At 65.0% G+C, this 57,671-nt stretch carries 47 protein-coding genes and 1 pseudogene (1 of these 48 running past the window's edge); 23 read left to right on the top strand and 25 right to left on the bottom strand.

The features are described from left to right. The 4 genes from PQQ53_RS31890 to PQQ53_RS31875 form a co-directional block, all read left to right on the top strand. A protein-coding gene (locus PQQ53_RS31890; RefSeq protein WP_408154656.1) for an acyl-CoA dehydrogenase C-terminal domain-containing protein crosses the window boundary here: on the top strand, positions 1–1,526 show its 3' portion. 262 nt of this gene lie to the left of the window's left edge; the window shows 1,526 of its 1,788 coding nt (coding positions 263–1,788); its start codon lies beyond the left edge, outside the window; its stop codon occupies positions 1,524–1,526. A 139-nt stretch (positions 1,527–1,665) separates the two neighbouring features. After that, a complete protein-coding gene (locus tag PQQ53_RS31885; protein WP_408328570.1) occupies positions 1,666–4,101 on the top strand; it encodes a 3-hydroxyacyl-CoA dehydrogenase/enoyl-CoA hydratase family protein in 2,436 nt (811 codons plus the stop codon). A 188-nt stretch (positions 4,102–4,289) separates the two neighbouring features. Further along, positions 4,290–5,489 carry an acetyl-CoA C-acyltransferase gene (locus tag PQQ53_RS31880; RefSeq protein WP_408154660.1) on the top strand — a complete coding sequence of 400 codons (1,200 nt, stop codon included), beginning with the start codon at positions 4,290–4,292 and terminating at the stop codon, positions 5,487–5,489. Positions 5,490–5,638: 149 nt separating this feature from the next. Next, complete coding sequence (locus PQQ53_RS31875) at positions 5,639–6,409, top strand: enoyl-CoA hydratase (protein WP_408328567.1); 771 nt, start codon at positions 5,639–5,641, stop codon at positions 6,407–6,409. 96 nt (positions 6,410–6,505) lie between these two features. Here the strand turns inward: PQQ53_RS31875 and fdhD are convergent, their stop codons facing one another. Then, the gene (fdhD, locus tag PQQ53_RS31870) at positions 6,506–7,345 is read right to left on the bottom strand and encodes a formate dehydrogenase accessory sulfurtransferase FdhD (RefSeq protein WP_408143293.1); all 840 of its coding nucleotides are present in this window, start codon (positions 7,343–7,345) and stop codon (positions 6,506–6,508) included. Between the two features lie 156 nt (positions 7,346–7,501). Here fdhD and PQQ53_RS31865 point away from each other — a divergent pair, with 156 nt between their 5' ends. Both PQQ53_RS31865 and PQQ53_RS31860 read left to right on the top strand, forming a co-directional pair. Further along, complete coding sequence (locus PQQ53_RS31865) at positions 7,502–7,978, top strand: nitrate reductase associated protein (protein WP_408143295.1); 477 nt, start codon at positions 7,502–7,504, stop codon at positions 7,976–7,978. Between the two features lie 241 nt (positions 7,979–8,219). Beyond that, positions 8,220–11,330 carry a sensor domain-containing protein gene (locus PQQ53_RS31860; RefSeq protein ID WP_408328564.1) on the top strand — a complete coding sequence of 1,037 codons (3,111 nt, stop codon included), beginning with the start codon at positions 8,220–8,222 and terminating at the stop codon, positions 11,328–11,330. Between the two features lie 129 nt (positions 11,331–11,459). Here the strand turns inward: PQQ53_RS31860 and PQQ53_RS31855 are convergent, their stop codons facing one another. Continuing rightward, the gene (locus PQQ53_RS31855) at positions 11,460–12,074 is read right to left on the bottom strand and encodes a glutathione S-transferase (RefSeq protein ID WP_408328561.1); all 615 of its coding nucleotides are present in this window, start codon (positions 12,072–12,074) and stop codon (positions 11,460–11,462) included. Between the two features lie 158 nt (positions 12,075–12,232). On the opposite strand from PQQ53_RS31855, the gene PQQ53_RS31850 reads away from it, so the two are divergent. Together PQQ53_RS31850 and PQQ53_RS31845 are read left to right on the top strand one after the other, a co-directional pair. After that, positions 12,233–13,165 (top strand): LysR substrate-binding domain-containing protein, encoded by a 933-nt coding sequence (locus tag PQQ53_RS31850; RefSeq protein WP_408328558.1) that lies wholly within the window; start codon positions 12,233–12,235, stop codon positions 13,163–13,165. Positions 13,166–13,370: 205 nt separating this feature from the next. Beyond that, positions 13,371–13,712, top strand: coding sequence for a DUF4148 domain-containing protein (locus tag PQQ53_RS31845; protein ID WP_408328555.1), 342 nt, complete (start codon positions 13,371–13,373; stop codon positions 13,710–13,712). A 152-nt stretch (positions 13,713–13,864) separates the two neighbouring features. Here the strand turns inward: PQQ53_RS31845 and PQQ53_RS31840 are convergent, their stop codons facing one another. Further along, complete coding sequence (locus PQQ53_RS31840) at positions 13,865–14,260, bottom strand: acyl-CoA thioesterase (RefSeq protein ID WP_408143304.1); 396 nt, start codon at positions 14,258–14,260, stop codon at positions 13,865–13,867. A 317-nt stretch (positions 14,261–14,577) separates the two neighbouring features. Between PQQ53_RS31840 and PQQ53_RS31835 the strand changes: the two genes are divergently transcribed. Next, positions 14,578–16,467: an ABCB family ABC transporter ATP-binding protein/permease gene (locus PQQ53_RS31835; protein ID WP_408143306.1), complete on the top strand. Its 1,890-nt coding sequence runs from the start codon at positions 14,578–14,580 to the stop codon at positions 16,465–16,467. 206 nt (positions 16,468–16,673) lie between these two features. On the opposite strand, the gene murU is transcribed toward PQQ53_RS31835, so the two are convergent. Together murU and PQQ53_RS31825 are read right to left on the bottom strand one after the other, a co-directional pair. Continuing rightward, the gene (murU, locus tag PQQ53_RS31830; RefSeq protein WP_408328552.1) at positions 16,674–17,381 is read right to left on the bottom strand and encodes an N-acetylmuramate alpha-1-phosphate uridylyltransferase MurU; all 708 of its coding nucleotides are present in this window, start codon (positions 17,379–17,381) and stop codon (positions 16,674–16,676) included. A 9-nt stretch (positions 17,382–17,390) separates the two neighbouring features. Beyond that, positions 17,391–18,482 (bottom strand): aminoglycoside phosphotransferase family protein, encoded by a 1,092-nt coding sequence (locus tag PQQ53_RS31825; RefSeq protein ID WP_408328549.1) that lies wholly within the window; start codon positions 18,480–18,482, stop codon positions 17,391–17,393. 222 nt (positions 18,483–18,704) lie between these two features. Between PQQ53_RS31825 and PQQ53_RS31820 the strand changes: the two genes are divergently transcribed. The 4 genes from PQQ53_RS31820 (at position 18,705) to rsmA (ending at position 24,427) form a co-directional block, all read left to right on the top strand. After that, the gene (locus PQQ53_RS31820; RefSeq protein WP_408328546.1) at positions 18,705–21,071 is read left to right on the top strand and encodes an LPS-assembly protein LptD; all 2,367 of its coding nucleotides are present in this window, start codon (positions 18,705–18,707) and stop codon (positions 21,069–21,071) included. A gap of 67 nt (positions 21,072–21,138) precedes the next feature. Next, on the top strand, positions 21,139–22,503 hold the full coding sequence (locus tag PQQ53_RS31815) for a peptidylprolyl isomerase (RefSeq protein WP_408328543.1): 1,365 nt from the start codon (positions 21,139–21,141) through the stop codon (positions 22,501–22,503). Positions 22,504–22,508: 5 nt separating this feature from the next. Beyond that, positions 22,509–23,519 carry a 4-hydroxythreonine-4-phosphate dehydrogenase PdxA gene (gene pdxA, locus PQQ53_RS31810; RefSeq protein WP_408143316.1) on the top strand — a complete coding sequence of 337 codons (1,011 nt, stop codon included), beginning with the start codon at positions 22,509–22,511 and terminating at the stop codon, positions 23,517–23,519. Between the two features lie 74 nt (positions 23,520–23,593). Continuing rightward, complete coding sequence (gene rsmA / locus PQQ53_RS31805; RefSeq protein ID WP_408143318.1) at positions 23,594–24,427, top strand: 16S rRNA (adenine(1518)-N(6)/adenine(1519)-N(6))-dimethyltransferase RsmA; 834 nt, start codon at positions 23,594–23,596, stop codon at positions 24,425–24,427. Between the two features lie 66 nt (positions 24,428–24,493). On the opposite strand, the gene PQQ53_RS31800 is transcribed toward rsmA, so the two are convergent. Continuing rightward, complete coding sequence (locus PQQ53_RS31800) at positions 24,494–25,432, bottom strand: DMT family transporter (protein WP_408154686.1); 939 nt, start codon at positions 25,430–25,432, stop codon at positions 24,494–24,496. 439 nt (positions 25,433–25,871) lie between these two features. Here PQQ53_RS31800 and PQQ53_RS31795 point away from each other — a divergent pair, with 439 nt between their 5' ends. The 3 genes from PQQ53_RS31795 (at position 25,872) to PQQ53_RS31785 (ending at position 27,879) form a co-directional block, all read left to right on the top strand. Then, positions 25,872–26,978, top strand: coding sequence for a porin (locus PQQ53_RS31795; RefSeq protein WP_408154688.1), 1,107 nt, complete (start codon positions 25,872–25,874; stop codon positions 26,976–26,978). 89 nt (positions 26,979–27,067) lie between these two features. After that, a complete protein-coding gene (gloA, locus tag PQQ53_RS31790; protein WP_408143323.1) occupies positions 27,068–27,454 on the top strand; it encodes a lactoylglutathione lyase in 387 nt (128 codons plus the stop codon). Positions 27,455–27,480: 26 nt separating this feature from the next. Continuing rightward, on the top strand, positions 27,481–27,879 hold the full coding sequence (locus PQQ53_RS31785; protein ID WP_408328540.1) for a hypothetical protein: 399 nt from the start codon (positions 27,481–27,483) through the stop codon (positions 27,877–27,879). A gap of 105 nt (positions 27,880–27,984) precedes the next feature. Here the strand turns inward: PQQ53_RS31785 and PQQ53_RS31780 are convergent, their stop codons facing one another. From PQQ53_RS31780 to PQQ53_RS31745, 8 genes are all read right to left on the bottom strand, one after another. Then, positions 27,985–28,875 carry a M48 family metallopeptidase gene (locus tag PQQ53_RS31780; protein ID WP_408143327.1) on the bottom strand — a complete coding sequence of 297 codons (891 nt, stop codon included), beginning with the start codon at positions 28,873–28,875 and terminating at the stop codon, positions 27,985–27,987. A 42-nt stretch (positions 28,876–28,917) separates the two neighbouring features. Further along, positions 28,918–29,676, bottom strand: coding sequence for a lysophospholipid acyltransferase family protein (locus PQQ53_RS31775; protein WP_408143329.1), 759 nt, complete (start codon positions 29,674–29,676; stop codon positions 28,918–28,920). A gap of 40 nt (positions 29,677–29,716) precedes the next feature. Further along, positions 29,717–30,271: a D-glycero-beta-D-manno-heptose 1,7-bisphosphate 7-phosphatase gene (gmhB, locus tag PQQ53_RS31770; protein ID WP_408143331.1), complete on the bottom strand. Its 555-nt coding sequence runs from the start codon at positions 30,269–30,271 to the stop codon at positions 29,717–29,719. A gap of 10 nt (positions 30,272–30,281) precedes the next feature. Next, positions 30,282–32,381: a glycine--tRNA ligase subunit beta gene (gene glyS / locus PQQ53_RS31765; RefSeq protein ID WP_408328538.1), complete on the bottom strand. Its 2,100-nt coding sequence runs from the start codon at positions 32,379–32,381 to the stop codon at positions 30,282–30,284. A 15-nt stretch (positions 32,382–32,396) separates the two neighbouring features. Next, positions 32,397–33,404: a glycine--tRNA ligase subunit alpha gene (gene glyQ, locus PQQ53_RS31760; protein WP_408143604.1), complete on the bottom strand. Its 1,008-nt coding sequence runs from the start codon at positions 33,402–33,404 to the stop codon at positions 32,397–32,399. Between the two features lie 201 nt (positions 33,405–33,605). Continuing rightward, positions 33,606–35,216, bottom strand: coding sequence for an FMN-binding glutamate synthase family protein (locus PQQ53_RS31755; RefSeq protein WP_408328534.1), 1,611 nt, complete (start codon positions 35,214–35,216; stop codon positions 33,606–33,608). A 328-nt stretch (positions 35,217–35,544) separates the two neighbouring features. Then, a complete protein-coding gene (gene mnmA, locus PQQ53_RS31750; protein WP_408328531.1) occupies positions 35,545–36,723 on the bottom strand; it encodes a tRNA 2-thiouridine(34) synthase MnmA in 1,179 nt (392 codons plus the stop codon). A gap of 70 nt (positions 36,724–36,793) precedes the next feature. Beyond that, positions 36,794–37,273, bottom strand: a complete 480-nt coding sequence (locus PQQ53_RS31745) for an NUDIX hydrolase (RefSeq protein WP_408154696.1) — start codon at positions 37,271–37,273, stop codon at positions 36,794–36,796. 206 nt (positions 37,274–37,479) lie between these two features. Between PQQ53_RS31745 and PQQ53_RS31740 the strand changes: the two genes are divergently transcribed. The 3 genes from PQQ53_RS31740 to PQQ53_RS31730 are packed head-to-tail and all read left to right on the top strand — an operon-like array spanning position 37,480 to position 40,415. Beyond that, entirely contained in the window at positions 37,480–38,622 is a 1,143-nt protein-coding gene (locus tag PQQ53_RS31740) for a Re/Si-specific NAD(P)(+) transhydrogenase subunit alpha (RefSeq protein WP_408328528.1), read from the top strand. A 12-nt stretch (positions 38,623–38,634) separates the two neighbouring features. Then, entirely contained in the window at positions 38,635–38,961 is a 327-nt protein-coding gene (locus tag PQQ53_RS31735; RefSeq protein ID WP_115781869.1) for an NAD(P) transhydrogenase subunit alpha part 2, read from the top strand. Then, a complete protein-coding gene (locus tag PQQ53_RS31730; protein ID WP_408328525.1) occupies positions 38,961–40,415 on the top strand; it encodes an NAD(P)(+) transhydrogenase (Re/Si-specific) subunit beta in 1,455 nt (484 codons plus the stop codon). Before PQQ53_RS31735 ends, PQQ53_RS31730 begins: the two co-directional genes overlap by 1 nt. 216 nt (positions 40,416–40,631) lie before the next feature. Here the strand turns inward: PQQ53_RS31730 and PQQ53_RS31725 are convergent, their stop codons facing one another. The 8 genes and pseudogenes from PQQ53_RS31725 to PQQ53_RS31690 form a co-directional block, all read right to left on the bottom strand. Further along, on the bottom strand, positions 40,632–41,372 hold the full coding sequence (locus tag PQQ53_RS31725; RefSeq protein ID WP_408143503.1) for a helix-turn-helix transcriptional regulator: 741 nt from the start codon (positions 41,370–41,372) through the stop codon (positions 40,632–40,634). A 227-nt stretch (positions 41,373–41,599) separates the two neighbouring features. Next, positions 41,600–41,984, bottom strand: a pseudogene (locus PQQ53_RS31720) (VOC family protein). 400 nt (positions 41,985–42,384) lie between these two features. Then, a complete protein-coding gene (locus PQQ53_RS31715) occupies positions 42,385–43,692 on the bottom strand; it encodes a THUMP domain-containing class I SAM-dependent RNA methyltransferase (protein WP_408143506.1) in 1,308 nt (435 codons plus the stop codon). 308 nt (positions 43,693–44,000) lie between these two features. Beyond that, entirely contained in the window at positions 44,001–46,136 is a 2,136-nt protein-coding gene (locus PQQ53_RS31710; RefSeq protein ID WP_408328522.1) for a site-specific recombinase, read from the bottom strand. A 152-nt stretch (positions 46,137–46,288) separates the two neighbouring features. Next, entirely contained in the window at positions 46,289–47,029 is a 741-nt protein-coding gene (locus PQQ53_RS31705) for a PqiC family protein (RefSeq protein ID WP_408143510.1), read from the bottom strand. Further along, complete coding sequence (locus tag PQQ53_RS31700; protein WP_408143512.1) at positions 47,026–48,672, bottom strand: PqiB family protein; 1,647 nt, start codon at positions 48,670–48,672, stop codon at positions 47,026–47,028. The genes PQQ53_RS31705 and PQQ53_RS31700 overlap by 4 nt, the downstream gene beginning before the upstream one ends. After that, a complete protein-coding gene (locus tag PQQ53_RS31695) occupies positions 48,665–49,315 on the bottom strand; it encodes a paraquat-inducible protein A (protein WP_408154702.1) in 651 nt (216 codons plus the stop codon). The genes PQQ53_RS31700 and PQQ53_RS31695 overlap by 8 nt, the downstream gene beginning before the upstream one ends. Positions 49,316–49,322: 7 nt before the next feature. Next, positions 49,323–50,111 (bottom strand): paraquat-inducible protein A, encoded by a 789-nt coding sequence (locus tag PQQ53_RS31690; protein WP_408328519.1) that lies wholly within the window; start codon positions 50,109–50,111, stop codon positions 49,323–49,325. Positions 50,112–50,539: 428 nt separating this feature from the next. On the opposite strand from PQQ53_RS31690, the gene PQQ53_RS31685 reads away from it, so the two are divergent. From PQQ53_RS31685 to PQQ53_RS31670, 4 genes are all read left to right on the top strand, one after another. Then, positions 50,540–51,100, top strand: a complete 561-nt coding sequence (locus tag PQQ53_RS31685) for a cytochrome b (RefSeq protein ID WP_408143517.1) — start codon at positions 50,540–50,542, stop codon at positions 51,098–51,100. Positions 51,101–51,108: 8 nt separating this feature from the next. After that, entirely contained in the window at positions 51,109–51,672 is a 564-nt protein-coding gene (locus PQQ53_RS31680; protein ID WP_408143519.1) for a YceI family protein, read from the top strand. Positions 51,673–51,782: 110 nt separating this feature from the next. Then, positions 51,783–52,349, top strand: a complete 567-nt coding sequence (locus PQQ53_RS31675) for a YceI family protein (protein ID WP_408143608.1) — start codon at positions 51,783–51,785, stop codon at positions 52,347–52,349. Between the two features lie 280 nt (positions 52,350–52,629). Further along, positions 52,630–53,907 (top strand): MFS transporter, encoded by a 1,278-nt coding sequence (locus PQQ53_RS31670; RefSeq protein ID WP_408143521.1) that lies wholly within the window; start codon positions 52,630–52,632, stop codon positions 53,905–53,907. 84 nt (positions 53,908–53,991) lie between these two features. On the opposite strand, the gene secF is transcribed toward PQQ53_RS31670, so the two are convergent. The 3 genes from secF to yajC form a co-directional block, all read right to left on the bottom strand. Beyond that, positions 53,992–54,942: a protein translocase subunit SecF gene (secF, locus tag PQQ53_RS31665; protein WP_408143523.1), complete on the bottom strand. Its 951-nt coding sequence runs from the start codon at positions 54,940–54,942 to the stop codon at positions 53,992–53,994. Between the two features lie 18 nt (positions 54,943–54,960). Beyond that, on the bottom strand, positions 54,961–57,009 hold the full coding sequence (gene secD, locus PQQ53_RS31660) for a protein translocase subunit SecD (protein WP_408328516.1): 2,049 nt from the start codon (positions 57,007–57,009) through the stop codon (positions 54,961–54,963). Between the two features lie 118 nt (positions 57,010–57,127). Then, complete coding sequence (gene yajC, locus PQQ53_RS31655; RefSeq protein WP_007179286.1) at positions 57,128–57,457, bottom strand: preprotein translocase subunit YajC; 330 nt, start codon at positions 57,455–57,457, stop codon at positions 57,128–57,130. Positions 57,458–57,671 lie beyond the last annotated feature (214 nt).

Raw genomic sequence — 57,671 nt, 5'->3', positions numbered from 1 at the left:
TCGAGGCCGGCTGGCCGGCACTGGGCTGTGATCCGGAATACGGCGGGCAGGGGCTGCCCGCATTCGTCAACAACGCGCTCTACGAAATGCTGAACTCGGCGAATCAGGCGTGGACGATGTATCCGGGTCTCTCGCACGGCGCGTACGAATGCCTGCACGCGCACGGTACGCCCGAGTTGCAGCAGCGTTATCTGCCGAAGCTGGTTGCCGGCGTGTGGACCGGCACGATGTGTCTGACCGAGCCGCATTGCGGCACCGACCTCGGCATCCTGCGCACCAAGGCCGAACCGAATAGCGACGGCTCGTACGCGATCAGCGGCACGAAAATCTTCATTTCCAGCGGCGAACACGATCTCGCGGAAAACATCGTTCACCTTGTGCTCGCGCGTCTGCCGGATGCGCCGAAGGGCACCAAGGGCATATCGCTCTTCATCGTGCCGAAGTTCGTGCCGAACGAAGCGGGCGAGCCCGGCGAGCGCAACGGCGTGAAGTGCGGTTCGATCGAGCACAAGATGGGCATTCACGGCAATGCGACCTGCGTGATCAATCTCGACAACGCGAAGGGCTGGCTCGTCGGCGAGCCGAACAAGGGTCTCAACGCGATGTTCGTGATGATGAACGCCGCGCGCCTGGGCGTCGGCATGCAGAGCCTCGGCTTGACCGAAATCGCCTATCAGAACTCGCTCACGTACGCGAAAGAGCGTCTGCAGATGCGTTCGCTGACCGGCCCGAAGGCGCCTGAAAAAGCGGCGGACCCGATTATCGTGCACCCGGACGTGCGCCGCATGCTGCTCACGCAGAAGGCCTACGCCGAAGGCGCGCGTGCGTTCTCGTACTGGTCCGCGCTGCATATCGACAAGGAACTGTCGCACGGTGACGAAGCGGTGCGCAAGGAAGCAGCCGACCTCGTCGCGTTGCTCACGCCGATCCTGAAGGCGTTCCTGTCGGACAACGCGTTCGAAGGCACCAATCACGCCATGCAGATCTACGGCGGCCACGGCTTCATCACCGAGTGGGGCATGGAGCAGTACGTGCGCGACGCGCGCATCAACATGATCTACGAAGGCACCAATGCGATTCAGGCGCTCGACCTGCTGGGCCGCAAGATTCTCGGCGACATGGGCGCGAAGATGAAGAAGTTCGGCAAGCTGGTCACGGAGTTCGTCGAAGCCGAAGGCATCAAGCCGGAGATGCAGGAGTTCGTGAACCCGCTTGCCGACATCGGCGACAAGGTGCAGAAGCTGACGATGGAAATCGGCATGAAGGCGATGCAAAACCCGGACGAAGTCGGCGCCGCGGCCGTGCCGTATCTGCGCACCGTCGGCCATCTGGTGTTCTCGTACTTCTGGGCGCGCATGGCGCGTATCGCACTCGACAAGGAAGCGTCGGGCGATCCGTTCTACAAGGCGAAGCTCGCCACCGCGCGCTTCTACTTCGCGAAGCTGCTGCCGGAAACGGCGATGACGATCCGTCAGGCGCGCGCCGGTTCGAAGTCGCTGATGGACGTCGAAGAAGCGCTGTTCTAAGCCCAACGCAAACACACATCGAGGTACAGGCGCCGCGCGTATCGAAACCGCGGCGCCTGATTCCCGCCTGGCTCAAGCCATACATCGCGAAGCATCCTCGACGCTTCGCGACATCCGCACAACTCTCCGGAGGAACGACGTGAGCAATCTGATCATTCGCAAGGTAGCCGTGCTCGGCGCCGGCGTGATGGGCGCGCAGATCGCAGCGCACCTGATCAACGCCAAGGTGCCTGTGCTTCTTTTTGATCTGCCGGCCAGGGAAGGCCCGAAGAACGCGATCGCGCTGAAGGCGATCGAGAATCTGAAGAAGCTGTCGCCGGCGCCGTTCGGCGTGAAGGACGACGCGCAGTACATCCAGCCCGCCAATTACGACGACGACATCGCCAAGCTCGCCGAATGCGACGTCGTGATCGAAGCGATCGCCGAACGCATGGACTGGAAGCACGACCTGTACAAGAAGGTCGCGCCGCACATCGGGCCGAACGCGATCTTCGCGACCAATACGTCGGGTCTGTCGATCACGGCTTTATCGGAAGGTTTCCCGGCTGAACTGAAGGCGCGCTTCTGTGGCGTGCACTTCTTCAATCCGCCGCGCTACATGCATCTGGTCGAACTGATCCCGACCGCGACGACGCGTCCGGAAATTCTCGACCAGCTCGAAACGTTCCTGACGAGCGTGGTCGGCAAGGGCGTCGTGCGCGCGAAAGACACGCCGAACTTCATCGCCAACCGCGTCGGCATTTTCTCGATCCTCGCCGTCATCACGGAAGCCGCGAAGTTCGGCCTGCGTTTCGACGAAGTGGACGACCTGACCGGCGCGCGTCTGGGCCGCGCGAAGTCGGCCACGTTCCGCACCGCCGACGTGGTCGGACTCGACACGATGGCGCACGTCATCAAGACGATGCAGGACACGCTGAAGGACGACCCGTTCTTCCCGGTCTACGAAACGCCGGCCGTGCTGGCCGAACTGGTGAAGAAGGGCGCGCTGGGTCAGAAGACGGGCGGCGGCTTCTACAGGAAGGAAGGCAAGGCGATCAAGGTGCTCGACCCGAAGACGGGCGAGTACGTCGACGGCGGCGCGAAGGCGGACGAACTGGTCGGCCGCATCCTGAAGCGCCCGGCGGCCGAGCGTCTGAAGCTGCTGCGCGAATCGGAGCATCCGCAGGCGCAGTTCCTGTGGGCGATTTTCCGCGATGTGTATCACTACATCGGCGTGCATCTGGAGTCGATCGCCGACAACGCGCGCGACGTCGATCTGGCCATCCGCTGGGGCTTCGGCTGGAACGAAGGCCCGTTCGAAGGCTGGCAGACCGCCGGCTGGAAGCAGGTCGCCGAGTGGGTGCAGGAAGACATCGCGGCGGGCAAGGCGTTGTCGAACGTGCCGCTGCCGTCGTGGGTGCTGGAAGGCGTGGTCACGGAGAAGGGCGGCGTGCATACGAACGAAGGTTCGTGGTCGCCGGCTTCGAAGACCTTTGTGCCGCGCTCGTCGCTGTCCGTGTATGACAGGCAGGTGTTCCGTGCACCGCTGGTCGGCGACACGACGGCCGATCCGAAGACCTACGGCAAGACGCTGTTCGAAACCGATGCCGTGCGCGCATGGGTCGACGATCGCGCGGGCGAGAACGACGTGTTGATCGTGTCGTTCAAGAGCAAGATGAACACGATTGGACCGTCGGTAATCGACGGTCTGACGCAGGCGATCGAACTGGCGGAAAAGGACTACAAGGGCCTCGTGGTGTGGCAGCCGACGTCGCTGAAGCTCGGCACGCCGGGCGGCCCGTTCTCGGCGGGCGCCAACCTCGAAGAGGCGCTGCCCGCGTTCATGATGGGCGGCGCGAAGGGCATCGAGCCGTTCGTGCAGAAGTTCCAGCAAGGCATGCTGCGCGTGAAGTATGCAAGCGTGCCGGTGATCTCGGCGGTGTCGGGCATCGCGCTCGGCGGCGGGTGTGAGCTGGCGCTGCACAGCGCGAAGCGGGTTGCGCACATCGAAAGCTATATGGGTCTCGTGGAAGTCGGCGTGGGTCTCGTGCCGGCGGGCGGCGGCCTGAAAGAAGCGGCGCTGCGCGCGGCGGAAGCTGCTACCCAGGTCGGCGCGACCACCGATCTGCTGAAGTTTGTGCAGAAGTCGTTCGAGAACGCGGCGATGGCGAAGGTCTCGGCGTCCGCGCTCGATGCCCGCACGATGGGTTATCTGAAGCCGTCCGATACGATCGTCTTCAACGTGTTCGAGTTGCTCGACGTCGCGAAGAAGGAAGCGCGCGCGCTGGCGGCGGCGGGTTATCGTCCGCCGCTGCGGGTGACGCAGGTGCCGGTCGCGGGCCGCTCGGCGATCTCGACCATCAAGGCGTCACTCGTCAACATGCGCGATGGGCGCTTTATCAGCGAGCATGATTTCCTGATCGCCAGCCGCATCGCGGAAGCGGTGTGTGGCGGCGACGTGGAAGCGGGCAGTCTCGTCGATGAAGAATGGCTGCTGCAACTCGAGCGTCGTGCGTTCGTCGATCTGCTCGGCACGCAGAAGACGCAGGAGCGGATCATGGGCATGCTGCAGACCGGTAAGCCGGTGCGCAACTGAAGCGACGAGCAATCGCATACATATGCATGGGGCCAGCGTAAGCGCTAAAGCGCTAACGCTGGCCGACCGCAACAGGTTGCATGGGGCGGGAGTAAGCGCTAAAGCGCTTACTCCCGCCGACCGCAACGGGTTGCATGGGGCGGGAGTAAGCGCTAAAGCGCTAACTCCCGCCGACAAAGGAGTCTCAAATGGCAAAGCAATTGCAAGACGCATACATCGTCGCAGCGAGCCGTACGCCGATCGGCAAGGCGCCGCGCGGGATGTTCAAGAACACGCGCCCCGACGAACTGCTGGTGCACGCGATCAAATCGGCCGTGGCGCAAGTGCCCGGTCTCGACACCAAGGTGATCGAAGACGCGATCATCGGCTGCGCGATTCCCGAAGCCGAACAGGGGCTGAACGTCGCGCGCATCGGCGCGCTGCTGGCCGGCCTGCCGAACACGGTCGGCGGCGTCACGGTGAACCGCTTCTGCGCGTCGGGCCTGACCGCGCTGGCGATGGCCGCCGATCGCATCCGCGTCGGTGAATCGGATGCGATGATCGCGGGCGGCTGTGAATCGATGAGCATGGTGCCGATGATGGGCAACAAGCCCTCGCTCTCGCCGCATATTTTCGATCGCAACGAAGACATCGGCATCGCGTACGGCATGGGCCTGACCGCGGAGAAGGTCGCCGAGCGCTGGAAGATCAGCCGCGAAGCGCAGGACGCCTTCTCGGTCGAATCGCACCGCCGCGCGATCGCCGCACAACAGGCCGGCGAGTTCAACGACGAAATCGCCGCCTACACGATCACCGAACGCTTCCCCGATCTCGCGACCGGCGAAGTGCGTGTGCAGACGCGCGAAGTGTCGCTCGACGAAGGTCCGCGCGCGGAAACGTCGCTCGAAGGTCTGGCGAAGCTGCGCGCCGTGTTCGCGAACAAGGGTTCGGTGACGGCGGGCAACAGCTCGCAGACGTCGGACGGCGCGGGCGCGTTGATCGTCGTGTCGGAGAAGATGCTCAAGCAGTTCAACCTGACGCCGCTCGCGCGCTTCGTGAGCTTCGCGGTGCGCGGCGTGCCGCCGGAAATCATGGGCATCGGTCCGAAGGAAGCGATTCCGGCCGCGCTGAAGGCCGCGGGCCTGAAGCAGGACGACCTCGACTGGATCGAACTGAACGAAGCGTTCGCCGCGCAATCGCTGGCGGTGATTCAGGACCTCGGGCTGGACCCGTCGAAGATCAACCCGCTCGGCGGTGCGATCGCCCTCGGCCATCCGCTCGGCGCGACGGGCGCGATTCGTGCGTCGACGGTGGTGCACGGCCTGCGCCGCCGCAACTACAAGTACGGCATGGTGACGATGTGCGTCGGCACCGGCATGGGCGCGGCGGGCATCATCGAGCGCCTGTAACCGGGTGAGCGCGTGTACGCCCCGGTCCGCGCGGTCATCGGCGAGATGACGGCCGCGCTTGTCCGTTAAGAACCGCAGAACGGTTCGCAGGCCGCCTGGCTTGCGAACCGTTTTTACATTCTCAGCAACAGTACGAGGAGAGGAAGGAGATGACGATAGATATCCTGGTCGAGCGCGCCGACGGCGTGCTGACGATTGCCTTCAACCGGCCCGGCAAGAAGAACGCGATTACGGCCGCGATGTATCAGACGATGGCCGACGCGATGGTTCAAGCGCACGGCGACACGTCCGTGCGCGCGATCCTGATTCGCGGCAGCGCCGACATTTTCAGTGCCGGCAACGATCTCGAAGATTTCATGAAGACGCCGCCGATGGGCGAAAACGCGCCGGTGTTCCAGTTCCTGCGCGCGATCAGCTCGGCGGAAAAGCCGGTGGTGGCGTCGGTGGCAGGGCCGGCGGTGGGCATCGGCACGACCTTGCTGCTGCATTGCGACCTCGTCTACGCGGCCGACACGGCGAGCTTCTCGCTGCCGTTCACACAGCTCGGCCTGTGTCCGGAAGCGGCGTCGAGCCTATTGTTGCAGCGCGTGGGCGGCTATCAGGCGGCGGCGGAAAAGCTGCTGCTCGGTGAAGCGTTCGACGCCGCCGAAGCGCAGCGCATGGGCTTCGTGAATCGCGTGCTGCCGGCCGCTGAAGTCGATGCGTTCGCTGCCGGGCAGGCCGCGAAGCTGGCCGCGTTGCCGGCGTCGTCGCTGCGCGTGACGAAGAGTTTGATGAAGCGCGCGAGCCGACAGGAACTGCAAACACAGATGTCGGAAGAAGCCTTGCACTTCGGCAAGATGCTGCTCGCGCCGGAAGCGCGCGAGGCGTTCCAGGCGTTTTTCGAGAAGCGCAAGCCGGATTTCCGGCAGTTCGATTGATGCGGGATGCCTGAGCGCTGGGGGATTTGGCGCTCGGGCACTCGGGTGCTCACACGCCCAGGCCCTCAAATTCCCCCCACCCGCACCCTTCAGCCCTCAAACCTGCGCCGGTTGCCACGTGTCGTAATCGACGTAGCTGCCTTCGCGGCAGAAACTGACCAGGCGCACGCCCGCCTTGCGGGCAATCGCAATCGCCAGCGACGACGGCGCGGAGATCGTCGCGAGCATCGGCACATCGACGCGCGCGGCCTTGCGCACCAGTTCGTAGCTCGCGCGGCTCGACAGAAACACGAAGCCGTCGCGGGTGTCCGCGCGATCGAGCACGAGCTGGCCGATCAGCTTGTCGAGCGCGTTGTGGCGGCCGACGTCCTCGAACGCGTAGCGGATCGCGCCCGCCGCGTCGCACCATGCGGCCGCGTGCAGGCCGCCGGTCAAGCGCGTGAGCGCCTGATGTCCAGGCAGTTCGCGGGCCGCGCGGGCGATCGCGTCCGGCGCGAGCCGTTGCAGAAAGCCGGTGTCGGGCACCCGCTCCGGTTTCAGATCGAGCAGATCGATGCTTTCGATGCCGCAGACCCCGCAGCCGGTGCGCCCGGCGAGCGCGCGGCGCTTCTCCTTCAGCGCGACGAACGCCTGCTGGACGACCTGCAATTGCACTTCGGCATGCGGCAATTCATCGTCGTCATGCAGTTCGACCTCGATGTCCTGAATATCGCTGCCGCGCTCGACGATGCCTTCCGAAATCGCAAAGCCGACCGCGAATGCTTCGAGATCGCGCGGCGTACACATCATCACCGCGTGTGAAATGCCGTTGAAGACGAGCGCGACCGGCCATTCCTGACCGACGTGATCGGTGACGGTTTCGACCGCCGCGCCGCGATGCCGGTGCACCTGGCGCTCCACTGCGCCCGGCTGTCCGGCTGTTTCCTGTTCGTTCAATGCTCGACTCCTGTGCGATGCTGCGCGCGCGTAGCGGTCCCCAAGGTTGCCCGGCGCCGCCGGGCGGCTCCTGGCCATGCCGCCGTTGCGCGAATAAGGTTCTAAAATACCTCAAGCTGCGCTTGCACGCTGTGCGCCATCAGGAGGAGCCTTGTTATGGGACTCAACGAAGCACCGCTTCTGTTCAACTTCGAAGTCGCGTCTTCGGAGAATTTCACCTACATCCCGATGTCGGTGCGCTTCAATCTCGACCGTTTCGGGCTGCGCATCACGCTGGCGCAGTGGCAGTTGCTGCCGCTCGAAGACCGCAAGCTGCTGGCGCGTTTCCCGGTCGAGGACGACGCGGAAATCGAACCGAATTTCGATCACGCGTTGTTCGAGATGCTGCGCACGCACGCGAACGTCGAGCCGGAGTGGTTCACGCCCGACGAGTCGCCCGCGTGGCGCCACACGGACAGCGTACCGGATGGCGTCACGCTTCAGGCCGGGCTGGCCGGCCTCGTCGCGCCGAGCGCGGCCCGCTGGGCCGAACTCGATCCATTCAAGCGCTACGTGCTCGCCAAGCTGTCGCGCAAGCCTGAAGCCAATCACGACTTCGTCCCGGCGATGAAGGAATTCGGCGCGGCGGGGTAGCCGCGCCGAGGCGCGGGTAGCGGGCGCAGCCACCCACGCACGATCCGACAAGCGCGATCTGCCATGCGCTTTCCATCATTGCGCCCCCATCCCCATTTTTTTTCATTCCCCACCCTCAACCCCTTTCCGATAGTTGCCGTTATCCATGGGTTGGCGCGTAAAAAGACTCGCATCGATGCAGCCCGACGCACCGAGAACGATCGCGCGCTCCCGCCCTCGGAACGATTGACGTTCGGAATCCATGACTCTTTTCTTATCGAAGCGGCTGCTGATCAACATAGCGGTGGTCGTCGCCGCGGTCGGTGCGAACGCGTTCGTCGCCTACACGCAGATCGTCGGCCAGCGCGACGCCGACGTGCGCATGCTGCGCTCGACGAGCGTGCGCCAGAACCTCGACGCGTATCACACGGCGCTCGACAGCGCACTGGCCGCACTAGGCCGCTTCGAGGCATCGGGCGAACCCGCGCCGGTCAACGCGGCCGCCGCGATGACCACGACGCTCGCCGGTCTGGAGCACGAGCTGCGGCAGGAACTGGCCGGCGATCCGCCGATGCTCGACGCGCTGGCGAGGCTGAACGCGGACAGCCACGCGTTGCAGCACGACATCGACGACGCGCTGTTGAAAAGCGCCAGCGCCCAGCCGGATGCGTCGCGCGCGTGGGCTGCGTCGACCTATACCCGCCTCGGGCTCGGACTCGATCGCGTGGAAGCCGCGCTGGCCGCGCTGCGCAGCGAGGAAAACCGCGCGTTGCAGAAGGCGCTCGCGGTCTCGGCGAGCGAAACCCAACGCGCGATGTTTCTGCTGATCGTGACGATGCTGGCCGGCAGCGTGCTCCTCATCTTCACGTTCGGCGCCCGCGAAAACACCGCGCGTAAAAAACTGCGCAGCGTGCGCGCGCTCGGGCGCCACGACGAACGCTTTCGCGGCCTGTTCGACGACCATCCGGTGCCGATGTACATCTTCGATCGCGAGACGATGCGCTTTCTCGCCGTCAACGCGGCCGCGATCCAGCAATACGGCTACACCGAAAGCGAATTTCTCGGCATGACGATTCGCGCGATCCGCACCCATACCGAGATCGCGCGGCTCGAATCGCACCTTCAACGCCAGGACGCGGTTCCGCACGGCCGCACGATGGCGGGCATCTGGCATCACCGGCGCAAGGACGGCTCGATCATCAGCGTCGATATTTCATATCACGCGCTGAACTTCATGGGCCGCGCGTCGCTCTTCGTGCTCGCCGACGACGTCACCGACCAGATCAACGCCGAAGCCGAGGCGCAGCGTTCGAACCAGATGCTCGAAGCGGTGATCGACAACATTCCGCAGCGCATCTTCTGGAAGGACCTCGGGTCGCGCTATCTCGGCTGCAATATGGCGTTCGCGCGCGACGCCGGGCTCGCCTATCCCGAGCAGGTGGTGGGCAAGAGCGACGCCGATATGCCGTGGCGCGCGTTCGCCGATCTGCTGGGCGACCACGACCAGGAAGTGGTGAGCACCGGCGTGCCGAAGATGAACTTCGAGGTCGATCTGGTGATCGACGGCGTGCACCGCACCACCGTCACGAGCAAGCTGCCGTTCACCGACGGCGAGGGCCGCGTGATCGGCGTGCTCGGTTCCTATACGGACATCACCGAGCGCAAGCGCGCCGATCTCGCGTTGCGTCTGCAAAGCCGCGCGCTCGACGCGAGCGTCAACGCGATTCTGATCACGGCGCCGTCGCCCACCGGCAATCTGATCGAATACGTGAACCCGGCGTTCATGCGCATTACCGGCTACGATCCCGCCGAGGTGATCGGCCACGATTGCCGCGTGCTGCAACGCGACGACCGCGACCAGGAAGGTGTGGCGCTGATCCGCCAGGCGCTCGCGGCGAACCGCGAGGTCAGCGCGGTGCTGCGCAATTATCGCAAAGACGGCGCGCTGTTCTGGAATCAGCTGTTCATCGCGCCCGTGCCGAATGCGGAAGGCGTGATCACCCATCACATCGGCGTGATCAACGACGTGACCGACCTGATCCGCTATCAGGAACAGCTCGAATACCAGGCCAACTACGACAGCCTCACGCGCCTGCCGAACCGCAACCTGCTGCGCGATCGGCTCGAACATGCGCTGGTCGTCGCGCGTCGGCATCACAACGGCGTCGCGGTCGTGTTCCTCGATCTCGACGGGTTCAAGAACGTCAACGACACGCTCGGCCATAGCGTCGGCGACCGGCTGCTGCGCGTGGTCGCCGAGCGCCTCGCGCGCTGCTCGCGCACCAGCGACACGGTCGCGCGGCACGGCGGCGACGAGTTCGTGATCGTGATGACCGACACCGTCGACGAACAGTCGCTGATCGCGTGGATGGAGCGCGTGCGCTCGTCGATCTCCGAGCCGGTATGGCTCGACGGCACCGAGCTGTACGTGGGTTGCAGCATGGGCGCGAGCCTGTTTCCGCAAGACGGCGACGACGCCGAATCGCTGATGCAAAAGGCCGACCTCGCGATGTATCGCGCGAAGGACATGGGCCGCAATACGTTCCAGTTCTATCAGCCGGAGATGAACGCGAGCGCGGGCGCGCGTCTGAATCTCGAACGGCGTTTGCGCCGGGCGTTGCGCGACGATGAATTCCTGCTGCACTACCAGCCGCAGGTGGATATCGGCAGCGGGCAAATTGTCGGCATCGAGGCGCTGGTGCGCTGGCACGATCCGGAAGACGGCCTGGTGCTGCCGTCGGCGTTCATTCCGTTGGCGGAGGAGAGCGGTCTGATCGGGCCGCTGTCCGAATGGGTGCTGCGTGAAGCGTGCCGCCAGAACAAGGCCTGGCAGGACGAGGGCCTGCCGCCGACGCGGGTGTCGGTGAATCTGTCGGCGCGTGTGTTCCAGCAGCGCGATATCGCGAAGCTGGTCACGCAGGTGCTGACCGAGACCGGTCTGGAGCCGCGCTACCTCGAACTGGAGCTGACCGAAAGCACCATCATGCGTAACGCCGAAGAAGCGGTGTCGATGCTCAACGAGCTGCACGCGCTCGGCATCGGCCTCGCGATCGACGACTTCGGCACCGGCTATTCGAGCCTCAGCTATCTGAAACGCTTCCCGGTGGACCGGCTGAAGATCGACCGCTCGTTCGTCTCGGACATCGGCGTGTCGGGCGACGACGAGACGATCACCTCGGCGATCATCGCGCTGGCGCACTCGTTGAAGCTGCATGTGATCGCGGAAGGCGTGGAAACGTCGGCGCAACTCGACTTCCTCAAAGAGCGCGCGTGCGACGAGATGCAGGGGTTCTACTTCGCGAGGCCGTTGTCGACGGATGCGATTTCCGAGTTGCTGCAAGGAGGCGTGGGGCGGGAGTTGGAGCCGGCTTGATTGGCCGTGGGGAGCCGGGCGCGGCAGCGCGCGGCAATCGTGCTGCCGCGCGCCGCAAGGAACAGCGGGCCGGGTGATCCCGGCGCGCCCCACCCTCGATGACGGCGTGCGCTTCCCGCACCGCCGGCGTCACACCGCCGGCGTATCCACGAAAACCGGCAAGTCCTCCGCCAGCGTCGAAAACGCCTGCAGGTGCGGGTACGCGGCTTTATCGACGATTTCCGGCAGCATCATCTGCGTGAAATGCCAGCTCACCGCCACGGTGACGTCCGCCGCGTCGAACTGGTCCTGCGCGATCGGCAGCGTGGCTGCCGCCACCTCGCGTTCGAGTTCGGCGTAAGCGGCGAGCATTTGCGCGCGCACGCGCTCGAGCCAGGGCTCGTGCTGCTTCTCCACCGGCCGCAGATTCCGCTCGTAGACGATCTGGATGCTCTTCTCGCACGCCGCGAGCGCGAGCCCGGTGAGACGGGCGGCGCGCAAAGCGTCGTCCGGCACAGTGGGGAAGAGCCGCTGCCCGGGGCCGGCCAGCGTCGCCAGGTACTGCAGAATCACCGATGAATCCATCACCGTGCTGCCGTTGTCGGCGATCAGCGTCGGCGCCTTGACGACCGGGTTGATCTGCGCGAACTGGTCGTATGTGCTAAACACCGAGATCGACGCGTGTTCGAAGTCGAGCTTCAGCAATTTGAGGCAGATGGCGACCCGGCGTACGTAGGGCGAGTCGAGCATTCCGATCAGTTTCATGTGTTTCCCGTTAGAAGTTCTATCATTGCGCGCCTGAGCGGACCGCGGCGCGGCGCTTCTCGTCAGTGCGATGCGTGGCGCCTCAAGCCGATAGATTAAGCATCTCCGCACGGCAAAAAAAGCGACAATTACCGACGATCTACGTCAGAATTTCTAACATGAAGCCCATCCCGCCGCTTACCGCGCTGCGCTGTTTCGAAGCCGTCGCCCGTCTGGGCGGCGTCACCCAGGCCGCGCGCGAACTGCACGTGACGCACTCGGCGGTGAGCCAGCAGATCAGGGTGCTGGAAGATGCGATGGGCGTCGCGCTGTTCATCCGTGAGGCGCGCGGTTTGCGCCTCACCGACGAAGGGCGCCTGTATGCGCTGGACATTCGCGCCGCGCTGCGCGACATCACCCAGGCCACGCGCCGGGCGCAGGCGCGCCCGCACGAAAGCGAACTGGTGATCTCGACCCTGCCGTCGTTCGCGCAGCACTGGCTCGTGCCGCGGCTCGCGAGCTTTCGCGAAGCGCATCCGTACTATCGGGTGCGCCTGTTGACCAGTCTGCAGGTCGAGGATTTTCGCCAGAGCGCGGCCGACATCGGCATCCGCATGGGACAAGGCCATTGGCCCGACGTCGCGCAACAAAAGCTGTTCGACGACGACATGGTGGTCGTCGCCGCGCCTCATTTCGCCCTCGCGCCGGGCGGCCGCTTTCCGGTCAGCGCCGAGGACGTGGTCGCCTGCCCGCTGATCGCCAGCCCCGATGCCCCGTGGGCCGACTGGTGCCACGCGGCGCAGGTGGCGCCGCCGCCGCCCGAAGCCGTGGTCCTGTCGGCGAACGATTCGAACATCGCGATCGGCGCGGTGCTGCTGGGCCAGGGCATCGCGCTCGAGCGGCGCAGTCTGGTCGCGCACGCGTTGGCACAAGGTGCGCTGGTGCAGATCACCACGATTCGCGTCCCGTACCGCTATCCGTACTGGCTGGTGTGGCAGCAGCGCGAAATTCCCAACGCCCGCCAGGCGCATTTCGCGCAGTGGATCGAAGCGCAGGTCGATGCCTATTTGCGCGGCGACGGCGCGTCCGCGGTGTCCAGCCGGGCGGCCTAGCCGCTGCCTGCACGGGCCAAAGCGATTTGCGCATGAATTACAGTCGGATATATTCACGACTCCCATCCGGGACCTTGCCGGGCATGACGAAGCACCGAAGAAGCACCGATTCACGCAGCGCTTCGCCCGATCGTCGTTCCCGCTGCTCGTATCGCGTGCCGGGCGTTGTGCTGCCGACTATCCGCCAATCCGACTGGAGAAAACAATGTCGTCTTCACCTGCAAAGAAACTGGCTGTGTTGTTGGCATCGGTTGTACTGAGCGTGGCGGCTGCCGCGCCGGCGTTCGCGCAAAGCGGCGGCGGGGGCGGCGGAGGAGGACCGGCGGGCGAGGGCTCGGATGCGGCCAAGGCGACGACCGGCACCAAGCCGCACACGACGAAGGCGGAGCGCAAGGCCGCGCGCAAAGAAGCGCGGGCGAAGAAGAACGCGGAGTTGAAACAATTGGAGGCGCACGGCTATCAGCCGTCGCGCAACGATCCGAACTATCCGAACGACATCCAGAACGCGCAGAAGAAAGCGGGCATTGGCGCGGCGGCGAGCCAGTAAGCGGGCAAGCCGTAGCGGAGCCGGACCGGGTTCGCCCGGTCCCGAGCGTGCCGCTGCACCTGCAACTTCACGGTATGAAACGAAACGAGGCGCCAAGGCGCCTCGTTCCGTTTGTGCTTGAGCGGCTCGATTCAGCGAGTCAGTTCGGCCACTCAGTCGAGCACCGGCAGTGCGCGCGGGCGGCGGTCGCTATCGGTCGCGACGTAGGTGAGGATGGCCTCGGTGACCTTCACGAGATCTTCGGTCAGGCTCATGCGCTGCGCGTAGACCTCGACCGACACGGTGACCGACGTATTGCCCGTCTTGACGATATCCGCGTAAAAGCTCAGCAGATCGCCGACGAACACCGGCTGCTTGAACACGAACGAATTCACCGCGATGGTCGCCACCCGCCCGTTGGCGCGGCGGCTCGCCGGGATCGAGCCGGCAATGTCCACCTGCGCCATGATCCAGCCGCCGAACACGTCGCCGTGAACATTCGCGTCCGACGGTTGCGGCACGACGCGCAGCGCACAATGCTTTTGCGGGAGTTGAAGAAGATCGGTCATCGGGGCACCCTTGAGAAACGTATTGGCTCGGTCGGCTCGACCGGCAGGCGGGGATTTCACGACGACTGCACCATCGGCGGGGCAACCCAGCCAGATGGGACGGCCGCGCGGCCAGCATGCAACCGGTGGCCGGACAGCCCATGAAAAGCGGCGCCAGCCGGCTTCTGCGACAATAGAAAGATCAGGAATTGTACGGGAAAGCGTTCAGCGAGGTCGTGCGTCAATAAGCGGTGTGCCGGCTCGGCAGGCCGCACCCGGCGCGCCGCTATTGTCGCGTGAGCTCCGGCATTTCCACACTCTCCCCCTTGCAGATCCCCATGCGCCGCACGCCCTCGTCCGAACCCTCGCCGATTTCCACCCAGCCTCGCAACGACTGGCAGACGATCCTGTCGCTGCTGCCTTACCTCGCTACTTATAAATGGCGCGTCGGCTTCGCGCTCAGTTGTCTGATCGGCGCGAAGGTCGCCAATCTGGGCGTGCCGATCGTGATGAAGCGCATCGTCGACAGCCTCGCGTCGGTCCAGCATCTCACCGCGCTCGGCCGCGCGCACGACGCACCGGGCATCGTGCTGCTCGGCGGCATCGGCCTGCTGGTGGTTGCATATGCGGTGGTGCGGCTGTCCACGTCGCTCTTCACCGAGTTGCGCGAGATCCTGTTTTCGAAAGTGACCGAGAGCGCGGTGCGGCAACTGGCGCTGAAGGTGTTTCGCCATCTGCATGCGCTGTCGTTGCGGTTTCATCTGGAACGGCAGACGGGCGGCATGTCGCGCGATATCGAACGCGGCACGCGCGGCATCACGCAACTGATCTCGTATTCGCTGTACAGCATCCTGCCGACGCTCGTCGAAGTCGGCCTCGTGCTCGGCTTTTTCGTCGTCAAATACGAGGCGTACTACGCGATCGTCACGTTCATCGCACTCGCGGTGTACATCGTGTTCACGGTGAAGGTCACCGAGTGGCGCACGCATTTTCGCCGCACGATGAACGATCTCGATTCGAAGGCGAATTCGCGCGCCATCGATTCGCTGCTCAACTACGAAACCGTCAAGTACTTCGGCAACGAAGAGTGGGAAGCGAGCCGCTACGATGAAAACCTCAAGCGCTATCGCACGGCGGCGATCAAATCGCAGCGTTCGCTGTCGGCGCTGAACTTCGGGCAGCAGGCGATCATCGGCACGGGGCTCGTGTTCATTCTGTGGCGCGCGACACAAGGCGTGATGGCCGGGCGCCTCACGCTCGGCGACCTCGTGCTGATCAACACCTTCATGTTGCAGCTTTATATTCCACTGAATTTTCTCGGCGTCGTGTATCGCGAACTGAAGCAGAGTCTCACCGACATGGACCGCATGTTCACGCTGCTCGGTGCGGCGCAGGAAGTGCCCGACCAGCCCGATGCGCCGCCATTGCAAGTGCGCGGTGCGCAAGTGCGCTTCGAGCACGTGAACTTCTCGTACGAGCCGGCGCGCCAGATTCTCCACGACGTGAGCTTTACGATTCCCGCCGGGACCACTACGGCGGTGGTCGGCCATAGCGGCTCGGGCAAATCCACGCTCGCGCGGCTGATGTTCCGCTTCTACGATCTGGACCGCGCGACCGGCGGCGCGATCACCATCGACGCTCAGGACATTCGCGACGTCACGCAGGATTCGCTGCGCGCGTCGATCGGCATCGTGCCGCAGGACACGGTGCTGTTCAACGATTCGATCTACTACAACATCGCATACGGCCGGCCGTCGGCGAGCCGCGAAGAAGTGATCGCGGCGGCGCGCGCGGCGCATATTCACGAGTTCATCGAAGGGCTGCCGAACGGCTATGACACGCCGGTCGGCGAGCGCGGCCTGAAACTGTCGGGCGGCGAAAAGCAGCGCGTGGCGATTGCGCGCACCATCCTGAAGAATCCGCCGATCCTGCTGTTCGACGAAGCGACCTCCGCGCTCGATTCCCGCTCCGAGCGCGCGATCCAGCACGAACTCGATCAGATCGCCCGCGAGCGCACGACGCTGATCATCGCGCACCGCCTGTCGACGGTGGTGCACGCGCAGCAGATCATCGTGATGGACAAGGGGCGCATCGTCGAGCGCGGCACGCATGCGGAATTGCTGCGCGCGAACGGCCTGTTTGCGCAGATGTGGGCCTTGCAGCAGCAACGTGCGGCGCAGGCGCCGGAGCCGATGGAGACGATTGGAACGGGAGAGGGCGGGCGGTGAGTGCCGCACCTGGGTGGGCCTGGGTGGCTTGTGCAACGTGCGCGGCGCGGGGAGCGGTTGAATGGTTTGAGCGGTGAACGCACTACGTCCGCTTCACTGTCGAATCGAATCCCGCGCGTGAACTGCGCGGCATTGCACGTCGGCCTTCGCGTGACGCCGCCGCTCCCGTCGACGCTTTATTGCGCTGCGCCCCTGATTCGCCGCCCTCAGCGCATCCTCAGGCGCTGATCCAGATCCTGCAGTTGAGCCGCCGTACCGACGTTCTCCCACAAGCCTTCGTACAACTCGCCGCTCGCGAGTCCGCGCGCAATCGTCTCGCGGTAATACGGCGTGAGCGCGCGCCGCGTGCCGCGCGGCAGATCGTGGAACATGCGCGTGTCGTAAAGCCCGATGCTGCCGAACGTCAGGCGCGGCTGCGCGTCGAGCGACAACACGCCGTCGACCAGAGCAAAGTCGCCGGTCGGATGAAACGGCGGATTCGGCACCATCACCAGATGCATGGCCGGAGCGGGCTGCGCCTTCAATTGCAGGGCGCGAGCATCGAGCGCGGCGTAATCGAAATCGGCGTACACGTCGCCGGCAACCGCGACGAACACGTCGCTCGCGCCGTCATCTTCGAGCAGCGGCAGCGCCTGCGCGATACCGCCTGCCGTCTCCAATGCTTCGTGCTCGGCCGAGTAGCGCAATTCGACCTGCCAGCGCGAACCGTCGCCGAGCGCGGCTTCGAGCTGCGCGCCGAGCCACGCATGATTGATCACGATGGTCTGGAAGCCGGCTTGCGCGAGCCGTTCGATCTGCCAGACGATCAGCGGCTTGCCGGCCACTTCGAGCAAAGGCTTGGGGCACGCGTCGGTCAACGGACGCATACGCTCGCCGCGGCCCGCGGCGAAAATCATCGCTTTCTTCAGGGACATGGTGACCGGTCAGAACGTGTAGCCGACTTCATTCGCGCGGCCTTCGAGCTCGTCGAGCAGCTTCGCGAACGGACGCAGCGGCGCATAGCGTTCGGCCACCTTGCGCGCATAGCCGATGAAACGCGGCAGATCCTTCATGTAGTGCGGCTTGCCGTCCCGGTAGTTGATCCGGCAGAAGAGGCCCAGCACCTTGATGTGCCGTTGCAGCCCCATCCATTCGATCTGCCGGTAGAACTCGCCGAAATCGGCATCGACCGGCAGGCCGGCTTTTTTCGCCCGTTCCCAGTAGTACACGAAGCAGTCCAGCTCGAACTCCTCGTCCCAGCCGATGAACGCGTCGCGCAGCAGCGATGCGACGTCGTACGTGATCGGGCCGAACACCGCGTCCTGGAAGTCCAGCACGCCGGGGTTCACGGGATTCGGTGCGGCGGCGATCATCAGATTGCGCGGCATGAAATCGCGCAGCATGAACACCTGCGGCTGCGCACGCGCGCTCGCGATCAGCAGCGCGAACGTGCGATCGAGCACCCCACGGGTTTTTTCGTCGACTTCGCGCGCAAGGTGCCGGCCGATGAACCACTCCGGCATCAACTCCATTTCGCGGCGCAGGAACGCTTCGTCGAACGGCGGCAGCACGTTTTCGCGCGAACTGAGCTGCCAGCGGATTAGCGCGTCGAGCGCGTCGCGCATCAGCGTGCGAGCGCGGCGCGAATCACCGGACTGCTGCGCGTCGGTCAGCGCAGCGAGGTAGGACGCGGTGCCCAGATCGGTGACGAGCATCAGCCCGGCGTCGAAATTGGCCTCCAGCACACGCGGTACATGGACGCCGGCGTCGCCGAGCAAGCCGGCGATCTGCACGAATTCGCGGCATTTCTCGGGCGGCGGGGCGTCGACGGCGATCAGGGTAGTGGCGCTTTCGCCTTCCGCCGCCTTACCGGCGAGCCGGAAATAGCGGCGAAAACTGGCGTCGGACGAAGCTGGCACCAGCGTGTCGAGCTCGAGCGCATAACGCGCCGCATGGCCTTGCAGCCAGGCTTTGAGCAGTTCGAGACGGCTGTCGGTGGAGTCTTGGGTCGTGTCTTGGGAGGAGGGGGGCGTCATGAAAACCGGCAGCAAATTCAGAGGGGCAACGTCTTGCCATATAATACCCCACGACTTTTTTGACGCGACTCACGCCGGCTTTCGCGTGGTCCGCTTTACCGCCCGCCTCATCGTTCGACAGATTGTAAATATTGATGTACAGCCGACTGTCACGGTCGGGGTGTGCAGGCGGTGGATCGTGACTGCAGGAGCTGACGGACGGGCCGATTCGCCAAACGATACATGCCGCCTAGAAAGCTTTCCCAAACGACTCCCTCTTGTGCCGTAGTGCCGCGCAAAAGGCGGCTCGTCGCGGCGTTGATCGCCGCTCCGGGCCTGATGCCCGCGCTCGCGCACGCCCAGCTGGTGGGGGAAGCCGCGCAGCCGCAATCCATCGACATCCCCTGGGGCATGCGGCTTGCCCCGCAGCTCGAGGATCATCCGCTGCAAGCCGGCCAGAGCCCGGCCACGTTCGTGCTCGGCGACAGCGCCGCCGGCACCATCGACCAGGATCTGGCGGTCAAGGGCTCGGGCGAGCTGCGCCGCAATACGGCCGTGATCAAGGCCGACGCGCTGCATTACGATCAGGACACGGACATGGCCGACGCATACGGCCAGGTTCACGTGATCAACAGCGGCAATACCTTTATCGGTCCGGAAGCGCATCTGCGCGTGGATTCGACCGAAGGCTTCATGACCGCGCCGAAGTATCACTTCAACCTGACGGGCGGCTCGGGCAGCGCGGAACGTGTCGACCTGCTCGACTACGAGCGCTCAGTGTTCACGCGCGGCACCTACACGGCGTGCGCGTGCGAGGACAACCCGGCCTGGTACATCAAGGGCAGCGAGTTCGACTTCGACACCGGCGCGGACGAAGGCGTCGCGTACAACAGCGTGCTGTTCTTCCAGGGCGTGCCGGTGTTCGCCTCGCCCTGGCTGTCGTTCCCGTTGTCGGGCGAGCGGCGCAGCGGGCTGTTGCCGCCCACGTTCTCGTTGAGTTCGTCGAATGGCGTCGAACTCTCGGTACCGTATTACTTCAACATCGCGCCGAATCGCGATCTGACGGTCACGCCGCGTCTGATCTCCAAGCGCGGTGTGCAGTTGCAGAGCACGTTCCGTTATCTGTCGCCCACGTATTCCGGCTCGATCACCGGCGAATTCCTGCCGGACGATCACCTGACCAAGACCAACCGCTACGCGCTGTATATCCAGCACAACCAGAACTTCGGCAACGGGTTCGGCGGCTACATCTACTACAACAGGGTTTCGGACAATACGTATCCGGAAGACCTGTCGTCGTCGGTCAATCAGTTCATGAACGGCACCCAGCTCCTGTATCAGCAGGAAGCCGGGTTGACCTACAACAACGGGCCGTGGTCGGTGCTCGCGCGCGAACAGCACTGGCAGACGCTCGAGCCGTCGGTCGCGCCGTACGGCCGTGAGCCTCAGTTGAACGTGAAGTACGCGAAGTACAACGTCGGCGGCTTCGATTTCGGCGCCGAAGCCGACTACACGAACTTCCGCATCACCACCGCGGACGTGACCGAAGGTCAGCGGGTGCTGTTCAACCCGTACGTGTCGTATTCGGTGATCGGGCCGGGCTACTTCGTCACGCCGAAGGTGCAGTGGCACTTCGCGTCGTACAACCTGAACAACATCGGCACCGATCTGCCGGCCGGCTCGGCGAAGAATTTCACCGAATCGATCCCGACGCTGAGCTTCGACACGGGGCTGACTTTCGAGCGTTCGGTGCGCATATTCGGCACCGACTACATCCAGACGCTGGAGCCGCGCCTGTACTACGTGTACACGCCGTACCGCAATCAGGACAACGCGCCGCTCTTCGACACCGCCGACTCCGACTTCGGTCTCGCGGAAATCTTCACGCCGAACACCTTCGTCGGCAATGACCGGATCGCCGACGCGAACCGCCTGACCGCGGGCATCACCACGCGCTTCATCAACCCGGCCACGGGCGACGAGCGGGCGCGCTTCGTGATCGCGCAGCAGTACTATTTCCAGGACCAGCGCGTCACGCTGCAGCCGAACCAGACCAGCACGCAGGCCACGCATTCGGACCTGATCGCGGGTGCGTCGTTCAAGCTCGGCGCCGGTTTCGCCTCGGAAACGGCGTTCCAATATAATGCCGACAACAATCAGCTGGTGAAGACGAGTGTCGGCTTCGGGTTCAGTCCGGCGAGCGGCAAGGTGATCAACGTCGCGTACCGTTACACGCGCGCGAACACCACGCTGGACAACCAGCCGATCAACCAGATACTGGTGTCGGGGCAGTGGCCGCTCACGCACCGCGTGTACGGCGTCGCGCGCTTCAATTACGACCTGGGCGGCCACCGGATCGTCGACGGCCTGGTCGGCATGCAATACGACGCCGACTGCTGGACGCTCGGCGCCGGCATCCAGCGGTATGCGAACGGCCTGAACACCTCGGGGCAGAATCAGTCGAGCACGCGGTTCCTGGCGCAGTTGACCTTCAAGGGCCTGTCGAGCGTCGACAACGGGCTGATGACCGCGTTCCGCAACAGCGTGGCGGGTTACACGCCGTTGCCGCCGCCACCGCCGCCGGAATCGCGCTTCACCAATTACGAATGACGCGCGCCCAATCATTTATCGAATGCGAAAAGACGGGCCAGGCGTGCCCGACATCATTGGAGTATCTGTGGCAATCATGAAAAAGCATCGCTTGGCAACGCTTGCGGCCGGTCTTGTCGCCGCGGCGTCTTTCCTGTCGGTCGCGCCGGTTCAGGCGCAGGCGCTGGGCGGCAGTAGCGGCCAGACGGTCGATACCATCGCCGCAGTGGTCAACAACGGTGTCATCACGCGGCGCGAGCTCGACGAGCGCATGAGCCTGATCACGCGCCGGCTGAACCAGCAAAACGCGCCGGTCCCGCCGATGGACCAGCTGCGCCAGCAGGTGCTCAACCAGATGGTGCTGGAGCGTATCCAGTTGCAGAAGGCGAAGGAAGACGGCATCAACATCGACGACGCCACCGTGCAAAAAACGCTCGAACGGCTCGCCCAGGCGAACAACATGTCGCTCGAAATGTACCGCGCGCGCATCGAGGCGCAGGGCGTGCCCTGGACCACCTTCACCGGCGACGCGCGCACCGAACTGACGCTGTCGCGTCTGCGCGAGAAGGAAGTGGACAGCAAGGTCACGGTGTCGGACGCCGAAGTGGCGAACTACATCGCCAGTCAGCGTGGCCCGAACGCCGGCCAGACGAGCGACCTGCATCTGCAGCACATTCTGGTGAGGGCGCCGCTGAACGCGCCGGAAACGGACATCGAGGCGGCGCAGCAGAAAGCGCAATCGCTGCTGACCGAAGCCAAGGGCGGCGCCAATTTCGAAAAGCTCGCGAAGTCCAACTCGCAGGCGCCGGACGCGGCAAAGAACGGCGGCGATCTGGGTTTCCTCACGCCGTCCAAGCTGCCGCCTGAATTCGTCAAGGCCGCGTCGACGCTGCGCCCCGGCGAGGTCAACCCGGATCTGATCCGCACCAACGACGGTTTCGAGATCGTGCGTCTGGTCGATCGCCGCGCCGGTCAGGGCACGAGCGCGGATGCGCCGAAACTCGTGCAGACGCACGTGCGCCACATCCTGCTGCGCGTCGGCGACGGCATGTCGGAGCCGCAAGCGCGTCAGAAGCTGCTCGACATCAAGAGTCAGATTGCGGCGGGCGGCGACTTCTCGAAGTTCGCGCACACCTACTCGCAGGACGGTTCGTCGTCGCAAGGCGGCGACCTCGGCTGGATCAGCCCGGGCGAAACGGTGCCGGAATTCGAGCGTGCGATGAACTCGCTGCAGGACGGCCAGATCAGCGACCCGGTGCGCAGCGAGTACGGCTACCACCTGATCCAGGTGCTGGGCCGCCGCGAAGCGGAAGGCTCGGTATCGCAGCAGATGGATCTGGCGCGCCAGGCCATCGGTCAGCGCAAGGCGGAACAGGCTTACGCCGACTGGCTGCGCGAACTGCGCGATACCGCTTACGTGGAAGTGAAACCCACGCTGTCGAGCGTGCAATAACCATCATGACTAGCGCCGCCCAGTCCACCAGCCTGCCGTTGCAGATCGCGATCACGACCGGCGAGCCCGCCGGCGTCGGTCCCGAACTGACGGCGCAGGCGCTGGCCGGCGCGGCGGCGCACTGGCCCAACGCGCAGTTCACCGTGCTCGGCGACGCGGGTCTGCTCGCGGAACGCGCGCGGGCGGTGGGTGTCGATTGGGCCGCGCTGGTGGCGCATGGCCAGCGCGTACGCGTGCAGCACCAGGCGCTCGGCGCGCCGTCGCGCGCGGGCAAGCTGGACGCCGCCAACGGCCGTTACGTGCTCGATCTGCTCGACAGCGCGATCGACGGCGCGGTGGCCGGCACCTTCGACGCGATCGTTACCGCGCCGCTGCAGAAAAGCACGATCAACGACGCCGGTGTGCCGTTCACCGGCCACACCGAATATCTGGCCGAGCGCACTCACACGCCACGCGTGGTGATGATGCTGGCCGGCACCGGCAAGCGTCCGTTGCGCGTCGCGCTCGCGACTACGCATCTGCCGCTCAAGGACGTGTCGGCCGCGCTGTCGGTCGAGAGCATCGTCGAGACGCTGCGCATCATCGATCACGATCTGCGGCATCACTTCGGCTTGCCGGCGCCGCGCATCCTCGTGACGGGCCTGAACCCGCACGCGGGCGAAAACGGCTATCTGGGCCGCGAGGAAATCGAGGTCATCACGCCGGCGCTCAAGCTCGCGAACGACCAGGGCATCGACGCGCGCGGCCCGTATCCGGCCGATACGCTGTTCCAGCCGCGTTATCTGGAAGAGGCCGACTGCGTGCTCGCGATGTTCCACGATCAGGGTCTGCCGGTGTTGAAGTACGCAACGTTCGGCGAAGGCATCAATGTCACGCTCGGCTTGCCGATCATCCGCACCTCGGTCGATCACGGCACCGCGCTCGATCTGGCCGGCACCGGCCGCGCCGACGCGGGCAGCCTGATCGCCGCGATCGACACGGCGGTGTCGATGGCGCAGCATCGCCGCGCGGGCTGATTGCGCGCGCGCCACGGCGCGGTTTGCGGCGTTTTCCTTTTTCTCAAGCAGTTCTTTTTCTTAGCGTTTCTTCGATGTCCACCAGCAGACAGCAACAGGGCCGGCACCAAGGTCATCTCGCGCGCAAGCGTTTCGGTCAGAACTTTCTGGTCGACATGGGCGTGATCGATTCGATCGTCGACGTGATCCGGCCGCAACGCGGCGAGCGCATGGTCGAAATCGGGCCGGGACTCGGCGCGCTCACCGAACCGCTGATCGAGCGGCTCGCGACGCCGGAAACGCCGTTGCACGCGGTCGAACTGGACCGCGATCTGATCGGCCGTCTGAAGACCAGGTTCGGCGACCTGCTCGAACTCCACGCAGGCGACGCGCTCGCGTTCGACTTCGGCTCGCTGGCCGCGCCGGGCGACAAGGCGTCGCTGCGCATCGTCGGCAATCTGCCGTACAACATTTCGAGCCCGCTGCTGTTTCATCTGGCGTCGTTCGCGCATCGCGTGATCGATCAGCACTTCATGCTGCAGAACGAGGTGGTCGAGCGGATGGTGGCGGAGCCCGGCACCAAGGCGTTCAGCCGGCTGTCGGTGATGCTGCAGTACCGCTACGTGATCGACAAGCAGCTGGATGTGCCGCCCGAAGCGTTCCAGCCGCCGCCGAAGGTCGATTCGGCGATCGTGCGGATGATCCCGTACGAACTGCATGAACTGGCGCCTGTCGACGAGCGCGTGCTCGGCGAAGTGGTGACGGCGGCGTTCTCGCAGCGTCGCAAGATGTTGCGCAACACGCTGGCCGCGTTCCGCGATTCGGTGGATTTCGAGGCGCTCGGCTTCGATCTGCAACGCCGCGCCGAAGACGTGCCGGTGGACGAATACGTGCGTGTGGCGCAGATTGTGGCGGGCAAGGCTTCGTGACTCGTGAGGTCTGCGGAGGCCTCTGATGCCTCCGAGGCCCGCGTGCGCCGCTAAATCCTGCCAGGACTAGGACACCACCCGCCGCTTCGCCGGCGCATTGACCAGCGCAATGCCGGTCAGCACCAGCACGGCGGCCATCAGAAAGCGCAGGCTGAACGACTCGCCGAGCAGCAACACGCCGAAGGTCACGCCGAACAGCGGCGTGAGAAACGAGAACACCGACAGGCGCGACGCGACATAACGCGTCAGCAACCAGAACCACACCAGATAGCTGACGAACGCGACGACCACGGCCTGGTACGCGAGGCTCACGAGCGCCAGCGGCGTGACGGTTTCCACGTGAGCCTGGCCGAGCCCGAGTGCGAGCGCGAGCAACACCACCGCCGACACCGTTAGCTGATAAAACAGCGTCTTGCTGGCGCTCGATTGTGCGAGACGTGTCGCGCGCACCACCACGGTCGTCGCGGCCCATGCGATGCCGGCCAGCACGCCGAGCGCGTCGCCGGCCACGCCCGCGAGCGTCGAGCCACGGGCGGCGGGGCCGTGCAGGAAGCCGTCCGCGAAAGCCAGGGTCATCCCCGCGAACGCGACGAAAATGCCGAGCCACTGAATCCGCCGCATCCGCTCGCCGTCGACGAACCAGTGCAGCCCGAGCGCCGTGAAGCACGGCGCCGTGTACAGAAACACCGCCATGCGCGACGCACTGGTCAGCGTCAGGCCGAGAAAGATGCAGACGAACTCCGCCGCGAACAGCACGCCTGCGAGCAGGCCCGCGCCGAGCGTGCCGTCGTCGCGAAAGAGCGGCGTGCCGCGTGCGCGCGCCCAGCCCCATACCAGCACCGCCGCGATCGCCGAACGCAAGCCCGCCTGGAAGAGCGGCGGCAATGCCGAGTTGGTGTTTTTGATCGCGACTTGCTGGAGTCCCCAGATCGCGCACAAGCCGATCATCAGCAGGATCGCGAAGCTATCCGGGGCGCGGCGTGCGGGCAGGGCGGTGGTGCTCATGGGGCGGTGGCGGTGAGGTCGACGAAGCAGTGGAGGGGCGGCGCACAGTATCGGATGCCGGCACGCCGCGGGTAATCGGTAATCGGCCGGATGGACCGGGCTTCGCCGTGCGGCCGTCGCCTCGCTCATCTGCCGGATCGTACGATAGCAAACCCGTCGCGCCTACAAACGAAGCCCCTACCTTCTACGCGTGCTTCTTTACCGCTGCAAGTTTTTTGTGCACTTAACAACACCCTTGTCAGACTATTTTCTTGACGCTGCCGTTTCGCGCTAAGGTTCGAACAGATGGGTTTCGTCAGCCCATTTGCATGGACCGAGACGACAGCAAGTGCAGCGTTCCGCCACGACGAACGCGCTGACAATGCGCCAGATCGAATTGCGCCGCCCCACGCCTACGAACCCCATCCGCGCGATACGGAGCCCGGTACGAGGAGACGGAATGAAGAACGCAACCAGGTGGGTGGCGGCGATGGCAGCGCTCGGATGCCCGATCGCGCACGCGCAATCGAGTGTCACGCTCTACGGCGTGGTGGACGAGAGCGTGCGCTATCTGACCAACGTGAACAAGGCCGGCGACTCGTCGGTCGGGCTCGGTCCGGGCGGCCTCACGCAGAGCCGCTGGGGCGTGAAAGGCGTCGAGGATCTCGGCGGCGGCTGGTCCACTTTCTTCAAGCTCGAAAACCGTTTCAACATCAACAGCGGGCGCAGCGACCCCACCTTGCCGTTCTTCAATGAAGCGCAGGTGGGCGTGCGCTCGAACGCGTTTGGCCAGGTCATTCTGGGGCGCCAGTACAACGTGATGATCGAAGGCATCACAGCGGGCGGCTACGGCAGTAACTGGTGGATTCCGTACGACTTCAGCTTTCAGCCGGAAGTGACGATGACGGGCGGCATCTGGACCAGCAACCAGGTGCAGTATCAGGCGAGATATAACGGTCTCAGCTTCGCGGCCGGCTACGCGTTTGGCGGCAACGCGGGCAATTCGTACGGCAGTCAGATCGGCGCGGCCCTCGCTTATAAACCGGTCGGCGGACCGTTCAGCATTGGCGGCGCGTACGAAGAGTCGAAGGATTCGGTGAACGGCGCGGCGGCTAAAGCGTGGACCTTCGGCGCTTCGTATACATGGAATCTCACACGCTTTTCGGCAGGCTACATCGTCAATCAGAACGACGCCGGCTTTTCGAACTTCGCCAACGGACCGTTCACCGCGCCCGTGCTGGCCGCGCTCAAGTACACGGACTTCGCGCGGCGCCGCATGATCATGGGCGGCATCACGCAGCAGGTCGGCAACGCATGGCACTTCGCCGCGAACATCTGGCGCACGTTGCAGGACGGCAAGAGCGCGAAGCAGGACGGCTCGGCGTGGCAATATCAACTGGTCGCCGACTACAACCTGTCAAAGCGCACCGACGTCTATCTGGAAGGCGATTTCGCGCAGTACCGGGGCGACCTGATCGGCGCGCAGCTGCAAGGCGTCAATGGCGTCGGGCTCGCGCAGAAGGGCACGCAACTCGGCCTGATGGCGGGGCTGCGGCATCAGTTCTGAACGCCGCGTCCCACGCGCCGGTCTCTGCAGCGCCGCGTGATTCGGGGTACATTGACGGTCTCGTTTCACTACGCAACAGGGAGTGCACAATGCGCCTGCTTCACACCATGCTCCGGGTCGGCGACCTGGATCGTTCGATTGCCTTCTATACCGAACTGCTCGGCATGAAACTGCTGCGCCGCGACGACTATCCGGACGGTAAATTCACGCTGGCTTTCGTCGGCTATACGGACGAACGCGACGGCACTGTCATCGAACTGACGCACAACTGGGACACGCCGTCGTACGATCTGGGCGGCGGTTTCGGTCACCTCGCGGTCGAAGTCGAAGACGCGTATGCCGCTTGCGACAAGATCAAGGCTCAAGGCGGCACGGTCGTGCGCGAAGCCGGCCCGATGAAACACGGCACCACCGTGATCGCATTCGTGACGGACCCGGACGGCTACAAGATCGAATTCATCCAGAAGAAAAAGTAACGTAGCCGGCGGGGCAAGTGCGAACGATGAACAACAATAATCCCTACTTCAAAGAACTCGGCGACATCCACGCTGAAATCCAGGCATTGTTCGACGGCTCCGCGGATGACGGTGCGCTGCAACGGATCGTGGCGCGCTTCGCGCCGCAATTCACGATGGTGATGCCGTCCGGCATCGCCGTCGACCACGCCGGCGTGCACGAGCTTTTCGGCAAGCTGCGCGGCGCGCGTCCGGGCTCGCAAATCACGATCCGTGATATGGAAATCGTCGCCGACTACGGGTCGGGCGCGGTGGTGAAGTATCGCGAATATCAGCGTGACGGTGCGGGCAATGCGAACGTGCGGCGCTCGACGGCGGTGCTGGACCTCGACGCGCACGGCAAGGTGACTTGGCGTCATCTGCACGAGACCTACTGCACGGAGTGACGCGCGAATCGGTGCAACTGGCGAGGGTGATTGAGTGTCTGCCGGTTGCGATGCGCCCGGCGCTTCATCACGTGAAGCGCCGGCTTCGAGGCGCAACGCGCTAGCTCAAAGCGTCGGCAGCAATTCCGGCGGATGCGACTTCAGCGTTTGCCGCGCTTCGCGGAACTCCGGAAAAATCGATTCGACCGTTTGCCAGAAGCGCGGGCTGTGATTCATTTCACGCAGATGCGCGAGTTCGTGCGCGACCACGTAATCGATGATGGACAGCGGGAAGTGAATCAGCCGCCAGTTCAAGCGGATCTTGCCGTCGCTCGAACAACTGCCCCAGCGCGTGGCCGCTGACGAGAGCGCATACGCGCGATAGTTGACGCCCAGCTTCTCCGCATAAATGGCGAGGCGCTCGCCGAACAGACGCTTCGCTTCGCCTTGCAGCCAGCCTTGCACGCGGTCCTTGATTTGCTGCGGATCGGCTTGCAACGGCAACGGTACTTGCAGGGCGGCGTCGTCCGCGTTGAACGCGAGCGTGCCTTGCGGCGAGCCGAGCTTCACGCGCACCGGTTGACCGAGGTAGGGCACTTCGGCGCCGTCTTTCCAGTCGACCTTCGGCAGCGCGCGCTGTTCGACACGCGTTTGCCATTCGATCAGCTTCGTGAAAATCCAGCGCTGTTTTTCGGTAATCGCGGTTTCGATATCGGCGAGCGTGACCCAGCGCGGCGCAGTGATCGTGAGGCCCGTGCTGTCGATCGCGAAACCGATCGAACGGCGTGCCGAACGCTTGAGCACGTAATGCAGCGTGCGCGGGCCAATGGACACACTGCGCAGCTTGCTGCCGTCCGGTGCCAGCGGCACGGCCGGCTGTTGCCCGGCGGGCGAGCCCGATGAAGGTGCGGACGGCGAAGGGGACGACGACGTCGACCCCGGCTCGGCGAAGAGCGGGAGATCGAGCTGCCGGTTATCGAGCGCCGCAGCGGGCTGCGACGTAGGAGACTTCTGCATCGGATTCGCTTCGCGCAATACGCCTTCGAGGGCGTGGGCGCGTCAGATTGGTGCGACGGCGGAACTGCTGTCCGCCGCGCGGTACGCGGCAGGATCGATGCGACGCATTTCAGCTTCGATCCATTGTTCGACGCGCGTGTTCACTTCGTCGGGCGTGAGCCCCGTCGTGTCGATTGGCTTGCCGATCGACACTGTGACTATACCCGCATATTTGAGGAACGAGTTGCGCGGCCACACGCGTCCCGCGTTGTGCGCGATCGGCACGACCGGCGCGCCGGTGGCGATCGCGAAGCGCGCGCCGCCGGTCTTGTACTTGCCCTGCTTGCCGGTCGGCGTGCGCGTGCCTTCCGGAAACATGATGACCCAGGCGCCTTCCGCCATCCGCGCCTTGCCTTGTTTGATGACGGATTCGAACGCGTACTTGCCTTCCTTGCGATCGATGTGAACCATCTTCAGCATGCCGAGCGCCCAGCCGAAAAACGGCACGTACAGCAGCTCGCGCTTGAACACGTAGCACAGCGGCCGCGGCATCAGCGCCGGAAACGCCAGCGTTTCCCACGCCGATTGATGCTTGGAGAGCAGCACCGCCGGACCGTCGGGCAGATTCTCGTAGCCTTCGATCCTGTAGCGGATGCCGTTGAGCCAACGCACCGTGTGGAGCGTCGCACGGCACCAGCCTGCCGCCATCCAGTAGCGGTTGTCGGCGCGCATGAACGGGAACGCGATGAAGCACGCGGTCGCGTACGGCACCGTGAACAGAACGAAGTAGATCAGCAGCAGCAGGGAACGGATGAAGCGCATCGGCGTGGTCAGTGAGGGGTGGGGACGCGCATGGCGCGCGTCACTCTTGGGCGTCGGCGAGGAAGTCGAGCGCGAATGCGCGCAGGTCGTCGTGCACGATCGTGCCGTCGGGCAAGCCGCCGGCCGCGAGCGTCTTCTTGCCCTTGCCGGTCAGCACCAGATGCACCGGATGACCGAGCGCCGCGCCCGCTTGCAGATCGCGCATCGCGTCGCCGACGACCGGCGTGTTAGCCGGATCGACTTCGAAACGCTCGGTGATCATCTTCAGCATGCCGGGCTTCGGCTTGCGGCATTCGCAGTGATCTTCCGCCGTATGCGGGCAGAAGAACACCGCTTCGATGCGCCCGCCGACCGCCGCCGCCATCCGATGCATCTTCAGATGCATCGCATTGAGCGCGTTCATGTCGAACAGACCGCGGCCGATGCCCGACTGGTTGGTCGCGATCGCCACGCGATAACCGGCCTGGTTCAGGCGCGCGATCGCTTCGAGCGAACCCGGCAGGGCGACCCATTCGTCCGGCGACTTGATGAACGCGTCGGAGTCGACGTTGATCACGCCGTCGCGGTCGAGGATCACCACTTTCTTGTTCGGCATGGCGCGGGGCTCAGGCGGCGAGTCGGGAAATGTCGGCGACGCAGTTCATCTGCTGATGCAGCGCGCCGAGCAAGGCCAGACGGTTGGCGCGCAGCGCAGGGTCTTCGGCGTTGACCATCACGTCGTTGAAGAACGTGTCGACCGGTTCGCGCAGGGCGGCGAGCGCGGTCAGCGCACCCGTGTAGTCGCGCGCGGCCAGTTGCGTCTGCACGCGCGGCGCGACCTGTTCGAGCTGCGCATGCAAAGCCTTTTCCGCCGCTTCGACGAGCAGCGCGGCTTGCACGCCGCCGGTCGCCGCGCCTTCCGACTTCTTCAGGATGTTCGAGATACGCTTGTTGGCCGCTGCGAGCGACGCCGCTTCGGTCAGCGCCGCGAACTCGCGCACCGCATCGAGACGCGCGACGATGTCGGCGAGACGCGTCGGATTCAGCGCCAGCACCGCGTCGATTTCACCGGCCGCATAGCCACGTTCGCGCAGCAAACCGCGCAGGCGGTCCATGCTGAAGTCGTAGATGGCTTGAGTCGAATCGGCGACGTTCGGCACTGCGGCGAATTGCGCATAAGCGGTGCGCAACAGTTCGACGAAGTCGACCGGCAGTTGCTTCTCGACCAGAATGCGCAGCACGCCGAGCGCATGACGGCGCAGCGCGAACGGATCTTTTTCGCCGGTGGGTTGCAAGCCGATGCCCCAGATGCCGACCAGCGTTTCGAGCTTGTCGGCGAGCGCGACGACGGTGCCGGTCGCGGTAGTGGGCAACGCGTCGCCCGAAAAGCGCGGCTGATAGTGTTCCGAGCAGGCGAGCGCGACTTCTTCCGGCTCGCCGTCGTGGCGCGCGTAGTACGTACCCATCGTGCCTTGCAGCTCGGGGAATTCGCCGACCATGTCGGTGATCAGGTCGGCCTTGGCGAGACGCGCGGCGCGCTTCGCGAGCGTTGCATCGGCGCCGATCATCCCGGCGATCGCACCGGCCAATGCTTCCACACGCTCGACGCGTTGCAGCGCCGAGCCCAGCTTGTTGTGATAGACGACGTTCGCGAGCAGCGGCACGCGCTCGGCGAGCGGCTTCTTCTTGTCCTGCTCGAAGAAGAACTTCGCGTCGGCCAGACGCGGGCGCACCACGCGCTCATTGCCTTCGACGATATCGCCGGGCGTCGACGTCTCGATGTTCGACACGATCAGAAAGCGCGAGCGCAGCTTGCCGTTCGCATCGGTCAATGCGAAGTACTTCTGGTTCGTCTGCATCGTGAGGATCAGGCATTCCTGCGGCACTTGCAGGAACTCGTCCTCGAAACGGCACGAATAGACCACCGGCCATTCGACCAGCGACGTCACTTCGTCGAGCAGCGCTTCGGGCATCACGACCTGGTCGCCGTTGGCATGCGCGAGCAGATGCGTGCGGATGGTTTCCTTGCGGTCAGCGAAATTCGCGATCACGCGGCCCTTGTGCATCAGCGTTTCGGAGTAGGCGTCCGCGTGCTGGATCTGCACAAAACCTTCGGAGAGGAAGCGATGGCCGAGCGTGGTGTCGTCGGCGTCGATGCCGAGCGCGCTGACCGGCACGACCTGGTCGTTATGCAGCGCGGTCAGACGATGCGCCGGACGCACGAACTTCACATTCGTGCCGTCCGGGCGCTGATAGGTCATGAACTTGGGGATCGGCAGCTTGGCCAGCGTTTCGTCGAGCGCGCTTTGCAGGCCGTCGGCGAGCGTCGCGCCGGGCGCCGCATAGCGCAGGAAGAACGCCTCGGCCTTGCCGTCCTGCGCGCGCTCCAGGTCGTTCACCGAAAAATCGGGGAAGCCGAGCGCAGCGAGTTTCTTCGCGAGCGGCGCGGTGGGCTGACCGTCTTTGTCCAGCGCGACGGAAACCGGCAGCACTTTTTCGCGCACGTGTTTTTCCGGCGCAACCGGGCGCACGTTCTTGATCGTGACCGCGAGGCGGCGCGGCGTTGCGTAACGTTCGAACGTCAGTTCGCCTTCGATCAGATCGAGCGCCGCGAGGCGCTGCGCAATGCCTTCGGCGAACGCATCGCCGAGACGGGCGAGTGCTTTCGGCGGCAGTTCTTCAGTCAAGAGCTCGACGAGCAGGGTAGCTTGTTGGGGTTGAGTCATGAGGTGATGTTCTCGTCAGTCCTGGTCGATCTTGCGTTCGACTTTCAGCGGCGGCGCCCACGCGGGCATTGCGGCGTCTTGCGCGTCGGTGGTGAGGCCGGGCACGCCGTGCACCGGATTGCCGAGCATCGGGAAGCCGAGCTTTTCGCGCGAATCGTAGTAAGCCTGCGCGACCAGACGCGACAGCGCGCGAATCCGGCCGATGTACGCCGCGCGTTCGGTGACCGAAATGGCGCCGCGCGCGTCGAGCAGATTGAACGTGTGGCCCGCTTTCAACACGAGTTCGTAAGCGGGCAGCGCGATCTGCGCTTCGATCATGCGCTTCGCTTCCGCTTCGTAGCTGTTGAAGAACGTGAACAGCAGATCGACGTTGGCGTGCTCGAAGTTATACGTGGACTGCTCGACTTCGTTCTGGTGATAGACGTCGCCGTACGTGAGGCGGCGCATTTCCGGGCCGTTCGGGCCTTGCTCTTCCCACTCGGTCCACACGAGGTCGTAAACGTTCTCGACCTTCTGCAAGTACATGGCGAGGCGTTCGAGCCCGTACGTGATTTCGCCGAGCACCGGCTTGCAGACCAGACCGCCCACTTCCTGGAAATAGGTGAACTGGGTCACTTCCATGCCGTTCAGCCACACTTCCCAGCCCAGACCCCAGGCGCCGAGCGTCGGGTTTTCCCAGTCGTCTTCGACGAAGCGCACGTCGTTCTGCTTCAGGTCGAAGCCGAGCGCTTCGAGCGAGCCGAGGTACAGGTCGAGGATGTTTTCCGGCGCGGGCTTCAGCACCACCTGGTACTGGTAATAGTGCTGCAGACGGTTCGGGTTTTCGCCATAGCGGCCGTCTTTCGGGCGGCGCGACGGCTGCACATAAGCGGCGCGCCACGGCTCGGGGCCGATTGCGCGCAGGAACGTATGAACGTGGGACGTGCCCGCGCCGACTTCCATGTCGATCGGCTGGAGCAATGCGCAACCCTGCTTGTCCCAATAGGACTGCAGTGTCAGGATGATTTGCTGAAACGTGAGCATGAAGTGCCTTTCGGGCATGGGGCTCCCCGCCAGGCGCCGAAGCGCGCGAGGTGGCCGTGGAGCGAAGTGCTAAACCGTAGATTTTAACGGAAAGGCAAGGGGGCGTCCGTTTTACGGGGTCGGACGCGCGCGGGATGCGGCTTTTGAACGACAAGCGGGCCGCGCGTTGGCGGCCCGGTGTCGTGAGTCATGCGTCGGCGCTCACGTCGCCGCCAGTTCCGCCCTCGGCGAGAACGAGTCGCTTTGCGCGACAGGCCAGTACTTTTCGAACAGCGAGTAGCGATAGTTGCCGGTGAGCAGATCGTTCGGTTCGAGATACTTCAGCAGTTCCGACATCAGCCGCACCTCATGCGACGACACGCGCCGCACGATGTGATGCGCGCGCAGTTCCGCCGGATGCTTCAACCCCGCGGCCTGAATGATTTCCTTCAGCGCATGCAGCGTGTTGTGGTGGAAGCTGAACACGCGGTCGGCCTTGTCCGGCACCACCAGCGCGCGCTGGCGCGCCGGGTCCTGGGTCGCGACGCCGGTCGGGCAGCGGCCCGTGTGGCAGGTCTGCGCCTGGATGCAGCCCACCGCGAACATGAAGCCGCGCGCCGCGTTGACCCAGTCGGCGCCGATCGCCAGCGTCTTCGTGATGTCGAACGCGGTGATCATCTTGCCGCTCGCGCCGATGCGGATGCGTTGCCGCAAGCCGATCCCGACCAGTGTGTTGTGCACCAGCAGCAGGCCTTCCTGCAACGGCACGCCGACGTGATCGGTGAATTCGAGCGGCGCCGCGCCGGTGCCGCCTTCCGCGCCGTCCACGACGATGAAGTCCGGAACAATGCCCGTTTCCAGCATCGCCTTCGCAATGCCGAAGAACTCCCACGGATGCCCGATGCACAGCTTGAAGCCGGTCGGCTTGCCGCCCGATAGCGTGCGCAGACGCTCGACGAATTCGAGCAGGCCGCGCGGTGTCGAGAACTCGGAGTGGGTGGCGGGCGAGATGCAATCGCGGCCCATCGGCACGCCGCGCGTTTCCGCGATTTCCGGCGTGATCTTCGCTGCGGGCAATACGCCGCCGTGACCCGGCTTCGCGCCTTGCGACAGCTTCACCTCGATCATCTTCACTTGCGGCTCGGCGGCCTGCTTCGCGAACTTCTCCGCGCTGAAGGTGCCGTCGTCGTTGCGGCAGCCGAAGTAGCCCGAGGCGATTTCCCAGATGATGTCGCCGCCATGCTCGCGGTGATACTTCGACATCGAGCCTTCGCCGGTGTCGTGCGCGAAGTTGCCTTTCTTCGCGCCGAGGTTCAGCGCCATGATCGCGTTCGCGGACAGCGAGCCGAAGCTCATCGCGGAGACGTTGAAGATCGACATCGAATAAGGCTGCGCACGCTCGGGGCCGACGACGATGCGGAAGTCGTGATTCTCGAGCGTGGTCGGCGCAAGCGAGTGGCTGATCCATTCGTGCGCGACGGCTTTGACGTCGACCTCGGTTCCGTACGGACGGCTGTCGACGTCGTTCTTCGCGCGCTGGTAGACGATGCTGCGCTGCGCGCGCGAGAACGGTTTTTCATCGGTGTCGTTTTCGACGAAATACTGGCGGATTTCCGGGCGGATGAATTCGAACAGGAAGCGGAAGTGGCCCCATAGCGGGTAGTTACGCAGAATCGCATGGCGCTGCTGCGTCAAATCGAACAGGCCGAGCGCGACGAGCGCGAGCGGCACGATGATCCAGAACCACGAAATAGCCTGAGTGGCGGCCAGCGCCGCGCAAATGGCGAGCAGCGCGGTGGTGCACCACATGGCCAGATAACGTCGAGAAAACATGGGGACTCCAGTGCAGTGAAGATCGTCGCGGCGGGATCGCCGGCGCGTTCGGCGCAGGCGGAATCCACCGCGAAGGAAACTGACGGCTGCGGATCAGCGCGAAGCGGGCGTGAGCCTGGAGCAGCCTCGCGTGCTGGCCCGTGCGGGTGAAGCCACGCACAATGCAGCGGCCGGCCGAATCTGAAGATGAGGTATGCGAACGAATGACAAGCGTCGCACGCGAAGGTGAAGCGTGTGTGAATGGCGAAGGAAGCGGCGCGACGGACGGCGCGAGCGAGCCAGGCACGCTGGGCGCGCCGGACCTGCGCAGCTTGCCCCATTGCATCGCTTAGCGCGCGCCCAGCAGTGCCGCTTTCTGCCGCCGTTTCTTTGGCCGCTCTTGCGTCTGGTCTTGCGGCAGGACAGCCGGCTGTCCTGTCACCGCGTGTTCGATGATGCCGCCGCCAAGGCAGACTTCGCCGTCATAGAGCACCGCTGATTGCCCCGGCGTGACGGCCCATTGCGCGGTGTCGAAAGTCAGTTCGAAGAGGCCTTCGCCACCGTTCGCCGCATTGAACGTACACGGCGCATCTGCTTGCCGATAACGCGTTTTCGCGCCGCACGCGAAGCCTTCCGCCGGCGGTTCGCCCGCGACCCAGCTCGTATTGCCCGCGCTCAGCGTATGACTGAGCAGCCACGGATGCTCATGGCCCTGCGCGACGTACAGCGAGTTCGACGCAATATCCTTACCGGCCACGAACCACGGGTCGCCGCTGCCGTCCTTGCTGCCGCCGAGGCCGATGCCCTTGCGCTGGCCGAACGTGTAGAACGCGAGGCCGATATGTTCGCCGACCACTTTACCGTCGTTGGTTTTCATCGGGCCCGGTTTGGTCGGGAGATAGCGATTCAGGAAGTCGCGGAACGGCCGTTCGCCGATGAAGCAGATGCCGGTCGAATCCTTCTTCTTCGCATTCGGCAGTGCGATCTGCTCGGCGATTTCGCGCACCTTGGTCTTCGGAATCTCGCCCAGCGGAAACAGCGTCTTCGACAATTGCGCCTGGTTCAGCCGGTGCAGGAAGTACGACTGGTCCTTCGTATGGTCGAACGCCTTCAGCAATTCGAAGCGGCCATCGTTCTCGCGCACGCGCGCATAGTGGCCCGTGGCGATGGTTTCCGCGCCGAGCGACATCGCGTGGTCGAGGAAAGCCTTGAACTTGATTTCGGCGTTGCACAGCACGTCCGGGTTCGGCGTGCGGCCGGCCGAGTATTCGCGCAGGAATTCGGCGAACACGCGGTCCTTGTATTCGGAAGCGAAGTTGACCGCTTCGACGTCGATGCCGATCAGGTCCGCCACCGACACCACGTCGATCCAGTCCTGCCGCGTCGAGCAGTATTCGCTGTCGTCGTCGTCTTCCCAGTTCTTCATGAACAGGCCGACCACGTCGTAGCCCTGTTCCTTCAGCAGCCATGCGGTGACCGACGAATCGACGCCGCCCGACATGCCTACTACGACTTTCTGCTTGCTCATAAGATGCTCACTGGGTGCTGCATGACTGCATGGATCGTGGGACGGCCGCTCGTGACGGCGCCCGCGAGGGTTATCTTGTGGGCCCGACCGAATGCGTATGCACGAAGTCGAGCGGGAAACGCCGGCCGGCGAGGTAGTCGTCGACGCATTGCATGACGAGCGGCGTGCGGTGCCGTTCGGGGCACGCGCGCAATTCGTCGGCGCTCATCCACAAGGTGCGGACGATGTCCGGATCGAGCGCGCGCTGCGGGTCCGGTTCGCCGCCTGCGCCGCAGTAGGTGAAGCGCAGGTAGGTGATGCCCGCGCTGCCGGGCCGCTCGAAGTGGGTCATGTACAGGCCGACCAGCGCCTCGGGCGTGAACGGATGGGCGGTTTCCTCGAGCGTTTCGCGGCTCACCGCCTGCAACAGCGTTTCGCCCGCCTCCAGGTGGCCGGCGGGCTGATTCAGGCGCAGGCCGTCGGCGGTATGTTCCTCGACGACGAGAAAGCGCCCGTCACGCTCGACGATCGCCGCGACGGTCACGTGCGGCAGCCAGGTTTCCGGTTTCATGGCTGCGCATTTTACCGTTTATGGGCCTGGGCTGCCTGGAGCCGGCCAGCGGCGGCCCATGGCGGGCCGCACGGCAACCCCGGATTGTCCCCGATTTCTGTGCACCCCCCGGTTTCGGTTAAAGTGAGGCGTTAGCCGTTGCAATTGCAAGCCGGCGTGCCTCGTCGGCCGATCTGTCGTCAAACAGGAAGTCGAGGAGGAACACGATGCATATCGGAGTGCCAGCTGAGACGCGCGCGCACGAAACCCGCGTCGCCGCGACGCCCGAAACGGTCAAGAAGTACGTGACCCAGGGCCACCGGGTCACGATCCAGAGCGGCGCGGGCGTCCCCGCGAGCTTTCCTGACGAGGCCTTCACGGCCGCCGGCGCGGAAATCGTCGATGCGGCCACCGCCTTCGGCGCCGATCTCCTCCTCAAAGTCCAGTCCCCCACCGACGCCGAGTTGCCGCTCCTGAAGCGCGGCGCGACGCTGGTCGGCATGCTCGACCCGTTTAACGCCGAGAACGCGCAGAAGCTCGCCGAGGCCGGCGTCACCGCGTTCGCGCTCGAAGCCGCGCCGCGTACGACGCGCGCACAGAGCCTCGACGTGCTGTCGTCGCAGGCGAATATCGCGGGCTACAAGGCGGTGCTGCTGGCGGCGACGCTCTATCCGCGCTTCATGCCGATGCTGATGACCGCGGCCGGCACCGTGAAAGCCGCGCGCGTGCTGATTCTCGGCGCGGGCGTGGCCGGCCTGCAGGCGATCGCGACCGCCAAGCGCCTCGGCGCGGTGATCGAGGCGTCAGACGTGCGGCCCGCCGTGAAAGAGCAGATTGAATCGCTCGGCGCGAAGTTTCTCGACGTGCCCTACGAAACCGACGAGGAGCGCGAAGCCGCGCAAGGCGTCGGCGGCTATGCGCGGCCGATGCCGCTGTCGTGGCTCACGCGTCAGTCGGCGCTGGTCCACGAGCGGGCGAAACAGGCGGATGTAGTGATCTCCACCGCGCTGATTCCGGGCCGCGCCGCGCCCACGCTGATCTCGGTCGACACCGTGCAGGCCATGAAACCGGGCTCGGTGCTGGTCGACCTCGCGGCCGGACGCGGCCCGGAGTACGAAGGCCGGCGCGGCGGCAACTGTCCGCTGACCGAAGCGGACCAGGTGGTGGTCAAGCATGGCGTGCAGATCGTCGGCTATACGAACCTCGCGTCGATGGTGCCTGCCGACGCGTCGTCGCTCTACGCGCGCAACCTGCTCGACTTCCTCAAGCTGATCATCACGAAGGAAGGCGCGTTGAACATCGATCTCGCGGACGACATCGTCGCGGCCACGCTGCTGGCCCGTGATGGCGCAGTCACGCGCAAGGCATAGAGGAGAACGGCAATGGAAGTCATCAACCACACCGTCATCAACCTGATCATTTTCGTGCTGGCGATCTACGTCGGCTACCACGTGGTCTGGAACGTCACGCCCGCGCTGCACACGCCGCTGATGGCCGTGACCAATGCGATCTCGGCGATCGTGATCGTCGGTGCGATGCTCGCCGCGGGTCTCACGTTGGGCGCGCCCGGCAAGTTCTTCGGCACGCTCGCGGTCGCGCTCGCGGCGGTCAACGTGTTCGGCGGCTTTCTCGTCACCCGGCGAATGCTGGAGATGTTCCGCAAGAAAGAGCCGAAGAAGCTCCCCGCAGCCGCTAAGGAGAACGCGTAATGAGTCTGAACGTCGTCACGCTGCTTTATCTGGTCGCGTCGGTCTGTTTCATTCAGGCGCTCAAGGGGCTGTCGAATCCGAAGACGGCGCGCGTCGGCAATACCTTCGGCATGGTCGGGATGGCGATTGCGATCCTCACGACCATCGCGCTGATCGCGAAACAGGCCTCGGCGCTCGGCTCGAACCTCGGCCTCGGGCTCGGCCTGCTGCTGGTCGCGCTCGTGATCGGCGGCGCGGTCGGCTCGTTCGTCGCCGCGCGCGTCGAGATGACCAAGATGCCCGAACTGGTCGCGGCGATGCACTCGCTGATCGGTCTCGCGGCGGTCTGTATCGCGTATGCGGTGGTGTCGGAGCCGGCCGCGTTCGGGCTCGGCGATCCGGACTATCCGATCCCGGGCTTCCTGCCGTTCGGCAATCGCATCGAGCTGTTCATCGGCACGTTCGTCGGCGCGATCACGTTCTCCGGCTCGGTGATCGCGTTCGGCAAGCTCTCGGGCAAGTACAAGTTCCGGCTCTTCCAGGGCGCGCCGGTCGTGTACGGCGGCCAGCATCTGATCAACCTGATGCTCGCCATCGCGATGCTCGGCTTCGGCATCATCTTCTTTCTCACGCAGGCGTGGCTGCCGTTCATCATCATGACGATCATCGCGTTCGTGCTCGGCGTGCTGATCATCATTCCGATCGGCGGGGCGGACATGCCGGTGGTCGTGTCGATGCTGAACTCGTACTCGGGCTGGGCGGCGGCGGGCATTGGCTTCTCGCTGAACAATCCGATGCTGATCATCGCGGGGTCGCTGGTCGGCTCGTCCGGCGCGATTCTGTCGTACATCATGTGCCGCGCGATGAACCGCTCGTTCTTCAACGTGATCCTCGGCGGCTTCGGCAACGAGGCGGGCGCGGCGGTGGCCGGCGGCGCGGCGGAGCAGCGTCCGGTGAAGTCCGGTTCGGCCGACGATGCGGCATTCATGCTCGGCAACGCCGAAACCGTGGTGATCGTGCCGGGTTATGGGCTTGCCGTGGCGCGTGCGCAGCATGCGCTGAAGGAGCTCACTGACAAGCTGGTCGAGAAGGGCATCGAGGTGAAGTACGCGATTCACCCGGTCGCCGGCCGGATGCCGGGGCACATGAACGTGCTGCTCGCCGAAGCCGAAGTCGCCTACGACATGGTCTACGAAATGGACGACATCAACGGCGAGTTTGGCCAGGTCGACGTGGTGCTTGTGCTCGGCGCGAACGACGTGGTGAACCCGGCCGCGAAGAACGATCCGAAGTCGCCGATCGCGGGCATGCCGATTATCGAGGCTTATAAGGCGCGTACGGTCATCGTGAACAAGCGTTCGATGGCGGCGGGCTATGCCGGGCTCGACAACGACCTGTTCTACATGGACAAGACGATGATGGTGTTCGGCGACGCGAAGAAGGTGATCGAGGATATGGTGAAGGCGGTCGAGTAAGTGCGTATCCGGGGATCGCGGGTTGCATGGTTTATGGGCCCGTGATTCCCGCTTCGGCGTGGCGTTCGCGTGCGGCTGTTGGAACGGGGCGCGCCGGGTGCCTGCCGAGGTTCACCACGGTCAGCCCGGCGATGCCTGCCTAAGTTCGCTTCGACCCGACGCCCGCGTGTTGCAGCAGGTTCCCTCCAGCGCTCGCATCGCGACACGCCAGGATCCTCACTTCGGCTTCGCGTTCACGTGCCGCAGCAGATCCGCGAGCCGCCGGCCTTCCCGATCCGGATACTGTTCGAGCACCTGAATATCCACGATCTTCTCCAGACTGAAATTGCGGAAGTCGCCGCGCAATTCGCACCATGAGCCGAGGGTCCAGCGTGCGCCCCAATACGCTAACGCGAGCGGCCAGACGCGGCGCTCGGTGGCCGCGCCGCTCGCGTCGGTGTAGGCGAAACGCACCACGTGCCGCGCATCGATCGCGCGATGCAGTGCATCCAGCTGCGCCGAAAAATTCCCTTTGATGTGAAACGACGGCGCGAAAATCGCCAGCCTTTCGAGCGTCGCGCGTTTGTCGGCAGGCATCGCCGACGCGATCTTGGCGAGCGCCCCGCGCGCGCCGCTCGCGAAGTCCGCGCCGCCCCACGATTCGAGCATGCGCGCGCCGGCGGCGAGCGCGGCCAGTTCGTCGGCGGTGAAGGTGAGGGGCGGCAGGCTCGCGGTGCGGCTCAGCCGGTAGCCGATGCCGGCTTCGCCTTCGATCGGCACGCCCGACAATTGGAGATCGCGGACATCGCGATAGACCGTGCGCAGCGAAATGTTCAGCCAGTCGGCGAGTTGCTGCGCGGTGGTCAGACGCCGTCCGCGCAACAGTTCGGCAATCTGGAACAGGCGGTCGGCGCGGCGCGTCATCGTGGGCGTCTTGTAGAAGAGGACGGGAACGGTCCCGCGATGATAGCGCCGCATGCCGCGCTCCGCTCGAGGTTCGCTGCGGCGCGCGCTGTTGGGACGCGCGCCGCGTGGCGAGGTGCTGCCAGAGTTTGCTTCGTGCTTCCGTGCCGCGGCTTGCGGCTTCGCGTGGCAGTGTGGCTCCGTTTTGCCGCGTCGCTCTGATGCGCTAGGAGCCGCCTCAAGCCGCGTCGCTCTGCTGCGCCTCAAACCGCCTCAAGCCGCTTCGCTGAGTGGGCTGCCGTTCAGCCGTTGGTGCGCGAATGCAGGCCGAGGCGGTTGCCTTCCGTATCCGTGAAGAACGCGATGTAGCCGATGTCCTGAGGCAGCTTGATCACCGGGCCATCGGTCTTGCCGCCGGCCTGTTCGACGCGCGCGAGGGTGGCGTCCACGGTCGGCTGCGCACTCAGATAGACGAGCACGCCGTCGCCGGTCGGCGTCATCGACGGGCTGTGGACGATCGCGCCTCCAGTGGCCGGCTCTTCGTAGCCGAATATCGCAATCGGCTGCCCGCCGATTTCCTGGCGATTGAGCTGCACGTCGAGCGCGGCTTCGTAAAAGCGGACGGGCGCGATCGAAATCGACGGACGGAATCTCGAACCATGCAACAACTTTGGCTGACGTGGACATGACACTCTCCTGTGGATGGCGGGTAGGCCGTGCAAAGCGCCGGATGGCGTGAGAAGGAGTGTGCGGGGGTGCTGCTGACAGCGTGGTGTCAGTAGGGTGTGGCAGGAGGCGGATTGTCGGGCGTGGTGAGCGGCGGCGTTGCGGCATGTGGCGGGCGCGGGAAAGGCGCGGCGCATGCGATTGGTGCGGGCGGCGGCGCTGTGACGGATGGCAGTAGAGGCACGCTGAGCCGCTACTGACAGGAGGCAGGCGATGCAAGCCGAACCGCAGCGCCGAAAAAAACCGCCATCGCCGCCGCCGCGCGCCGGACGAAAAAAAACCGCGGAGCCCAAAAGGTCCGCGGTTTCATAGCCGCATTGCAGCGCGCCTCAAGCGGCGGTTGCCCTGAGCGGTAATGCCCTTAAGCCCCTTCGCTTCCAGCCGCCGACGCATCGCTCTGCGGCCGCTGACGCACGCTGCCCGCGATCAGATCGAAGCGGAACAGCCGGCATTCGAGCGCACCGTTAAAGAGCGGCGTCTTGGTCGACTCACGCAAGCGCAACTGCCCTGGCAATTTGCGATCCGACGTGAGAATGAACGCATGCCAGCCGGTGAAGCGCTGCTTCAACGCATCGCCGAGCGAGTGGAAAAATTCGCTGTCCGGCGCTTCTTCCTGCACACGACGGAAACCATCGTCGTCGCGGTTCTCGCGATTGCCGCGGCCTTCGCGCAACTCGCCGCGCGCATTACGGCCGCGCACTTCGATCCGCTCGCCATACGGCGGATTGGCGACGAGGATGCCCGCTTCGGACGAGGGCGGCGTCATGCCGCGCGCATCGACCTGCTTGAGCGGAATCGACGGCAAGCCGGCGCGCTGGAAGTTTGCGCGCGCCTTGTCGAGCATGTCGCCGGAAATATCGCTGCCAAAGATCTGCAGATCGGCGCGCGAGCTGCGCGCGGCGTGCTTCGCGTCGAGCGCGGCCGCCTTCAGCGTTTGCCAGGTCTTCGCGTCGAATTGCTTGAGCTTCTCGAAGCCGAAGCGGCGCTCCGCCCCCGGCGCGATGTTCAGCGCCACCTGGGCGGCTTCCGCGAGGAAGGTGCCGCTGCCGCACATCGGGTCGTACAGCGGCGTGCCGGCGCTCCAGCCGGTCAAGCGCAGAATGCCCGCCGCGAGATTCTCGCGCAGCGGCGCCGCGCCCTTGTCGAGACGCCAGCCGCGCTTGAAGAGCGGATCGCCGGACGTGTCGAGGTAGAGCGTGCAATCGGTGGCGGTGAGAAACGCGAACACGCGCACGTCGGGCATCGCGGTGTCGATGCTCGGTCGCGCGCCGCTGACTTCGCGCAGACGGTCGCAGATCGCGTCCTTCACGCGCAGCGTCGTGAATTCGAGGCTGCGCAGCGGCGATTTGATCGCGGTGACGTCCACCCGCAGCGTTTCTTTGGCCGAGAACCATTGCTCCCAACGCTGTTCGACCGCGAGCGCGTAAATGTCCTGTTCGCTGCGATACGGGCGGTGCGCGATCTTCAGCAGCACGCGGCTCGCGAGGCGCGAATGCAGGTTGGCGGCCATGCCGGCAGCCCAGCCGCCGCGGAAATGCACGCCGCCGGGCACTTGTGCGCCGGCCGTGAATGGCGCGCCGTTCAGGTGTTTCGCGGCAATTTCGGCGAGTTCGGCCGCGAGCGAGGCTTCAAGGCCGCGTGGGCAAGGGAGGAAGAAATCGAAGGACATTGAGGTTGCCGGAAGGCGTTGGATAAGGCGCTATTGTACGCGGTCGGGGTGGCCCGCCCGGCGCGATTACGGGGCGGGCCGCTCGCGGCGGCTGGCGGGGCCGGCGCAGGAGGCGCAGGAGGCGCACGAGGCGCGGGAGGAGCGGGAGGCGCGGGAGGCGCGGGAGGAGCGGGAGGCGCGGGAAGAGCGGGAAGAGCGGGAAGAGCGGGAAGAGCGGGAAGAGCGGGAAGAGCGGGAAGAGCGGGAAGAGCGGGAAGTGCAGGAAGTGCAGGAAGTGCAGGAAGCGCACGAAGCGCACGAAGCGCAGCCTAGTTCGCCTTGCGCACCGCTCTCTCCGGCCACACCAGTTCCAGCGGATGCCGGCGCAGCCTCTGCCAGATCGCGCCGCGCAGCGAGCGCACCGCGCTGCGCCGCAGATCGCGCGACTTCACCGCCATGTAGAAAGCGAGCGCGAAGCTCACGGCCACGTTGAGTATCGCCATGCTGCCGACCCCCGCCACCGCCCACCAGAGCTCCGGCAGCTTCAACGCGCGCTCGCCGAGCACACCGAGCGCGACGCCGATCGAACCGGCGCTGAGCGTCACGTGACGCACTTCGAAACTGAACGCGAGCGCGGTGACGATCGCCGGCACGAGTCCGAGCATCAGGCCGAGCGAGATATTGCCGACGACCCCCGCCACGTTCGCCCGGCACCAGTGCGCGAAGCGGTCCGCAGTGGCCGCGCCGAGCGTCAGACGCAGGCGGCGGTTGTAGGCGAGCGCATCGGCGACGCGATGCAGCACGAACCAGTTGTCGGCCCAGCCCGCGAGCAGACTCGACGACCACAGCAGCACGCCGGTCAACGCGGCGTAGAACGGCGTCGGCCCGAGTAGCGAAAAGGAGCGCAGGGTGGCGAGCGCCTTGTCCGCCGAGATGATGTCGGCGTGAAACAGCCAGCGCCACAGCAGTTGCACGACGAGGCACACGGGAAACACCAGCAGCACGTTGCCGAGCACCGCGGCGGCCTGGGTGCGCATCAGCGCGGTCACCGAGCTCACGAAAATGTCGACGCCTGCGGGCGTGCTGACGCCGTCGAGTTCGCGCGCGAGGGTGGGCGCGGTCATGGCCGGCTGCTTGGTGGCGAGCGAGAAGTGCAGGAAGTGCATCAGCAGAAAGCTGGCCGCGTAGTTGATGCCGGCCAGCAGGCCTTCGAGCATGGCTTGCAGATGCGCGCCGGTGATCGCGAACTTCACGCAGACCGTGACGACGGTGACGAGCCCACCACCGGCCGCCATGCGCATCATCTTCAGATATTCGGCGCGGTCGCGGGCGATGTAGTGCTCGCCGGTATCCGCGCTGTATTCGACGACCTTGCGCGCGAGCAGCGAGAAATTGCTGCGCATCAGGTGCGCGATGCTCTGGCTCGCGTGATTCGCTTCGACGAGTTCCGCAGTCAGACGCGCGCCCGCGTGCGGATCGTCATGCGCCATCCAGGCGTTGAGCAGATGTTCGGCGCGCACGATGCGCATGCGCATACGCTCGACCTGAAACACGATGTCGACGCTCACGCCGTTGTGATAGAGATGGGCGAAGACGTTGTCGGTGGCGGCGCGGCAGTCGTCGAGCAACAGCCGCAGATAGTTGACTTCGCGCAGCAGCCGGTCTTGCGGCTCGCCGGCCATGAGCGCATTGTGCGCGGCTTCGACAGCGAGCATCGCGCGCGTGAGGCGGTAGAACGGCTGCTTTTCCATCGCAACGCGCATGTCGCTGGTGTCGTGCCGGTCGTCCGTATCGCGGTCGGCAGGGTCGACGACAACGAGCCGGCTGCGCACCGTTTGTGACAGACCCGTGGAGCTGATCTGGCAGGTGAGGTTGTGCAAGGCGGCCAGCAGGTCGAGCGAGAACGGCGTGTTGTCGCGCGGCGGTTCGTCTTGCGCGGCGTAGTCGAACAGCGCGTGGATGCGAATCAGCAGGTCGGCGGGCAGCGTGGCGATCCATTCGGCGTCGCGCTCGGAACTGAACATCAGCGTGACGATCGCGGTGAGGTCGCGGCGGTTCGGCGCGGGTGGGATCAACGACGCTTCGAAGCGCCCGAACAGCGCGCCGAAGAATCCGGAGTGCACGGGCATGCCGGCGTCGCAGAGCAGCGAGAGGCCGTCGCTTTCGCGCAGCAGCGCGCGCAGAATGCCGGCGACGTTGGCCTTCCACGCGGGGTTGCGATCGAGTACGTGAAGCAGATAGCGGATGCGCGTATGCGCCGGGGCCGAGCGGGAGGCGTCGGGTTCGAGTGCATCGGCCTGCACGGCGTGGCCGCGGCGAATCCAGTGCGCGAGTTCGATCAGCCATTCGCTGCGCTCGGGATAGGGGGCGGCGCGATCGGCGATCGCCAGCAGCGCGTCGAGCTGATGGCCGCCGTCACGCGACGCGCGCCATTTTTTGATGAGTCGTTTGAGCGTGTCGAACATGTAGATTGCCTGCGGGATGCGTGCGGCGTATTAAAGGATAGGTGAACTTTCCGTGGCTATCCTTGATAACGTCGGTCAGAACCTCGCCAGCGTATTCAGCGCGGCCAAAGCGAAAACGCGCAGACGCGAGAGACGCTTAAACCCAACCTCCCTCAACCGCCAGCCGCCGCCGCCGTAGTGGCACCCGCGACAGGACACGCCGGCACGACCACCGCGGCCTCCTTGCCCGACGAGCCACTCGCCGCGCTACGCGGAGCCGCCGCAGCCATCGCCTGCACCGCCGACGCGATCTGCCCGCTAATCTGCTGCAACGCGCGACGGTGTCCTTCGACGAGCGCGTCATAGCCGCCGCTAACCGCCTCGTTCACCACGCTGCGGCACGTCATCACCGCGTTGCTGCGCACGGCCCGCACGCTCCACACCGCATCGATCAACGCATGCGAGCCGGGCCACGACTCGAAGCGTTGCACATTCATGCTGACGCGATACACCGGCGTCGCATCCGGATGCGCGGTGCCATAGACGTCGATGGTGCCGAGCTGCTGCGTGAGACTCGTGGACAGCGCGCGGCGGATTTCGTCGCCGGGCAGCGACGCCCAGCGCTCCTCTTCGAGCACCTTGACCTGGGTCGGGGCGGTCTGCACGACGAGTTGATTTTTCGCCACTTGCGGCGGCACGTCGACCGGCGCGACCTCGATCAGCCAGGTCTGCGCGGCGGCCGTCCGCGTGCCACCCGGCGCGGCGGAGCCGGCCGCGGCATCGGCGCCCAGCGTGTAAAAGCGGCTCGGCGGCGACGCGCATGCCGCCAGAGTCACAGCCGCGGCCAGCGCGCCGGCGTACGCAGCGCCGCGCACGAGCGCGCGCGATGGGCGGGGGAGCCGGGCAAACATCATGGTTTATCTCCTGATTTACCGCGCAACAGCGATTCGGGATGGCGCTCCAGATAGTCCGACAGCGCGTTCAACGACTGCAACGTGCGCGTCAGTTCCTGCAACGCCTGATGAACATCCGACTGCAACGGCGAGTCCTGCTGCAACGTCGCCTGCGCCGAGCCGAAGGTCTGCTTCGCCGCCGCGAGCGTGTCGCGGGCTTGCGGCACGACTTCCTTGTCGAGGCGCGTGAACAGTTGATCGGCGTTTTTCAGCGCGCTGTTCAGGTTGGTGCCGATCTGGTCGAACGGCACCTTGTCGAGCTTCTTCGCGATGTCGGCGACCTGGAGCTGCAACTCGTCGAGCGTGTTCGGGATGGTCGGCAGCTCGAGCGGATCGCTCGCGACGTCGACGGTGGCCGGCGCCGCCTTCGGGAAGATATCCAGCGCGACGTACAGCTGGCTCGTGATCAGATTGCCGGTGCGCAACTGGCCGCGCAGTCCATGCTTCACCAGTTGCTGCAGCATGTTCTGACCGGCGAGGCTGCCCGGCGCCGGGGCGGTCTCGCGGAAGCGCTTGCCGAGGCGGTCGGGGTAGATGTTCATCGTCACCGGCATCGTGAAGCTGCGCGTCTTCGGATCGTAGTCGATGCCGATATTGGTCACCTGGCCCAGCACGATGCCGCGGAAATCGATCGGCGCGCCGATCGACAGCCCGCGCAGCGACTGGTTGAAGTTCATCACCACGCGCAGCGGCACGCCGTCCGGGTCGCGCATCGCGTCCGCTTCATCCGACGCGAGCCGGAACGTCATGTTGTTCGGCGCCTGCGCGCCCACACCCTGGCCGGGCGGCGACTGGAACGACAGGCCGCCGACGATCACCGTCGCGAGCGACTGCGTGTTCAGCTTGAAGCCGCTCGAATCGAGCCGCAAGTCGACGCCGCTCGCATGCCACCAGCGCGAGTTGGTGCCGACGTACTGGTCGAACGGCGCGGACACGAATACCTGCATGGTCACGCCGGTGCCGTCCTTGTCGAGCGAGAAGCCGACCACCTGGCCGACCTGCACGCGCCGGTAGAAGATCGGCGAGCCGATGTCGATCGAGCCGAGCGAGTCGCCGTGCAGCACGAACTGGTGACCCTTCTGGTCGCCGGTGATCGGCGGCGGCGTTTCGAGGCCGACGAAGTTCTTCTCGGTATCCGACGAACGGCCGGCATCCGTGCCGATGTACGCACCCGAGAGCAGCGTGGTGAGACCCGATACGCCACTTGCGCCGACGCGCGGGCGCACCACCCAAAAGCGCGAATCCTTGACCGCGAATTTTTCGCCTTCCTTGGTCAACTGGACCTGCACCAGCACGTGCGACAGATCCTGCGCGAGCGTGATGGTCTTCACCGACCCGACGTCGACGTCCTTGTACTTGACCTTGGTCTTGCCGGGCTCGAGGCCTTCGGCGCTGATGAAGCTGATCGTGATGACCGGACCTTTTTCGGTCACCGACTTGATCACGAGCGCGATGCCGATCAGCGCGGCGATCAGCGGAATCACCCAGACGAGCGACGGCAGCCAGCGGCTGCGCGGCTCGATGTCGGGGTCCGGGAGTTGCGGCGGCAGCCTGGGTCCGTTCGAATCGCCGGAGGCGGGCGTCGGTCCTTGCGGGCTAGTCATGGTCGAGATCCTGAGGTTTTTGAGTATTACCGTCCACGGGGTCCCAGATGAGCCGTGGATCGAATTGCATGGACGCCATCATGGTCAGGATCACTACCGAGCCGAACGCGATCGCGCCCGGTCCGGCCGTGATCACGGCAAGCGATTTGAAGCGCACGAGCGCGACGGTGAGCGTGACGACGAACACGTCGAGCATCGACCAGCGGCCGATCCGCTCGACCATCCGGTACAGCGTGGTGCGCTGCTCCGGCCGCCAGCGCGAGCGGCGCTGCGCGGTGACGGTGAGCAGCACCAGCACGCTCAGCTTGAGCATCGGCACCATGATGCTGGCGATGAACACGATCACCGCGAGCGGCCAGTCGCCCGAGGTCCAGAAATACACGACGCCGCTCATGATGGTGTCGTCTTCGGAGCCGAGCAGCGACGCAGTGTGCATCACCGGCAACAGGTTGGCCGGAATATACAGCAGCGCCGCGGCGATCAGCAGCGCCCAGGTGCGCATCAGGCTGTCGGGGTTGCGCACGTGCAGGTGCGCGCCGCAGCGTCCGCAGTGCTGCGGCGTGACCGAGCGGATGCGCGGCTCGACGCGTCCGCATGCGTGGCAGGAGACGAGGCCCGCGCGTTTCGCGGTGACGTATTTCATCGTGCGCTCATCCCTGATGCGGCGCGGGCGGCGCGCCGGGTGGCAACGGCGGTTGCGCGGCGGTAGACGCACCGTCCGGCGGCGCGGTGGGCGCGGCGGGCAAGTCAGCCGGTGCGGGCGGGCCGGCCTGCGTGCCGACGGCAGCGGCGGCGCTGTCGGCGGCGGTGCGCGGCAGCGGCCGCTGGTTGCGCTCGCCGAGTTCGTCGGCGAGATCCCACAGCACGCGCGGATCGAACGTGACGACCACCGCGAACATCAGCGTCAGGGTGCCGAACGCGAACAGCGCGGCCTCGGGGATCACGCGCGCGAGGCTGACCATCTTCACGATCGTGATCAGCACGCCGAGCATGAACACTTCGATCATCCCCCATGGGCGCACGAACTGGATCGCGCGCAGCACGCGGTTGAACGCGGAGGGCACGTAGCCGGCACGCAGCGGCACCAGCACGTAGAGCAGCGCGACGAGTTCGGTCAGCGGAAACAGGATGGTCGAGCAGAACACCATCACCGCGACGATCTGCATGTCCTCGTCCCACAGCGCGATGAGCGCGCCGAACAGTGTAGTTTGCGAGATGATACCGTTGGTTTCGAGTTCGACGATCGGAAAGCCCTGCGCGATCACGAAGGTGATCAGCGCAGCCAGCGTCATCGCACAGATGCTGTCCAGCTTGCGCGAGACGCCGCGATAGAGCGTCGCGCCGCAGCGCGGACAGCGTGCGCTCGTGCGCCCCACAAGCCGTGGCTTGCGGAAAAGCGTATCGCATTCATGGCACGCGATCAGGTTGTCATGGTCCATACGGCAAAAGGGCTAACGACGTGAAAGGCAGCGTGCAAGGCCGGTTCTTATTGGCAGGCCGGGCGAGAGTGCAGCCATAGTACCAAAGGTGGCTTTTTTGCCGCTGCCCCGACCCCATCCTTGGGCGCGCATCGCGAGCCGGGCGGCGGCCGGCATCGGGCAGTTGCGCGCGCTCAGGTATCGCTTGGGTATCGATTCGGCATTTTCGGCCCCCCGATTATCGAACGACGGATCGCTGTGCAGCAAAATCCGAACCAGTCCGATCCGAATCCCCCTGCCAGCTTCTTTTGCATGGGGTAGCATGGCGGCCTTGGCGTGTATCGCAGCAGGCAAGTCCCTGGCCGCACACTCCGATGCCATGCGCATCGACGCAGGGAATAGCAGAGCAAGCTGCGCCGTTAACCTCTATTAGCTTGCGTTGACCTGTCATGGCACTCAATCCTTCATTCGGCAGCCGGGAGTCGTACACGCGGACCGCCATCGCCTTTCACTGGCTGATCGCGCTTCTGATCGTGTGCGGCTTCGCGCTCGGCTGGGTGATGACCGACATCCCGGGCTTCACGCCCACCAAGCTGCGTTATTTCTCCTGGCACAAATGGATCGGCGTGACGGTGTTCGCGCTCGCGATCCTGCGCATCCTGTGGCGCGCGACTCACGCGGCCCCGCCGATGCCGCGCCGCATGCCCGCCTGGCAGCGCGGCGCTGCGCATCTCGTGCATGTGCTGCTGTACGTGCTGATGATCGCCATTCCCGCCTCCGGCTACCTGTACAGCTTGGCGGCGAACGTGCCGGTGGTGTACCTCGGACTGATCCCGCTGCCGCGTCTGATCGCGCCGGACCCGCACCTGAAGGAACTGCTCAAGGCCGTGCATATCGCGCTGAATTACACGTTGCTCGTGCTGGTCGCGCTGCACGTGGCGGCCGCGCTCAAGCATCAATGGCTGGATCGCGATGGCCTGCTGTCGCGCATGCTCCCTTTCCTCAAATAAGGACAACCATGAAGGTCTCGTTTTATCGCTACATGCTCGCCGCGTTCGCCGCGGCCTCGCTGACCGCGGCCGGCAGCGCGCTCGCGCAGGTGGACCTCGCGAAGAGTTCGGTGACGGCCACCTCGAAGCAGATGAACGTGCCGGTGGAGGGCAAGTTCAACAAGTTCGCCGCGCAGGTCAGCTTCGATCCGGCCAAACCGGCCGAGGGCAGCGCGCAGCTCACCATCGACGTGGGCAGCTATGACCTCGGCGACGAAAGCTACAACGACCAGGTGCGCGGCAAGGAGTGGTTCGACGCGAAAACCTACCCGAGCGCCACCTTCGTGTCGAGCGCGATCGCGCCGGCCGGCGGCAATCAGTTCAAGGTGACCGGCAAGCTGACCATCAAGGGCAAGTCGCAGACCGTGGTGGTGCCGGTCACGGTGAGCCAGCAAGGCGCGACGCAAACCTTCGACGGCTCGCTGCCGATCAAGCGTTCGCAATTCGACATCGGCACCGGCGAGTGGAAGGACACGTCGGTGGTTGCCGATGACGTGGTGATCAAGTTTCATATCGTCGCGGCGCATAAGTGAAGCGTGCGATGCGCGTGATGTCCGCTGCGCTCGTTGGACGTTCGTTGGGCGCGGCCGTTTTTCTCACCGTTTTTTTCCCCAGAATCGAGGAGCATGAATTGAAAACATCCATGTTGATCGCCGTCGGCGCACTTGCTTCTTCTATCTCGTTCGGCGCGTTTGCGGCCGATACCTATCAGCTCGACCCGACCCACACGTATCCGAGCTTCGAGGCGGATCACTTCGGCGGGCTGTCGGTGTGGCGCGGCAAGTTCACGAAGAGCGCCGGCACGGTGACGCTCGACCGCGCGGCGAAGACCGGCACGGTGGACGTGACGGTCGATCCGGCTTCGATCCAGACCGGCAACAGCAAGCTGGACGAACATCTGAAAACGGATGATTTTTTCGACGTCGCGAAATATCCCGCGGTGACCTACAAGGGCACCGCGATCCGCTTTGACGGCGACAAGCCGGTCGAAGTGGTCGGCAATCTGACGATGCGCGGTGTGACCAAGCCGCTCAATCTGAAGATCGATTCGTTCAAGTGCATGCAGCACCCGGTGCTCAAACGTGAAGTATGCGGCGTGGAGGCGAGCGCCCAGTTCAGCCGCGCCGATTTCGGCATGGATTCCGGCGCCAAGTACGGCTTCAGCATGGAGACGCGGCTGCATATCCAGTCGGAAGGTATCAAGCAGTAAGCGCCTTGACCCGCGTCGCCGTTGCGCCGCAACACAGGAAGCCGCTTCGTTCGCCTTGCGACGAAGCGGTTTTTTCTTGCGTGTCCGTTATCCGTCGGCGCTTTGCGCGATCCGCCCTGAGGCCTCATGCGGCGCTGCATCCCATTTGCCGCTCGCGCCGGATTTATTTTCCAGTTAAATAGAGCGCTGGCACCGAACCGGTGAGGCGCGCATCGGATTCGGCTGCATCGGGCGCAGCGCGCCCGCATCAAACAATATTTCGCGCGAACTGGAGATCTGGATGAATGCAACGACCGCAGCAAGCCTCGCGGGGAGCCGGCAGAGTTCGTGGCGCGCGGTGATCGCCGCCTCGATCGGCAATGCGCTGGAATGGTTCGACCTGGTGGTGTACGGCTTTTTCGCGGTGACCATCGCAAAGCTGTTTTTCCCGGCCGGCAACGACACGGTCTCGCTGCTGCTGACGCTCGGCACCTTCGGCGTGTCGTTCTTCATGCGCCCGCTCGGGGCGATCGTGATCGGCGCGTACGCGGATCGCGCCGGGCGCAAGGCCGCGCTCACGCTGTCGATCCTGCTGATGATGGGCGGCACGCTGATCATCGCGATCCTGCCGACCTATCAGAGCATCGGCCTCGCCGCGCCGCTGATTCTCGTGATGGCGCGTCTGATGCAGGGCTTCTCGGCGGGTGGTGAATTCGGCAGCGCGACCGCGTTTCTCGCCGAGCACGTGCCGGGACGGCGCGGTTTCTTCGCCAGCTGGCAGGTGGCGAGCCAGGGGCTCACGACGCTGCTGGCCGCCGGCTTCGGCGTGCTGCTCACCGGTTCGCTGGCGCCGGAACAGATGGCGTCGTGGGGCTGGCGCGTGCCGTTCTTCTTCGGTCTGCTGATCGGGCCGGTCGCCTGGTACATTCGCACGAAGCTCGACGAGACCCCCGAATTCCTCGCGGCCGAAACCACCACGACGCCGCTGCGCGACACCTTCGCGAGCCAGAAGCTGCGGCTCGTGATCGCGATCGGCGTGGTGGTGCTCGGCACCGTGTCGACGTATCTGGTGCTGTTCATGCCGACCTATGGCGTGAAGCAGCTTGGGCTGGCGCCGTCGGTCGCGTTCTCGGCGATCGCGCTGACCGGCGTGATCCAGATGGTGTTCTCGCCGCTGATCGGTCATCTGTCGGACCGGCATGGGCGCACCACGATCATGCTGGTGCCGGCGCTGCTGCTGCTCGTGCTGATCTATCCGGCCTTTCTGTATCTGGTCGCGCACCCGACGTTCGGCACGCTGATGGCGATGCAGATCGTGTTCGGTTTCCTGATGACGGGGTACTTCGCGGCGCTGCCGGGTTTGCTGTCGGAGATGTTCCCGGTGCAGACGCGCACGACCGGCATGTCGCTCGCGTATAACATCGCCGTGACGATCTTCGGCGGTTTCGGGCCTTTCATCATCGCGTGGCTGATCAGCGCGACGGGGTCGAAGGCGGCGCCGAGCTACTACCTGATTTTTGCCGCGGCGGTGAGCCTCGTGGCATTGATGGCGGCGCGTCGCAAGCTCGGGTTTCGCTGAGGCGATGCGGCGGTAAACGCAAAAGGCCGGTTCAGGAAGAACCGGCCTTTTGCATGGTTGACGAAGTCCGCCTCTACAACAGGATCAGACTTGGGCGCCCGCGTTCGGGTCGTTCGGATCGGTGCGTTCCTTCTTGTCCTTCACCAGATCTTCGCGCTTCACGCCGAGCCACATCGCGAGCGCGGCGGCGACGAACACCGACGAATAGATACCGAACAGAATACCGACCGTCAGCGCCAGCGCGAAGTAGTGTAGCGTCGGGCCGCCGAACAGGAACATCGAGAGCACCATCATCTGCGTACAGCCGTGCGTGATGATGGTTCGCGACATCGTGCTGGTGATCGCGTGGTTGATCACCTCGATCACGGTCAGCTTGCGTTCGCGGCGGAAGGTCTCGCGAATCCGGTCGAAGATAACGACCGACTCGTTCACCGAATAGCCGAGCACCGCAAGCACCGCGGCCAGCACCGACAACGAGAACTCCCACTGGAAGAACGCGAAGAAGCCGAGAATGATCACCACATCGTGCAAGTTCGCGATCACGCCGGCCACCGCGTACTTCCATTCGAAGCGGAACGACAGGTAGATCACGATGCCGATCACCACGCAGGCGAGTGCGAGCAGGCCGTCGGTGGCGAGTTCCTTGCCGACCTGCGGGCCGACGAACTCGACGCGCTGCAATTGCACCTGCGGCGTCTCGGCCTTCAGCGCGGTCATCACCTGATCGCTCTGTTGCGCCGACGTGTAGCCCTGCTTGAGCGGCAGACGGATCAGCACGTCGCGCGAGGTGCCGAAGTTTTGCACCTGGGCGTCCGCGTAGCCGAGTTTGGCCAGCGTGCCGCGCACCGGATCAAGCGGCGCGGCGCCCGGATACTGCACTTCGATCACGGTCCCGCCGGTGAACTCCACCGACAGATGCAGCCCGCGATGCACGAGGAAGAACACAGCGGCAAGGAACGTCAGCAGCGAGATTGCGTTGAAGATCAACGCACGCTGCATGAACGGAATGTCTTTGCGAAAACGGAAAAATTCCATGGTCTTGTTCTCCGGGACTCAGCGGGATGAACCCGGTTTCTGCGGCGTGTTCGAGGAACCCGACGCATCGCGGCGGCGCACAGTCGGCTTGCCGGTGCGCGCCTGCGCGCCTGCCGGAGCCTTCGGCTTGGCTGCTGCCTTGGCGACGGCTTTCGCGGTGTCGGTGTCGGCGTCGTTGTTGCCGAGGTAAGCGCCCGAGCCCGCGGGCGCCGTTTCCGGACGCCACACCTGGCCGATCGCCAGCGACTTCAGCTTCTTCTTGCCGCCGTACCAGAGGTTGACGATACCGCGCGAGAAGAACACCGCCGAGAACATCGACGTCAGAATGCCGATACAGTGGACCATCGCGAAGCCGCGCACCGGGCCGGAGCCAAAGGCGAGCAATGCGAGACCGGCGATCAGCGTGGTGACGTTCGAGTCGAGAATCGTCGCCCATGCATGCGCGTAGCCGTTCTGGATCGCCAGTTGCGGCGGCGCGCCGTTGCGCAGTTCTTCACGCACGCGTTCGTTGATCAGCACGTTCGCGTCGATCGCCATACCGAGCGCGAGCGCGATAGCGGCGATACCCGGCAAGGTGAGCGTGGCCTGCAACATCGACAGCACCGCGATCAGCAGCAGCAGGTTGACCGACAGACCGATCATCGAGATTACGCCGAACAGCATGTAGTACGCGATCATGAACACGGCGATCGCTGCGAAGCCCCACACCACCGAGTGGAAGCCCTTCTTGATGTTGTCGGCGCCGAGGCTCGGGCCGATCGTGCGTTCTTCGATGATTTCCATCGGCGCGGCGAGCGAACCGGCGCGCAGCAGCAGCGCGAGGTCGGCGGCGGCTTGCGGAGTGGGCTGACCGGTGATCTGGAAGCGGTCGCCCAGTTCCGACTGGATGGTCGCCACCGTCAGCACTTCGCCCTTGCCGCGTTCGAACAGCACCATCGCCATCGGCTTGCCGATGTTGTCGCGCGACACGCTGCGCAGCGCGCGGCCGCCGGCCGAGTCGAGGCGCAGACTGACGGAAGGACGCTGATGTTCGTCGAAGCCCGCCGACGCATCGATGATCCGGTCGCCCGTGAAGATGACCTGCTTGCGCAGCAGCACCGGCGTCTGGTTGCCCTGGGTGAACAGTTCGTCGCCCGGCGGCACCGGGTCGGACGGATTCGGATGCGTGTTGACCGGGTCGGCGAGGCGCGCTTCGAGCGTCGCCGTGCGGCCGATGATGTCCTTCGCCTTGGCCGTGTCCTGCACGCCCGGCAGCTCGACCACGATGCGGTCCGCGCCTTGCTGCTGGATCACCGGCTCGGCCACGCCGAGTTCGTTCACGCGGTTATGCAGCGTGGTGATGTTCTGCTTGAGCGCGGCGTCCTGCACGGCGCGTTGCACCGCCGGCGTGAACGTGCCGACCAGTTGCACACCGCCGTCCTGGCCCGCCTGCGAGGCCCACTGGAGTTCGCTGATGCCGCGGCCGAGCAGCTTGAGCGCCGCGTCCGCCGTAGCCTGATCGGCCAGATTGACCACCACCGACTGGCCCACGCGATTCACGCCGCCGTCGCGCACGTTGTTGTCGCGCAGCAGCGTGCGCACGTCCGAGGCGTCCGAGTCGAGCTTCTTGTTGAGCGCGCCGGCCATGTCCACTTGCAGCAGGAAGTGCACACCGCCGCGCAGATCGAGACCGAGGTACATCGGCAACGCGTGCAGTGCCGAGAGCCAGGTGGGCGATGCGCTTTGCAGGTTCAGCGCGACGATGAACTGCGGATCGGTCGGATCGCTGTTCAGCGTTTTCTGCAGCAGGTCCTTGACGCGCAATTGCGTGTCGGTGTCCGGCAGACGCACGCGAATGTTCGTGTTGGTCGTCGAATTGTCGAACGTGACGGCGGTCGGCTTGATCTGATTGGCGGCGAGCGCGGCTTCGACTGCAGCCAGCGTGGTCGAGTCGAGCCTGACCGTTGCCTTGCCGCTCGACACCTGCACCGCCGGCGCTTCGCCGAACAGGTTGGGCAGCGTGTACACGAGGCCGATGACCAGAGCCACCAGCATCACGGCGTATTTCCAGAGGGGGTAGCGATTCATGAGTGGTCCAACGGGAAGGTTGGCTTGGAAGCGATGCGTCCGGCGATGAGCGCGGGTGATTCAGCACGGGTTGGCGTGAATCGCCGGCGAGGCCGCGCCGGACGCGAGAGAGCAGGCCTTACAGCGACTTGATCGTGCCCTTCGGGAGAATCGTCGTGACCGACGCTTTCTGCACGGTGATTTCCGTGCCTTCCGAGATTTCGACGCCGACGTAAGCCTCACCCACCTTGGTCACCTTGCCGACGATGCCGCCGTTCGTCACCACTTCGTCGCCCTTGGCCATGGCGGCGAGCATGTTGCGATGCTCCTTCTGGCGCTTCATTTGCGGGCGAATCATGATGAAGTACAGCACGCCGAACATCAGGATCAGCGGCAGGAAGCTCATCAGGTTCGATTCAATGCCACCTGTTGCTGTGCCTTGGGCAAAGGCATTGGAAATGAACGACACGTTGGTCTCTCCGTTATCAGTCAAACGATCAAAAAAATCAGCCGATTATTCTACCACCGGCCTGACGCGCGTCGGCGCGGCGAATCGGCTTTGCGATCAACCGTTTAAAGCCTTTTTACGCCGTCCGCGAAAGTGGATTGTAAGGTTTTCGGGTCGCGGGGGGGGGGGGGGGGGGGGGGGGGGGGGCGGCCGGCCGCCCCCCCCCCCCCCGCGC

It is taken from the genome of Paraburkholderia strydomiana (genome assembly GCF_046030495.1).
Classification (GTDB): Bacteria; Pseudomonadota; Gammaproteobacteria; order Burkholderiales; family Burkholderiaceae; genus Paraburkholderia; species Paraburkholderia strydomiana_A.
This window is presented reverse-complemented; position numbering and strand designations above follow the sequence as displayed.

What these genes read in the sequence shown, in the direction of transcription:
- PQQ53_RS31880 (WP_408154660.1), top strand. Translation starts at nt 4,290, where the DNA reads ATGGCAAAGCAATTGCAAGACGCATACATCGTCGCAGCGAGCCGTACG.
- PQQ53_RS31875 (WP_408328567.1), top strand. Translation starts at nt 5,639, where the DNA reads ATGACGATAGATATCCTGGTCGAGCGCGCCGACGGCGTGCTGACGATT.
- PQQ53_RS31865 (WP_408143295.1), top strand. Translation starts at nt 7,502, where the DNA reads ATGGGACTCAACGAAGCACCGCTTCTGTTCAACTTCGAAGTCGCGTCT.
- PQQ53_RS31860 (WP_408328564.1), top strand. Translation starts at nt 8,220, where the DNA reads ATGACTCTTTTCTTATCGAAGCGGCTGCTGATCAACATAGCGGTGGTC.
- PQQ53_RS31855 (WP_408328561.1), bottom strand. Translation starts at nt 12,074, where the DNA reads ATGAAACTGATCGGAATGCTCGACTCGCCCTACGTACGCCGGGTCGCC.
- PQQ53_RS31850 (WP_408328558.1), top strand. Translation starts at nt 12,233, where the DNA reads ATGAAGCCCATCCCGCCGCTTACCGCGCTGCGCTGTTTCGAAGCCGTC.
- PQQ53_RS31845 (WP_408328555.1), top strand. Translation starts at nt 13,371, where the DNA reads ATGTCGTCTTCACCTGCAAAGAAACTGGCTGTGTTGTTGGCATCGGTT.
- PQQ53_RS31840 (WP_408143304.1), bottom strand. Translation starts at nt 14,260, where the DNA reads ATGACCGATCTTCTTCAACTCCCGCAAAAGCATTGTGCGCTGCGCGTC.
- PQQ53_RS31835 (WP_408143306.1), top strand. Translation starts at nt 14,578, where the DNA reads ATGCGCCGCACGCCCTCGTCCGAACCCTCGCCGATTTCCACCCAGCCT.
- murU (WP_408328552.1), bottom strand. Translation starts at nt 17,381, where the DNA reads ATGTCCCTGAAGAAAGCGATGATTTTCGCCGCGGGCCGCGGCGAGCGT.
- PQQ53_RS31825 (WP_408328549.1), bottom strand. Translation starts at nt 18,482, where the DNA reads ATGACGCCCCCCTCCTCCCAAGACACGACCCAAGACTCCACCGACAGC.
- PQQ53_RS31820 (WP_408328546.1), top strand. Translation starts at nt 18,705, where the DNA reads ATGCCGCCTAGAAAGCTTTCCCAAACGACTCCCTCTTGTGCCGTAGTG.
- pdxA (WP_408143316.1), top strand. Translation starts at nt 22,509, where the DNA reads ATGACTAGCGCCGCCCAGTCCACCAGCCTGCCGTTGCAGATCGCGATC.
- rsmA (WP_408143318.1), top strand. Translation starts at nt 23,594, where the DNA reads ATGTCCACCAGCAGACAGCAACAGGGCCGGCACCAAGGTCATCTCGCG.
- PQQ53_RS31800 (WP_408154686.1), bottom strand. Translation starts at nt 25,432, where the DNA reads ATGAGCACCACCGCCCTGCCCGCACGCCGCGCCCCGGATAGCTTCGCG.
- PQQ53_RS31795 (WP_408154688.1), top strand. Translation starts at nt 25,872, where the DNA reads ATGAAGAACGCAACCAGGTGGGTGGCGGCGATGGCAGCGCTCGGATGC.
- gloA (WP_408143323.1), top strand. Translation starts at nt 27,068, where the DNA reads ATGCGCCTGCTTCACACCATGCTCCGGGTCGGCGACCTGGATCGTTCG.
- PQQ53_RS31785 (WP_408328540.1), top strand. Translation starts at nt 27,481, where the DNA reads ATGAACAACAATAATCCCTACTTCAAAGAACTCGGCGACATCCACGCT.
- PQQ53_RS31780 (WP_408143327.1), bottom strand. Translation starts at nt 28,875, where the DNA reads ATGCAGAAGTCTCCTACGTCGCAGCCCGCTGCGGCGCTCGATAACCGG.
- PQQ53_RS31775 (WP_408143329.1), bottom strand. Translation starts at nt 29,676, where the DNA reads ATGCGCTTCATCCGTTCCCTGCTGCTGCTGATCTACTTCGTTCTGTTC.
- gmhB (WP_408143331.1), bottom strand. Translation starts at nt 30,271, where the DNA reads ATGCCGAACAAGAAAGTGGTGATCCTCGACCGCGACGGCGTGATCAAC.
- glyS (WP_408328538.1), bottom strand. Translation starts at nt 32,381, where the DNA reads ATGACTCAACCCCAACAAGCTACCCTGCTCGTCGAGCTCTTGACTGAA.
- glyQ (WP_408143604.1), bottom strand. Translation starts at nt 33,404, where the DNA reads ATGCTCACGTTTCAGCAAATCATCCTGACACTGCAGTCCTATTGGGAC.
- PQQ53_RS31755 (WP_408328534.1), bottom strand. Translation starts at nt 35,216, where the DNA reads ATGTTTTCTCGACGTTATCTGGCCATGTGGTGCACCACCGCGCTGCTC.
- mnmA (WP_408328531.1), bottom strand. Translation starts at nt 36,723, where the DNA reads ATGAGCAAGCAGAAAGTCGTAGTAGGCATGTCGGGCGGCGTCGATTCG.
- PQQ53_RS31745 (WP_408154696.1), bottom strand. Translation starts at nt 37,273, where the DNA reads ATGAAACCGGAAACCTGGCTGCCGCACGTGACCGTCGCGGCGATCGTC.
- PQQ53_RS31740 (WP_408328528.1), top strand. Translation starts at nt 37,480, where the DNA reads ATGCATATCGGAGTGCCAGCTGAGACGCGCGCGCACGAAACCCGCGTC.
- PQQ53_RS31735 (WP_115781869.1), top strand. Translation starts at nt 38,635, where the DNA reads ATGGAAGTCATCAACCACACCGTCATCAACCTGATCATTTTCGTGCTG.
- PQQ53_RS31730 (WP_408328525.1), top strand. Translation starts at nt 38,961, where the DNA reads ATGAGTCTGAACGTCGTCACGCTGCTTTATCTGGTCGCGTCGGTCTGT.
- PQQ53_RS31725 (WP_408143503.1), bottom strand. Translation starts at nt 41,372, where the DNA reads ATGCGGCGCTATCATCGCGGGACCGTTCCCGTCCTCTTCTACAAGACG.
- PQQ53_RS31715 (WP_408143506.1), bottom strand. Translation starts at nt 43,692, where the DNA reads ATGTCCTTCGATTTCTTCCTCCCTTGCCCACGCGGCCTTGAAGCCTCG.
- PQQ53_RS31710 (WP_408328522.1), bottom strand. Translation starts at nt 46,136, where the DNA reads ATGTTCGACACGCTCAAACGACTCATCAAAAAATGGCGCGCGTCGCGT.
- PQQ53_RS31705 (WP_408143510.1), bottom strand. Translation starts at nt 47,029, where the DNA reads ATGATGTTTGCCCGGCTCCCCCGCCCATCGCGCGCGCTCGTGCGCGGC.
- PQQ53_RS31700 (WP_408143512.1), bottom strand. Translation starts at nt 48,672, where the DNA reads ATGACTAGCCCGCAAGGACCGACGCCCGCCTCCGGCGATTCGAACGGA.
- PQQ53_RS31695 (WP_408154702.1), bottom strand. Translation starts at nt 49,315, where the DNA reads ATGAAATACGTCACCGCGAAACGCGCGGGCCTCGTCTCCTGCCACGCA.
- PQQ53_RS31690 (WP_408328519.1), bottom strand. Translation starts at nt 50,111, where the DNA reads ATGGACCATGACAACCTGATCGCGTGCCATGAATGCGATACGCTTTTC.
- PQQ53_RS31685 (WP_408143517.1), top strand. Translation starts at nt 50,540, where the DNA reads ATGGCACTCAATCCTTCATTCGGCAGCCGGGAGTCGTACACGCGGACC.
- PQQ53_RS31680 (WP_408143519.1), top strand. Translation starts at nt 51,109, where the DNA reads ATGAAGGTCTCGTTTTATCGCTACATGCTCGCCGCGTTCGCCGCGGCC.
- PQQ53_RS31675 (WP_408143608.1), top strand. Translation starts at nt 51,783, where the DNA reads ATGTTGATCGCCGTCGGCGCACTTGCTTCTTCTATCTCGTTCGGCGCG.
- PQQ53_RS31670 (WP_408143521.1), top strand. Translation starts at nt 52,630, where the DNA reads ATGAATGCAACGACCGCAGCAAGCCTCGCGGGGAGCCGGCAGAGTTCG.
- secF (WP_408143523.1), bottom strand. Translation starts at nt 54,942, where the DNA reads ATGGAATTTTTCCGTTTTCGCAAAGACATTCCGTTCATGCAGCGTGCG.
- secD (WP_408328516.1), bottom strand. Translation starts at nt 57,009, where the DNA reads ATGAATCGCTACCCCCTCTGGAAATACGCCGTGATGCTGGTGGCTCTG.